Below are 57671 nucleotides of genomic sequence, written 5' to 3'. Positions count from 1 at the left end.
AGATCGAATTCGGCGGTGCCCAGCCGTCCCAAGGCCATGACCGCCAGTCCCTGGGGACTTCCGGCAATGGCCAAGGCGGCGGCGATGGCCTCGTCGGCGGCACGTGTGGTTTCCGCCAACGACTCGTAGACCCGGCGGCCTTCCACCGCGTCGCGCGCGCCGGAAGCGAACACGCGGTGGCGATAATGACGGCGCAGCAGCGCCAGCTTCTCTCCGTGCGGCACGCCGGCGGAGCCCAGGTAGGAGAACACGGGATCGCCAAACGCCCTTTGTTCCTCGGCGACTTGTTCAAACAGGTGGCCGACGCCGTCGGGCTCGGCTGTTCCCTGCTCTTCTGCAAGGGTGACGATCTCCTCGGGGTGGCGGGTGAGAATGTCGGTCAGGTAATCGCTGAGCCGAAAGATCTGCAATGCCTGACGGAACGCCTGCGGCGCGTGAGCGACCGCCGCGTATCGCTCCGAACTGGTGAACGCCGCTGACAGAAAGCGGAATACATTTCTGCGCGCGGCGGAATCCAGCACGGCGCCGCTCAGCACCTCATACAGGGCGGGCGAATCGCTTGCCAGCCGCGCCATCATCTGCCGTTCGCTCTGGTCGTGCGCCGGTTCAGCGCTTTCCAGGTGGAAGTCAGGGATCTCGCGTAGCTGTTGCCACTGCTGATGATGGACGATGCGGTTGTAGATCTCCGCCACCGCCGCCATCCGCTGCTGCACCAGGTCAGCAATATTTTCCAGCGGCGCCGCCTGTCCGCCCGGCATGGAGCGCGCCACCACGGCGCGTTCCTCTTTCGACCTCGGCAGCTTGTGCGTCTGCTGTCCGTGCCGCAGTTGCAGGCGATGTTCCAGCTTGCGAAGAAACTCATACGCAGTGGTCAGCTCGTTGAAGTCACGGCCGCTCAGGTGTCCCTTGTCATGCAGCTTCTGCAGCGAAAACAGCGAGCCGCCGGAACGCAGCCAGCGCTCTTTGCCGCCGTACACGCGCTGGAGGCATTGCACCAGGAACTCGATATCGCGAATGCCGCCGCGGTCGAGCTTCACGTCAATGCTTCCGCCGCGAGCGGCCGCCGCCCGGCGCCGCGCGCCGATGCGGTCCCGCGCCGCCAGCGCCGTCTCGATGGCGGCAAAATTCACCTGCTCGCTGTAGACGAAGGGCTGCACCCCGCGAATGAATTTGCGCGCCAGCGCCACGTCTCCCGCCGAATGCCGCACCTTGATCATGGCTTGCAGTTCCCAGTCGCCGGCGGTGCTGCCGTAATACTTGAGCGCTTGCGACAACCCAATCGCCGCCTCGCCCTCTCTTCCCTGCGGGCGCAGCCGGAGGTCAACGCGGAAGGCCGAACCTTCGCGCGTCATGCGCGACAGCGAATCGGTGACGCTCTGCGCCAAGCGGACGAAATACTCGCGGATGGAAATTGACGTGGTGCCCGCATCCTGGCCGTCGCCGTACAGGAACAGCAGGTCAATATCGGAGCTGTAGTTCAGCTCGTTGCCGCCCAGTTTGCCCAGTGAAAGCACCGTGACCGGTACACCGGTGAGCCGCCCTTCCGCGTCAACGTGCTGCGGCGGGCCGTAACGGCTGCGGAAGGCGGCGTCGATTTCCCGCAATGCCTCTTCGATCAGCACGTCGGCCAGCGCCGAGATTTCGTTGGTGGTCTCCGCCAGCGCGGCGGTGCCCAGCACGTCGCGCAGCATGATGCGCACGTACTCGCGGCGCTTGAAGCGCGCCAGCAGGAGCGCGATGTCGGTCTCGAACGAACGCGAGCGGAAGCGCGCAAATGCCTCGCGGTACTCCTCCCGCGACCGCGAACGGTCCAGCATCTTGTCTCGTTGCAGGATGTGGAACAGATCGGTGTTCTGGATCAGGGTCTCGCCGAGAAAGTGGCTATACCCGAAGACCGCGAGGGCGTAATGCACCAGCGCGCGATCGCGTTCGAAGGCGCGGAATACTTCCGCCGGCGCGTTTTCCGTCAGCCGCTCGAACAGGTTGAGCGCCGCATCGGGGTCGGGAGCATCGGTGAGCAGCGGCGGGATGGCGCGCGCCACGGCGGCGGGCACGCGCTCGGCAATCCGCGCAAGATTGCGGCGGGCAGCTTGCGGATCGCGAAAGGGCGCCTGCGGCAGAGGCGGGACTGCATGGGCGGATTTCGGCACGGTTTGTGCGAAGCATAGCACGCCGCGTCATGCAGGTTTGCACCCGGCATCCAGCCTTCGGACCGGCACATTCACCACCGAGGCACCGAGCACACCGAGATGCACCGAGCGAATTCATTCTCGGTGACCCTCTGTGATCTCGGTGTCTCGGTGGTCAACTGGAACCCAAGTTCAGAACCGTTCCAGCGCCGTGCGCAGCAGGTTCCAGAAAGTCTCGACCGATGAAATCTGCACGCGCTCGTGTGGGCTGTGCGGATTTTCGATTTGCGGCCCCAACGAGATCATTTGCATTCCGGGGTACTTATCGCCGATCACGCCGCACTCCAGCCCGGCATGCATGGCGATCAGCTTGGCGGGAGCGCCGAATACTTCCTGGTGGGCCGCCTGCAGCTTGCGCACGATTTCGCTGTTCGGGTCCGGCTTCCAGCCGGGGTACGACGTCGAGTGCTCGACTTCGAATCCCGCCAGGCGGCACACCGTGGCCACCAGGCGGGCGGCAGCTTGCTTGCTGCTCTCGATCGCGCTCCGCTGACTGGTGCCGATCTCCACCACTCCATCCTTGATGCCGACCGTCGCCAGGTTGGTTGAGTTCTGGACCAGCCCGGCGATGTCGGGACTCATGGCCAGCACGCCGTGATGCAGGCTGGCCAGCAGGTCTACCGCCTGCCGCGCATCCGATGCTTCCAGCACCTGAGGGGCGCCTTCGGCTTTGGCTTTGGCGTTTTCTAGCGCTAATTGCAGCCCGGGATCGAATCCGCCCAGGTCAGACTGAATCTCGGTTTGCAATTCGGCCAGAAGCGTCCGCAATTCCTTTTCACGGCCGACGTCCATGACAACGACCGCGGAAGCTTCGCGCGGAATCGCGTTGCGCGCGCTCCCACCCTTCAGGTCGGCAATTTCGAGGGGAAGGCGATCAAGCAGGCGTTGCAAAACGAGGCCCAGGATGCGCACCGCGTTGCCGCGTCCTTGATGGATGTCCACGCCGGAGTGGCCGCCCCTCAGCCCGGAAACCTTGATCCGCCACGCTGTGCCGGGCCGCGGTTGGCGAAGCGTAACTTTGCGGCGCGCGGTGGTGTTGACGCCGCCGGAGCAGCCGATGCAGAGCGTGCCTCGTTCTTCGTTGTCCAGGTTCAGGAAGTACTTGGACTTGAGCAAACCGGCGGGAAATTCCGTGGCGCCGGTCAGCCCGGTTTCCTCATCGATGGTGAAGACGAACTCCAGCGGGCCATGAGCAATGTCGTCGCTCTCCATCACCGCCAGCGCTGCCGCCACGCCGATGCCGTTGTCGGAGCCGAGCGTGGTTCCGTCGGCCTTCAGCCAATCGCCATCGCGCACTACCTTGATGGGATCGGTATCGAAATTGTGGGGAGTTCCTTCGTTCTTCTCGCAGACCATGTCGAGATGGCCCTGCAAGAGCGCCATGGGCGCGTTCTCGCGGCCCGGGCGAGCCGGCTTGCGAATCACGGTATTGCCGACCTTGTCGTGAACGGCGGTGAGGCCAACGAGCTTGGCCTGGGCCAGAACGTAGTCGCGCGCCGCGGCTTCCTTGGTGGAGGCCCGGGGAATGGCGGCGAGGGCGTCAAAGTGTTTCCACAACCGCTTCGGTTCAAGATTTTGAAGTGCAGATGTCATGGGCTGCTCCGTTTCGATTGTATGTTACACGGAGCTCCAATCCATCGGGCGGCCCATGCAACGTGGTTCTCGCTCACCGAGCAGCGGCCATCTCTAAGTGAGGATGAGCAGGTTCCTTGAGTTCGTTCGTCTTGAGTTCCGCGCGTATGCCAAGCCGATCAGCATAGAAGATGAGCATGTCCAGCGTGAAGCCTGCGATCTTGCCGCGCATGAGTTGACTCACTCTCGATTGGGTTTCGTGGAGAATGATCTGCAACTCCTGTTTGGAATACTGCTGCGCCCGCTTGATGATCTTCTGGTGCAGGTCTGCCTTCAGTTTCAGCGCTGCCGCTTTCTTCAGCGAGAAGCCCAGATCATCGAATACATCACCGTGCGTCCTATGCCGTTCTTCTGTTGCACGACTTGCACGAGATGTTCTCTGTTTTATTTGTACGTAAGTGCGCGCGAGTGCTGGCATTGGGCTCACTGTACCATCGCGGCAGGCTGGTTACCCAACGCGGTTTTCGTTGGGTGGGTTTTCCCCGAAGGCCCGCAAAAACTGGTGCAACTCGGGAGCTAGACCGCTCGTGCGACCACGCGCTTCTGGGCCACCCCCTCAACTCGCCGATATTTTTCCTGCTCATCAGATCGAAACCGCTGAATTTGGCGCAAGTCGTCAACCACCGTCGGGTCGCGATCAAGTAGCCGCAGCATATTGTCCTGGCCCGCGCCTTGGATGACTTTTCCGCTTTCCCATCGCACGACGACCTTGGGACCCGTCCCCAGGAGTTCCTCGAGCTCTGCTTGGCTCAGCCTAAGTTTGTTTCGAATCTCTGCAATTTTCTTGGGCGGCAGCAAGCCATATTTCTTGCGAATCTCGTTCTTCACCGCTCGGACATGAGCCTGCGCCTGGGCCGGGCTAAAGAACTCCTCCCGGCAGGCTCCACAACGAAAGAACTCGCTCTCCACTTCGACCGTCTCGCTGCGATAATGGCCCACTCTGGTTTCGATGACTTTGCTTGCCGTTGGCTGTCCGCACACTACGCAATTCATAGCCATCCCCTTTATTGCTCCTGATCCTTGAAGGAAATCACAACCGCCTCAACACGCACTTGCAGTTTCAGATAAATCCGCACCCCTTCATACGTAATGTGATAAACATCCTGCATCAAGCTTTCCCCTTTGATCTCAGTAGCAGGCATCGTTTTGTAAAAGTGCGTTTCGGAGAGCTGATTCACCACACAGTCGTATATATCGTGTTGATCGAAACCGAGTTCACCCGCCGTGTCCAAAGCCGTTCCGGTAACATACCAACTACCATCCCGCATCAGTCCCTTGACCAACTCAAGCTTGTAAGTTGGATGCTTCACCATGGAGAATGGTAGCATCGTGCTACCATGCCTGTCAAGGTTTTCTTCGGGCTACGTCGTGGTGTATCCTTCCAAGCAACTGATTATACTTGCTTTGCATCTAATACATGGAACCGGGTGGAGAATTACGGCTTGCCGCCAAGGACCTTTCATCTAGCGGGTTTGGCCACCTCGCCGCTGGGCGGCCCGCTTCGTACCTTCGTCGCGTTCTGTAGGAGGCGCTTGCCGGCAATCTGACCGTTTTCTGCCGTGTCCGAGCTGTGCATTGGCTTGCGGTCATAAAAATGGGGCCTCCGTTCGACGGAGAACCCCTTCAGCTGTTCGTGCGCTTGCGCCTCTTCTAGATGTCGTAATACAACGCGAACTCGTAGGGATGCGGGCGCAGCCGAACCGCGTCCACTTCTTTCTCGCGCTTGTATTTGATGTAGGTATCGAGCAGCGCCTCGGTAAAGACGTCGCCCTTGAGCAGGAACTGGTGGTCGCTCTCCAGTGCGTCGAGCGCATCCTCCAGCGATCCCGGCATGGACGGCACCTTGGCCAGCTCCTCCGGACCCAGATCGTAGATGTCCTTGTCGAGCGGCTGTCCGGGATCGATCTTGTTCTCCACTCCATCGAGCCCGGCCATCAGCATGGCGGCAAACGCCAGGTAGGGATTGCAGCTCGGGTCCGGCGGGCGGAACTCGACGCGCTTGGTTTTTGGCGATGCCGAGTACATGGGGATGCGGCAGGCCGCGGAGCGGTTGCGCCGCGAGTACGCCAGGTTCACCGGCGCTTCGAAGCCGGGCACCAGCCGCTTGTACGAGTTGGTGGTGGGCGCAATGATCGCCGCCAGCGCCGGGCCGTGCTTGATCAGCCCGCCGATGTACCACAACCCCATTTGCGAGAATCCCGCATAGCCATCGCCGGCGAACAGCGGTTTTCCGCCCTTCCACAGCGACTGGTGGGTATGCATGCCGCTGCCATTGTCCTGGAAGAGCGGCTTGGGCATGAAGGTCACCGTCTTGCCGTACTGGTTGGCGACATTACGCGCGATGTACTTGTAGAGCATCATGTGGTCGGCCGAGTCCACCAGCGGTGCGAACTTCAAATCGATTTCGGTTTGTCCGCCGGTCGCCACCTCGTGATGGTGGCACTCCACCACCAACCCGGCCTGCTCCATCGTCAAGGTCATTTCGCTGCGCAGGTCTTGGTAGTGGTCGGTGGGCGGAACGGGGAAATACCCTTCCTTGTACCGCGGGCGGTATCCCAGGTTGTTTTCCTTGCGGCCGGAGTTCCAGCGGCCTTCTTCGGCGTCAATGAAATAAAAACCGTGCTGCTCGCGCTGATCGAAGCGCACGTTATCGAAGATGAAGAATTCGGCCTCGGCGCCCATGTAGCAGGTGTCGGCGATGCCGGTCGAGTTGAGGAACATCTCGGCTTTCTTGGCGATGTAGCGCGGATCTTTGTCGTAGCGCTGCTTGGTTACCGGGTCCTGCACGTCGCAGATCATCACCAGGGTCGGGACCTCGGTGAAGGGGTCCATCATGCACCACTTCGGATCCGGGATCAGCAGCATGTCGCTTTCGTGGATCGCGGCCCAGCCGCGGATCGACGAGCCATCCATCCCGAAGCCCTCTTCAAACGACTCTTCGCCGAATTGAGACATGGGGTAGGAGACGTGATGCCAAAGCCCGGGCAGGTCGGTAAAGCGCAGGTCCAGCAGCTTCGCCCCGTTATCCTTGGCGAACTGCAGGACGGATTTTGCATCGGCCATATCTGCTCCTTGCGCCCGCTCGGCGCGTGCTTCTCCGCGCACTCAGGGGCGCGGATATCGGTTATTGGGATAGTAGTTCTTGGGCGGCTGCTACAATCCTCGCGGTTGCAGCCGCACCATTGGAGCATAAATTCCCGAACGCGGCGGCGGGAAATTCATAGTTTTTATCGCTTCGATAACCTGGGCTTATACTCCGCCCGCGGGAAAGGACCATTTGTGGACTCCAGTGCGACCAACTCGCTGATTCAACAGTATGAGCAGATTCTCTCCCGCCGGCAGGAGCGCTTCAGCTCCGACGCGGTATTCGGCGGGGCAAAATACCAGTTCGAAAAAGCGCTTCTGGAGGAGATTGCCCACGTCCGCGAACCGGCGCGCGCCGAGTCGCTGCAATTGATGTTCCGGGAGCTGGCGTCGTTTGTTCCTCAGAGCGACTACGACCTGATCGCGAACTGCCGGCGTCGTGGCGCCGAGGACCCCTCCGTCAAGCATATCCTCGATTTGATTGAGGGCGGTGACCACGCCGCCATTCAGAAGCAACTGGAAGCTCGCGCCATTCCGGAACTGGTGCGCTATTATGCGCTCTACCGCCGCGTGCTGCTGGAAACCGAGGCGCGGCGCAAGCAGGCCGCCAGCGTCCATGAGCTCAACGCCGACTCGTGATCCCGGCCCCTTAATCGGTTCCCACCACCTTGCTCCTTCTCTCCACCAGCACGGTGTCGCGCCATTTGCCGTTGCGCTTCCCGATGCGTTCCCGCCGCCCAACCTCGCGAAATCCATTCGCCGCGCACAGCCGCAGGCTCGCTTTGTTCTCGGGAAATACCGTGCCTTGCAGTGTCCAGATTCCAGCCGCCTCCGACGCCTTGATAGCCGCCTTCATCAGCGCATCGCCGACTCCCTGGCTGCGTGCCCACGTGGCCACGTAAACGCTCATCTCCGCCACGCCGGCGTAGCAGGAGCGCTGCGAGACCTTGCTCAGCGCCACCCAGCCGGCAATCTGCCGCCCCGTGCGCCCCACCAGCCTGCCGGCCGCCAGGTGCGCCCGGTCCCACTGCTCCCAGTTCGGCGCCAGGGTCTCGAACGTCGCATTCCCGGTGGCGATCCCCTCAAGATAGATAGCGGAAACGTCCGGCCAATCGCTCGCCACCATGGCATCCACGGTTACGCTCTGCCGCGTATGTTTGGTCACATTCATGTGTGCGTCCTTTGCCCTTCGGCGCGCCCTCTGCGTTGATCCCTGTGCGCTGCCGACTGCTACAATCCTGGCACTACCAAAAACAGTCGAGAATACATCCCGATCGCCGCATCGGGAAATTCATAGTTGTTATTGCGGCAGTAGAAACGCTTATGAGCGATCGCAAGTCGTTCAGGCTGAACGCTGAGAGCTGAGAGCTTTCTCATGGATTTCGACCAACTGGAGACGTTTCTCGAAGTCGCGCGCCTCAGCAGCTTCTCCCGGGCCGCCGAGAAGCGCTTCCGGACGCAACCGGCGATCTCCGCCCAGATCCGCGGCCTGGAGGACGAGATCGGAGCCAAGCTGCTGGACCGCTCCGGAGGCAAGGTCTCCCTCACCGGCGCCGGCAAGGCGTTCCAGAAGTACGCCGAGGACGCGATTCAGGCGCGCCGCGCCGTGGTCACCGCGATGGCGGAAATGGAGCGCGTGCCGCGCGGTGAAATCGTGGTCGGGGCCAACGAGGGCACCTGTCTCCACGTCCTGCCCGAGGTCTTCTCCGAATTCAAGAAGCAGTATCCGGGCGTGTCGGTCAACATCAACCGGCTGGAATCGGCCGGCATTCTCAGCGGCATCATTGACAACTCGGTGGACTTCGGCGTCATGTCGCTGCCGGTCAATGACAACCGCCTTACCGTGGTGCCGATTCACCGCGACGAACTGGTCATCATCACGCCGCCGCGCCATCCGCTATCGAAAACGAAATCGGCGACGCTGGCCGACGCCTCCCAGTACCCCCTGCTGATCCCCGAGGCCGGGCACACGCGTGATGCCATCGAAGAGTACTTTCATGAGCGCAAGTTAAAGTTGAACATTTCCATGGAACTTGATTCCAGCGAACTACTTAAGCGCTTTGTAGCCGCCGATGTTGGCATCGGATTCATCGCCCGCTCCAACGTCCTGGAAGATGTCCGTGCCGGCGTCCTGGTCGCCTTGCCCATCGCCGACGCCACCATCCGCCGCGACCTCGCCCTGGTCTTCCGCAAGGACAAGGCTCTCTCCCGCGCCGCCTTGGCGTTCATTGACATCGCCGTCAAACTCAAGAGCGCGAAACAGGCGACATTGTAACTGGTAGTCGGTAGCTGGTTGTTGCCCTATACTGATTTCCAAGATTAGTGGGGAGAGAAACCGATGAACCGAGCAATGCGCACCCTGGCTGTCCTGCTGCTGTTATCCCTCGGCCTGTTGGCCGCCGACTCCAAGGACCAGACCTTCACCGGCACGGTCAGCGACACCATGTGCGGCGCCCATCACACCATGATGCCCGGATTGTCCGATGACCAATGTACCCGCGCGTGCGTAAAGACCGGAGCCGACTACGCCCTGGTGGTTGGCGCCAAGGTCTACACGCTCAAAGGCAACAAGGCGGATTTCGACAAGTTTGCCGGCGAAAAAGCTACGGTCAAGGGCACGGTTTCCGGCAACGTGATCCAGGCGACTTCCATCGCAAAACCAAAAAAATAGCCAGGCTCGGATTCGCTGCCCCCGAGGGCCACCGGCATTCGCCGAGGACCTTGTTTCAGCAACAAAAATTTTGCGCTGCCTGCATTTTTGCGTGCACCACTCCCGCGGCACCGTGTTATTTTGCAACTGTCCAGTGAAACCCGGAGGCAAATGAATTGGGCAAAGACATGGTCCCGCGGCGGATCTTCCTGACAAAAGGGGTCGGTAAGCACAAGGAGCGTCTCACCTCGTTTGAGCTGGCGTTGCGCGACGCCGGCATCGCCTCGCAAAACCTGGTGCGGGTTTCGTCGATCTTTCCTCCACAATGCAAGGTGATCCCGCGCTCCCTCGGCCTGCGCCATCTCAGCCACGGTGAAGTTGTTTTCGCCGTGGTGGCCGAGAATTCCACCCATGAGCCCCACCGGCTGCTGGCCGCCAGTATCGGACTGGCGATCCCTGCCGACCGCTCTACCTACGGCTATCTCAGCGAGCACCACTCCTTCGGCGAAACCGACGATCAGGCCGGCGACTACGCCGAGGAACTCGCCGCCGAAATGCTGGCCACCACGCTCGACGTCGAGTTCGACCCCGACAAATCCTGGGATGAAAAGAAAGAAGTGTACCGGCTGTCGAACAAGATTGTTCGCACGCTGAACATCACCCAGTCCGCGGTCGGCGACAAGAAGGGCAAGTGGACCACGGTGATCGCCGCCGCGATTTTCATCTTTGATTAAGACGGAGGCGGTACGCCTGGTGAGCTAAAGGCGGAATCCCTCAGCGGCTAAAGCCGCCACAGTTGGGCTTCTCACGGCGCGGCTGAAGCCGCACCCCTTCAAAGAAGCGCACCCCTTCAAAAGAAGCCGCACCCCTTCGAAGAAGCAAATAATTGAACGCAGTTCTACGAACTACTGATTGCCACCCAGCAGTTTCTCCACTCGCTCCAGATCCTGCTTCACCTGCGGTTCCGGATTGATCTTCCACTCCTCCCGCAGTTCCTCCCGCGCCGCCTTGAGCTTGCCCTGTTTCTCCAGCGATGTCGCCAGGGCGTAATGAAATCCCGGCTTGGCGCCGAACATCTCGATCGCCTTGCGGAAATATGGCTCCGCCTGCGCGTAGTTCCCCTGCTCCAAATGCGCCAAGCCAAGGTAGTAATACTCGTCGGCATTGTTCGGCAGCAGCGGGACCGCGGTTTCGAGTTCCTTTTGCGCTTCCGGAAATCTTCCCAATCCGTACATGGTGATCCCCACCGCGAAGTGTGTCGCCCAGTCATCGGGCTTGATCTGCAGCGATTCGCGATACAGCGCCAGTGCGTCCTCGGGACGATGGCGCTTGTAGAACTCATTCGCCAGGTGATTGATCGCGACGACGTTTTCCGGGGCGGCATTTACGGCGTGCGCGTAGAGGATCAGGTCGTTCATCCAGTACACGTTCTGGAGGGCGGTGCCGGCGGCCAGCGCACAGCCCAGGACCAGAGTGATCGCCATCGGCACTGGCGGCGCGCCGAACAGTTCCCGCCCGTCTGACTTGATCGCCCGAATCGCCCATGCCAGTACGATGGCGAATCCCACCGAGGGCAGGTACAGGTAGCGGTCGTGCACCAGGTCTTCCTGAATGAAGGCGTAGATGCCGGCAATCGGAGGCACCATCAGCGCCGCCAGCCACCAGGAGCCGAACGCGGCCACGCGCGACCGGCGCGACACCCACACCAGCGCTCCCACCGTTGCCACCACGCCCGCCAGCGGCAGCACGAAATTCTTCAAGCCGGGCGTGTGCACCAGAGGCGTGTCGTGGAACACCGACAAGCCCACCGGCCACACCAGCTCGCGCACGTAGAACCAGAGGAACGACGGCAGGGTCAGCGCCACGTCAAGCCACGGCTTGGCTTCGGGATACCCCAGTCCGCGCAGGACGTAGTGGCGTAGCGCCATATACGCCAGCGCGGCTGCGGCATAGGGCGCATACCGCCTCGCCATGGACGCCATCGTCTCGTCCTGACCGTCGCGGCGCGAAAGAATCAGCCGGTCGTAGGCGAACAGCAGCGCCGGCACCATGACACCGGTCTCCTTGCACAACATCGCCAGCGCATACGACGCCGCCGAGGCCGCTCTCCACCACGTCGCGTCTGCGCCTCCGTCGCGCGAGCGCACGTAGCTCACAAAGCTGCCGATCACGAACACTGCCAGCAGCGGCTCGGTGACGCCCGATACCCAAGCCACGGTTTCAATGTGCGTCGGGTGCAATCCGTAGATCACGGTTGCGATGGCCGCCGTCAGCCGGTCGCCAGTTACCCGCCGCGCCAGCACGTACACCATCAGCGTCACCGCCAAGTGCACTGCCACGGTGGTCGCGTGCCACCACGCGGGATGCAATCCAAACAGGCTGTAATTGATCACCAGCCACAGCTCGAACAGCGGGCGGTAGTAATTTCCCGGCTGGCCCGAAAACTGGCTCCAGACATGCTCCACGAACAGCCGCGGCGCATGCTGCCATGAATGGACGCGCGGGTTGCTGATGATTTGCGGCAGGTCGTCATACACGAACTGAAAGCGCAGGGTGTTGACGTAGGACAGCGCCGTCAGCACCAGCGCCAGCACTACCAGCAACCGCGCCGCATCCGGGCCTGTCGCCGGGCCGATAACCCGTGGCGCGCTCTGCCCTGCTGTATCCTCTGCGCTGATGTTCTTGTTGACGGAGGTACCTGCTGCCGTGTCTGCCAAAAACTCTCCCCCTGGTATTTGGAGGTGGTCCGGCTATCTTATCGCGGAAGCTACTCCCTCCCCATCGACAACTACCCGCCAGGTGCCGTCCAAAATATAATGAGTGGTCCAAACCCAAATGAACGCCATCGAGACCTACGCGCTGGAGAAAACTTATCTCGCCGGCTTCTGGCGCAAGCGTCCCAAAACCGCCCTGAAGCCGCTGACTCTTACCGTCCCCGACGGCGAAGTCTTCGGCTACCTTGGTCCCAATGGCGCCGGCAAGACCACCACGCTCAAGCTCCTAATGGGCCTGATTTTTCCTAGCGGCGGCTCGGCCAAGGTCCTGGGCGCCGACTGGCGCGACCCGCGGGTGAAGGCGCAGATTGGTTTCCTGCCCGAGCAGCCGTATTTTTACGATTACCTGACCGCCAACGAACTTCTCGACTACTACGCCCAGCTCTCCAGTGTCGATGCCCGCGAACGCCGCCGCCGCATTCCCGCCGTCCTCTCGCGTGTCGGCCTGGCTGAATCCGGGCACACGCAGCTGCGAAAATTTTCCAAGGGTATGTTGCAGCGCGTCGGGATAGCGCAGGCGATCATTCACGATCCCAAGCTGGTCTTTCTCGACGAGCCCATGTCGGGCCTGGATCCGGTCGGCCGCCGCGAGGTCCGCGACCTTATCCAGTCGCTCAAAGACGAGGGCAAAACCGTATTCTTCTCTACCCACATCCTCTCCGACGCCGAGGCTTTGTGCGACCGCGTCGCCGTGCTGCACAAGGGCGAACTGCGCGGCGTGGGCGTGGTGCAGGACTTGCTGGCCCGCTTCAGCGGCAAAGTCGAGATCATCTGGGATGGGCATGCGGCCATGCCCGCGGTCCAGGCGCTGGGCTCCGAATGTCACTCGACCGGCGACAGCATCCGCGCCGTCCTGCCGCAGGAGCAACTCGACACCGCCATTGACGCCATCCGCCGCGCACGCGGACGGCTGATGTCGGTGACGCCGGTCCGCGCCTCGCTGGAGGACTACTTCCTGGAACAGCTTTCGGATAGCACGACGGTGGAGGTAGCACGATGATGAGTCGCGTCGCCGCCATTTCGTTCAACACGTTTAGAGAGGCGGTGCGCGACCGCGTCCTCTATAACCTCATCTTCTTTGCCCTGCTGCTGGTCGCCTCGGCGCTGCTGTTCGGCCAGATCTCGATCGGCATCGAGCGCATGGTGCTGATCAATCTCGGCCTGACCGCCGTTTCCATCTTCGGCATCGTCATCGCCATCTTCATCGGGATCGGCCTGGTCTCGAAAGAAATTGACAAGCGCACGCTCTACACCGTGCTGGCACGCCCGGTGCGCCGCTGGGAATTTATTCTCGGCAAGTTTTTCGGCCTGGTGGGCACGCTGGTGGTCAACACGTTTTTCATGGCGATCGGCTTCTTCGCCGCGCTGCTTTACCTTGTCCATCACTTCCAGCGCGCTGACGGCTACCTGCTGGTGGCGCTCTACTTCATCGTCCTGCAGTTCGTAATCGTCACCGCAGTCGCGCTGCTGTTTTCGTCATTCTCCTCGCCGCTGCTTTCGGCTGTCTTCGCCTTCGCCCTGTTCATCATTGGAACTTTCGCCGAAGACCTGCGGGCGTTTGCCGCGCTCGCCCACGGCCCCGCCGGCTGGATCGCCACCGCCGCGGCCTATCTGGTGCCGAACTTTTCCGCCCTCAACGTCATCTCTTCCGTCGCTCACGGCGAGCCGGTGGCGCGCACCCTGATCGCGTACAACACCGGCTACGCTGTGCTCTACGCTACCGCCGCGATTTCCGCCGCAGCTCTCATATTCGAGCGCAGGAATTTGAAATGACGTATCAAAACCATTTCCGATTGTCGATTGCCGATTGTCGATTTGTGTGGTTTCAATCACCCGATCACCCGATCACCAGATCACCCGATATCGCATGAAGCACCGCGCCGCCATCACCGTCACTCTGGCCACTGTGCTGGTGGTGTGTATGAGTGGCGCCGTCCTGCTGCTGCGCCGCATTGATCGCCTGCGCTCCGGCGCGACCCTGGAAGAGGTGCTGTACATTCCTTCGCCGAAGATCCTGAAGCGCATGACCCTGGGCTATAACGGCCTGGTCGCCGACATCTACTGGACGCGCGCCGTGCAGTACTTCGGCGCCAAGCATCGCGCCCGCGCCACCCAGTATCAACTGCTGGCGCCGCTGCTCGACATCACCACAGAACTGGATCCGCACCTGATCGTGGCTTACCAGTTCGGCTCCACGTTCCTGGCGCAGAAGCCGCCGGAAGGCGCCGGCGAGCCCGACAAGGCCGTCGCGCTGGTGGAACGCGGCATCCAGGCCAATCGCAATCGCTGGCAGCTTTACTACGAGCTTGGATTCCTGCAATACATGGAACTGCACGATCCCGCCGCCGCCGCTCGCGCCTTCGAGCGCGGATCGCAAATTCCCGGCGCACACCCGTTCCTGAAAATTCTCGCCGCCGCCATGGCGCAGCACGCCGGACAACTGCTCACCGCGCGCATGCTCTGGACCACCACCTACGAGTCCACCGAAGACCCGATGATCCGCGCCAACGCGCTCAAGCACCTGCGCGCGCTCAAAGTGGATGAAGTTGTCCCCAAACTCGAGGCGCTCGCCGCCGAGTATCAGCGGCGCGCCGGCCGCCAGCCCGGGTCCTGGGCGGATCTCATCACTGCCGGCCTGTTGCGCGGAATTCCCGTCGACCCGGTTGGAAATCCTTACAAGTTGATGCCCGAGGGCCGCGTCCAAGTCTCCGATCCCGACGCCCTGCCCTTCATCAACCAGGGCCTGCCGCTGGGGAAAAAGCCGCGAGAGCCCGGTGCTCGCGCCCTGTAAGTCGCGCTAAGGCGATTTATCAACACTGCCGTATTAGTGCTGTGGGTTTGCTTGGGAATGGCGCGCCCGCATTTGCTGGGCCCGGTCGCGTAAAACTGCGGCTTCTGCCTTTTGTCCAAGATGCTTCAAGATCTCCGCCCGATTCTCCAACGCTTTCACAAGGTCAGGATGGTCGGGCCCAAGGGGCGCTTTCTCGAAAATTTCCACGGAGCGCCGGGAATATTGCTCCGCTTCTTTGTACTTGCCCTCGCTGGCGTAGAAAACCGCCATGTTGTCCAACGATAGCCCTACACGGGGGTGATTGGGACCGTACAAGTTCTCGCGTATTGCCAACACGCGGGCATAGAGAGGCTCCGCCATTTGCTGCTGACCGGTGTGTCGGTATGCAATTGCCAAATTCTCCAGTGTGCTGGCGAAATCAGCCGATTCTGCTCCGCCGGCTTTCTCGGACAACTTAGCTGCGCGCTCCAGCAACGGAACCGCCGGTCTTGGCCGCTCAGTCCTGCGGTAGAAGCTTCCAAGATCATTCAGGCTCACAGCCAGCTCGCGGTCGGTTGTAGCAGGATCGGATTCGCGGATTCGTAAGGCGCGGACGTATGCAGCTTCTGCGTCTGAGAATAGCCCGTGATACATACATAGAGTCCCTAATTCGCTCAAGATAGATGCCACAACACGTCCCGGTGCGTGCAGCCGTTCCGCGATGCTCAAAGACTGCTTCGCTGCGTCCTCGCCTTGCGTGTATTTGCCCAGCTCCCGGTAAACGCCAGTGAGCTTGTAGAGCGACATGGCAATGTGTTCCTCATTGCCGATCTTCTTTGCTACCTCAACCGCAGAATTGAGGGATTGCTCGGCTTGCGCGTAGTCTCCGCGTTCATAAGCCGCTACACCCTGACGGAATGAGTTCTGCCACTGCGCCTCCAACGCAGCTTTGTCTTGGGCGAGGAGACCAACGGAACCCAAGAAGATGCAGGCCAACAAGTATCTTGCAGAAGACACCCTTCACCCCTTTTGACCGGCAGTATATACGCGCGCAGAGCGGAAGAGATGTTCTGAGTTTTGAGGGGCCTGATGATAATTGGCGTGAACGCATTATAAAAGGGCGCCCCATTGAATGCTGAGTCATTTGCGCTGATCTATGATCTAACGGACTATGAGGTTTCTGCTTCGCGCCGTAATCGTTCTTACGCTCACTGCGACCGCTCTCGCCCAGGCCGACGTCCACAAGATCGCCGATGCCGTGGACCGCCGCTACAACAACCTGCAATCGCTGGAATCGCAATTCACCGAGACTTATCGCGGCGCCGGCATGGCGCGCAACGAATCAGGCACGCTCTGGCTCAAGCGCCCCGGCAAAATGCGCTGGGACTATCGCGAGCCCCGCCCCAAACTGTTCATTTCCGACGGCAAGACCGCATGGTTCTACGTTCCCGGAGACCAGCAGGTGCGGAAAGCTGCGGTCAAGAAACTCGACGACCTGCGCTCTCCCCTCCGCTACCTGCTCGGCAAGACGAAACTTGAAAAGGAATTCACCGGACTGTCGCTGGCGCCCGACGCCAAGCCGCTCGACCCCGGTGACATCGTCTTGCGCGGAGTACCCAAAGGCATGGAAGACCGGGTCAGCCAGGTCCTGCTGGAGATCACCCCCGACTCCCAGATCCGCGCCATCACCATCGACGAGGCCGATGGCTCCACCACCCAGTTCCGCCTTTCCGAGCAGAAGCAGAACGTCCAACTCTCCGACAGCCGTTTCCGCTTCACCCCGCCTCCCGGCGTGGAGACGGTGGAAACCACAGAAATCTCGCAGTGATAGCCGTCAGCATTCAGTGGTCAATGCTCGGTTGCCTCATGCCGCATGGTTGGTGGCTGATGCTTTTGGCTCCCCTCGCCTTAAACCTAAGTAGCGGTGCTACACTGGTAAACAAGCAACTCCCGTCGAGGCAGTAGAATTAACAGTCTGGAATGGCTGAATTTGTCATCAGAATGGCCGACGACCGCGGCCACGTGCTCGAACGTATGGAGAACGGAGCCTCCTCCGGCGAAGTCCGCGAGCGCTTCGCGCAGCAGGGCTTTCTTGTTTACTGGGTCAAGCCCCGGAGCATGCTGGCGGGTGGGCAGATCCGTCTTCCCCGCCGCCGCAAGATCAAGATGCACCAGTTCGTGGTCTTCAATCAGCAGTTTGTCACGCTGATTCACGCCGGCCTGCCCATCCTGACCGCCCTCGACCTGCTGATCCGCCGCCAGCGCAACCTCTATTTCCGCTCCCTGCTGGAAAACGTCCGCGACCGCGTCAAGAGCGGCGAACTGCTCTCCGACGCCTTTGCCGCGCAGGGGGCATTCCAGCGCATCTACACCACCACGCTGCTGGCGGGGGAAAAAAGCGGCAACCTGGAAGAGGTCCTCAACCGCTACATCGGCTTCCAGCGCCTGGCCATCGCGTTTCGCAAGAAGCTGCTGGCCTCGCTGGTTTACCCGACGCTGCTCGCCATCCTGGTGGTGGTGATGCTGGCATTCCTGGTCACCTACGTCATCCCGCAGTTCGCGACACTGTATACCGCCATCGGCCGCCCCGAGGCCATTCCGCCGCTCACCCAGATCATGCTCGCGATTGGCGTCAACGCTCAGCATTACGCCGTTCCTTTCGTGGCCGTCCTGCTGATCGTGTTTGCCTTGATCTGGCGGTGGGCCAGTTCCGAGAGCGGCAGGATTTACCTCGAGCACCTGCGGTCGCGCATCCCGCTGCTGGGCGATATTTCCTTGAAGCACCAGGTCGCGGTGTTTGCCCGCATGCTGGCGACCTTGCTCGCCGGCGGCCTGCCGCTGGTGCCCTCGCTGGAGACCGCCGGCGCCTCCATGAACAGCCGACTCTTGGCCAAAAGCATAGGCAAGGCCGCTGTCCGCGTGCGCGAGGGTGCGTCGCTCTCCAAGAGTCTGGAAGAGACCGGCACCATCCCCGACCTCGCCGTCGAGATGATCGAGGTTGGCGAGAGTACCGGCGCATTGCCGGCGATGCTCACCTCGGTCGCCGAGTTCTTTGAGGAAGACGTGCAGACGGCGCTGACCGCCGCCATGGCGCTGATCGAACCCGCGATCCTGATCGTAATGGGCATCATTGTCGCCTTCGTGCTGATCTCGCTCTACCTGCCGATTTTCACCCTCGGCGCCGGAGGCGTGCGATGATGCAAGTTCAGCCGATTCCGGCGTTCTTTCCAGCAGACGTCCGGCTCGGGTCTGTGATTCCGGCCCGGGGCGATACTCGGTACTGGCTGACAACTGACAACTGGCAACGGGCAACTGGTTTTCATGGCAACTGACAAGAAATCGCTGTTCGTCAACGGCGTCAATGTCGTCACCGCCACGCCGGCGGAAGAAGAAGAGCGCGCCCGCGACCTGGCCCGCCGCTACCGCTGCGAGTTCCTCGACCTGCGCAATCACCATATCCAGCACGACCTGATGCGCAAGGTGCCGGTCGAGCTCATGTTCCGCTTCAACTTCGTTCCGCTCGAGGAGCTTGCCGACGGCTCTTTGGCCATCGCCATGGCTGACCCCAGCCAGCTCATGATGATTGACGAGATCGGATTCCTGCTCCACAAGCGGATTCGCACCAAGGTCGCTACCCTTTCGCAGATCAGCGACATCCTCAAAAAGACCGAGCAGTCGCAGCGCGTCCTGGACGAGGCCAGCGAGGGCTTTACGCTCGACGTGATTCCGGAGGAAGACGCCTCCGACGAGAACATCTCCATCGAGCGGCTCACCTCCGCCGAGGGCGACATCTCGCCCATCATCCGGCTGGTGGACACCACCATCTTCACCGCCCTGCAGCGGCGCGCCAGCGACATTCACATCGAGACGCGCGACGACTCGGTGGTCATCAAGTACCGCATTGACGGCGTGCTGCAGCAGGCCATGCAGTCCATCGCCAAGGAGCACCACTCCACCATCCTGTCGCGCGTCAAGGTGATGAGCGAGCTCGACATCTCCGAGCGCCGCGTTCCCCAGGACGGCCGTTTCCGCGTCCGCTACAACAACCGCTTCATTGATTTCCGCGTCTCGATCATGCCCTCCATCCACGGCGAGGACGCCGTGCTCCGCGTGCTCGACAAGGAATCGATGAGCGAGAAGTTCCACAAGCTCAATCTCGACGTGGTCGGCTTCGACGAGGAAAGCCTGCGCCGTTTCCGCCGATATATCAGCGAGCCCTATGGCATGGTGCTGGTCACCGGACCCACCGGCAGCGGCAAGACCACGACTCTGTACGCCGCGCTCAACGAGGTCAAGACCGACGAAGACAAGATCATCACCATCGAGGACCCGGTGGAGTACCAGGTCCGCGGCATCACCCAGATTCCGGTCAACGAGAAAAAGGGCCTGACCTTTGCCCGCGGCCTGCGCTCCATCCTGCGCCACGACCCCGACAAGATCATGGTCGGCGAAATCCGCGATACCGAGACGGCGCAGATCGCCATCCAGTCCGCCCTCACCGGCCACCTGGTCTTCACCACCGTGCACGCCAACAACGTGGTGGACGTGCTCGGCCGCTTTCTCAACATGGGCGTGGAGCCGTACAACTTCGTCTCCGCGCTCAACTGCATCCTCGCCCAGCGGCTGGTGCGCGTCATCTGCGATAGCTGCAAGAAGCAGTTGCGTTACCCCGCCCCGGTGCTCGAAGCCAGCGGCCTGGACCCCAAACTCTGGGGTGGCGTTCCCTTTTATGAAGGCGAGGGCTGTATCGAGTGCTCCGGCACCGGTTTCCGCGGGCGGACCGCGATTTCCGAGCTGTTGGAACTCAGTGACCGCATCCGCGAAATGATTCTGGAACGCAAGCCGACTTCCGAGATCCGCCGTGCCGCCCGCGAAGAAGGAATGCATTTCCTCCGCGAATCGGCGCTTGATAAAGTAAAGGCTGGCACCACCACCCTGAAGGAGATCAACAAGGTCACCTTCATCGAAACCACGAGGTAGTCTGAATTACTTATCGACAGACACTCTGAGGATTGTCATTCCGACCCTGAGCGAAGTCGAAGGGAAGGAATCTGCATTCGCTACGAGCTAAGAGCTGACCGCTGATGGCTTCTTCCGACAAACCGCGCATCGCCTGCGAACTCACGCCCGAGCGCGTGATCGCCGCCCGTGCCGATGACTCCGGCGCGGTTGAAACCGTGTCGGCGCGTAGCTTGCCGCCGGGCAGCCTGGCTCCCGGTCTGGCGACCCCGAATGTGGGCAACACCGGCGCCCTCCGCCAAGCCATCTCCGATTCCCTCGCCGCCGTCGGTTCGCGTTCGCGGGACGTGATTGTCGTGGTTCCCGACGCCGCCGTCCGCCTCGTCCTCCTCGACTTCGAAGAGTTGCCCGAGCGCCGGCAGGACGCCGACTCCGTCGTCCGCTTCCGCCTCAAGAAGTCCTTGTCCTTCGAGGTCGATAACGCTGCGCTCTCCTACGACGTCCGCCGCAGCAGTGGCGGCATCAAGGTGATCGCCGCGGTCGCGCCCTCCGGCGTCCGTGAGGAATACGAATCGCTGTTCCGCGATGCCGGCTTCAATCCCGGCGTGGTGTTGCCTTCGATGCTCGCCTCGCTCGGCGCCGTCGAAGCCAGCGCGCCCACGCTGGCACTCAAAGTGGACCTCAGCAGCACCAGCGTCGCCATCGTTCAGGGCGAAGACCTGCTGCTCTACCGCACCCTGGAAAACGCGCACGGCGACCGGGTTGACGCCGCCGCTCTCGCCGACGACATTTATTCTTCGCTCGTCTTCTTCCAGGACAACTACGGCATGAAGGTCGAGCGCATTCTGCTCGGCGGACTGGCTTCGGCCCAGGAGATCGGCCCCGCATTGGAATCGCAGACCGGGGCCCGCGTCGGCGATCTGGTTTCCGCCTCGCAAGCCGGCGGCCAGAGCGGCCTGGCGCCGGCGTTGCTGGCAGGTGTTGTGGGAGCGTTGCTGGGATGAAGTTCCGCATCAATCTCGCTTCCGAGCCTTACGAGAACGCCCGGCTGTTTTATGTGCGCTGGGGCGCGTTGCTGCTCGCCGTGGCGGTGCTCACCGGCGCGCTGGTTTTCGGCGCCGTCTCGGGCTGGCGCAACGCGCACGGCCTCAGCGGCAAGATCACCGCCGAAAAAGCCAACCTCGACAAGCTCAGCCGCCAGGAGCAGCAGGACATCGCCATCCTCAACAAGCCCGAGAACCGCGACGTGCGCGACAAATCCCTGGTGCTCAACGGCCTCATCCGCAGCAAGGAATTTTCCTGGACCCTGATCTTCTCCGACCTCGAGCACCTGATGCCGGCTCGCCTCCACGTGCTTTCCATTACCCCGCAACTCGATCAGAACAACGAAATCGAGGTGCACATGACCGTCGCCGGCGATTCGCGGGAGAAGGCCATCGAGCTCATTGAGAACATGGAAAAATCCCGCGAATTCCGCCGCGCGCAGGTGCTGTCGGAGACCGATACTCGCCGCGAACAACCGGGCACACAGGTCGTCGACACGGTGCAATTTGAAATCCTCGCCCAGTACGTGCCGGTCGCGCCTGCCGCGGCCGCCGCGCCGGGAAGGAGCGGTGAGTAATGGCCAACCTGCGCCAGGCCCGCCGCCGCATCTACGTGGTTCTGGGTGTGCTGCTCGCCGTGGACATCGCCGCCGCCATCGTGCTGCTCACGCCCATCGCCGGGTCCGGCGCCGCTCGCCAGCAGGAGTTCGACGCCATCCGGCGGCAGTTAAAGCAGAAAATGCTGCTGGTCATCCCGCCCGACCAGGTGCAATCCCGTGTGGACCAGGCGCGCGCCCAGATTGATGCCTTTTACAAGGACCGCCTCGCCGGCGGCGCTTCGGCCCTCAGCGCCGAACTCGGCAAGCTTGCCGCCGCCAGCGGTGTCCGCCTGAACTCCGTCCACTACCTTGAGCTCGACTCCGATCTCCCCGGCCTCACCCACGTCCGCGTGGATGCCAACATTTCGGGCGACTATGTTGCTGCCGTGAAGTTCATCAACGCTGCCGAGCGGGACAAGATGTTTTTCATCGTGGACCAGGTCAACCTCGGCGAGCAGCAGGGTGGAACCGTCCGCCTCGCCGTCGGCCTGGAAACTTATGTGAAGGGTGCAGCGGAATGAAGCTGGGCGCCGAAAATCGGACGACGGCCCTGGTGGCCATTGCCCTCATGGTCATCGCCGCCTTCATGATCGTGCGCGCGTGGAGTGGCGGAGGCCAACCCGCGGCTACCGCCAATCCCACCCCGGTTCAGCCGGAAGCTGCCGCTACGCCCGCGCCCGCCCGCGGACGCCGTGCCGCCCGTGGCAGCCGAGGCGCCGCCCGCAATGCGCCCTCGGGCACCGCCTTCAGCCTCGACCCGCGTCTCCGTCTTGACCTGTTGAAGTTGAGTGAAGAAACCGAATACAAGGGCGCCGGCCGCAACATCTTCCGCGCCGAAGCCGAAATTCCCAAGCCGATTGAACCGGCAATCAAAGATGCCTCGAAGACTCCTCCCCCGCCTCCCCAGCCGACGGGCCCACCGCCGCCACCGCCGATCAACCTCAAGTTCGTTGGCTTCGCCAGCGGCACCGGCGAGCCCACCAAGGTGTTTCTCACTCAGGGTGACGACATCTTTGTCGCCGCCGAGGGCGAAATCGTCAACCGCCGTTACAAGGTCATGAGGATTCATCCCAACTCCGTCGAGATTGAGGACGTCCTCAGCAACAACCGCCAGACCATTCCATTGTCTGCCGGATAGGTTTTTCGATGACTTCAATGGCTTGCCGCCACCGGCGCTGCTCCCACGAGTCAGGTTACGTCCTGATGGTCATCATGTTTCTCATGGTCCTGCTGATCGTCGGCATGCTCGCCACCGCGCCCGCCATCAAGACCCAGATCCAGCGCGACCGCGAGGAGGAAATGATCCATCGTGGAGCGCAGTACTCCCGGGCCATCAAGAAATACTTTAAGAAATTCGGACGCTATCCCGGCACCATCGAACAGCTCGAAAACACCAACAACCTCCGCTTCCTGCGCAAGCAGTACAAGGACCCGATGTCGGCCGACGGCAAGTGGAAGTTGCTGCACGTGGGCGACGTGAAGATCGGCACCACTTCCAATTTCGGCACGCCGGTTTCCGCCATGGGCACGCAGGGTGGCGCCGGCGGCAACCTCGGCCAGCCTGCGGGTCAGTCCGCCTTCGGAGGATCGTCAGGAACCCTGGGCGGACCAGGAAGCAGCTTTGGCGGAGCGGCAGGGGGCCTGGGTGGAGCGGGCGGCACAATCGGCGGCCTTGGCGCCATGGGCGGATCGTCGCCCTCGAGCGCAGGCGCCACCGGCACGCAGACATCTCCCGGGGGTGCAGTCGGGTCGCAGACATCCACCACCGGTTCCAGCAGCATGATCTCCAGCACCAACGCCATCGGCGGCGGCGTCATCATCGGCGTCTCCAGTCTCAGCGAAAAGGAAGGCTTGCACGAGTTCAACGAGAAGACCCATTACAACGAATGGTTCTTCTTCTATGATCCGACCCTGGATCGCGGCGGCCTCATCACCGGTCCTTTCACCGGCAAGACCTTCACGGCCGCCGGCGGTTTTGGCACGCCCGCCAGCGCTCTCGGCCAGCAACAGCCCAGCGCCTTCGGCCAGCCTTCCTCTTTCGGTCAGCCTTCGTCGTTCGGCCAGTCCGGCGGCATGGGCCAGCAAACACCGCAGCAACCGCAAAGTCCGCGCTAAGGCCGGCAAGCAAAAAGCCCCGCGTTTCCGCGAGGCTCTTGAATTTGCCTTAGCTAATCGCTAAGAGCTAACCGCTAAAAGCTTCTTACACGTTGAACGAAGACCCGCACCCACACGTGCTCTTCACGTTCGGGTTCTCGAACTTGAACCCGGCGCCTTCCAGCGTCTCGACGTAGTCCACTTGCGCGCCGTTCAGGTACATCAGCGAAGTCGCGTCCACGTACACCTTCAGGCCGTCGAAATCGTAGCTCTTGTCCATCAGCCCGGGCGCGTTCTCGAACGACATGGAATACGAGAAGCCGGAGCAGCCGCCGCCGACCACGCCCACGCGCAATCCCGCTGGAACCGGGTTCTGCTGGGCCATGATTTCCTTCACCTTCGCGATCGCGTTGGGTGTCATGTTGAGCGGGGCGGTCTTGGTTGGGGTGGTCGTCGTGGTCGCCATTTCTTCTCCTCTGAATGATTTCCGAGCCAAATTATACCATCGAAGCCATGCCCGTCACATCTCGCTGTGACCTGCAGTTGGCTCCCGTGATTCTATTCCGTTAGATGATTTCCCCTGGCGCGGGGTCGCACCTTCCGTTCGTTTCCGCAGGCTCTTTCCGGGTCTTCCAGCCCTTCCTCGCGGTTTGGCCTTGCGCTTGAAGCCCATTTTCCCCTGCAGCCGGCAGCCTGGAGCCTGCAGCCTTAAAATAATCCCCATTTTCGCCCTCCCCGCGGGCATATAATTTGACGAGGTCCCGCCCGCATTGGGACCTGGGAATATAACAACCGAGGTGGCGCATGTCATCGACGTTGACCAATCTACTGATCGTTTGGGGCGTGCTGACGGCCGTCCTGGTCATTCTCCTGATCTACCGCAGCACCCTGGCCATGCGTGAGGACGATCAACTTTTCCTCAGCAACTCCGAATCCCACATGCAGATCGAGCAGCAGCAGGTGATTGCCCGCCTCAACAAGGTCAATTTGCCGGTTCGCATTCTCGGCGGCGCCTCCGGCTTGCTCATCCTCGTCATCGCCGGCCTGTGGATTTACGAGGGCCTCAGCCGCGTCCAGTAGCGGGGACGCCCAGCGGTGCGCCGGTCAGCGTGGCCCGGGATTGCGGCCCGTTCTGCAATCGGCAATCAGAAATCCATATCCCTGTTCCAGAACCAGCACTCCTGCCAGCACTGAATGTTGCTATCATTACCCCGTGCGAGAGTGGCGGAACTGGCAGACGCACCAGACTTAGGATCTGGCGGGGCAACCCGTGGGGGTTCGAATCCCCCCTTTCGCACCACATCTTCTCTGCAGACCCTTCGGCTTCGCTCAGGATCTCGGCGGCGGGCTCCCGCTCGGCTGTACCTCGCTCACGCCCGCAAAGCGGCTCAAGTTCGAATCCCCCCTTTCGCACTACAGCTTCGCTGCCTGCCCGCTTTCTACTTGAAACTGGAAACCGGAACCTAGAAACTCGGCTGCGTGCACCTGCGCGACGCACTCATCCTCTTTTTCGCGGCTTTCGTTGCCGGCGTGCTGAATTCCATCTTCGGCGGCGGCAGCTTTCTTTCCTTCCCGACACTGTTGTTGACCGGCGTTCCGCCCATCCACGCCAATGCCACCAACACTGCCGCGCTCTGGCCCGGAACCGTCGCCAGCACCGCCGCCTACCGCCGCGAGGTCGCCGCTCATGCCCGCCTCCTACCGCTGCTGACCATCGTGGGCGTTGCCGGCGGGGTCATCGGCGCCAAGATCCTGCTGCGCACTCCGCAATCCACATTCATGCGCCTGATTCCCTGGCTTTTGCTGGTCGGAACGTTGTTCTTCGTTTACGGCGTCCGCATTGCCCACTGGGTGCGTGAACGCACTCATCATCGCCCCCGCGTCTCCGCCGCCACTCGCGCCGTGACCGTCGTGTTGCTATTGCTTACCTCCGTCTACATCGGATACTTCGGCGCCGGCGTCGGCATCCTGGTGGCTGCCGTTTTCGCTCTCATGGGATTGGAGAGCGTGCACGCCATCAGCGGCCTGCGCACCTACCTGGTCAGCGTTTCCAACCTGGTGGCGATCGTGACGTTTATCGCTGCCGGCGCCGTGCTCTGGCCGCAAGCGTTGGTCATGGTCAGCGGCGCCGCCCTCGGCGGTTACGGCGGCGCCCATTACGCCCAGAAAATGGACCCGCGGCGCGTCCGTCAATTCGTTATCTTCATCGGCTTCGCCACCTCCGCCTACTTCTTCATCCGCACAGCCTAGGGCCTGCCCTCCTGAACGCCAATTGCGCGCGTTCAATCACCAGATCGCCCGATCGGTTAGAATTCCCCCATGGCCTTCCCAGCTCAACCCAACATCAAGCTCGTCAATACCGCCGAGTACCGCGAAAACTACGCCAACAGCGTCCAGGTGCGCGTGAACGTCTGGGACTTCTTTCTTGTCTTCGGCACCCTCCAGCAGCCGAGCGAGAACGAGGTCGAGGTGCGCAATTACCAGGGCATCTATCTCAGCCCGCAGCAAGCCAAGGCCCTGATGAGCATCCTCCAGCAGAATGTATCGCAATACGAGAAAACCTTCGGCGAGATCAAACTCGACCCGCACATGACCGTCCCTGGCGGCGTCAACTGAGCGACGATGTGGCGCGGGCGCCCTCGCCCGCGTCGTAGGTTTGTGGCTCACAACCACGCTCCTCGAACGTCCGTGTATCATCCTTGCCGTGCCGACGACCTCCGCACGCGCGCCGCTCTTGACGAAATCAATCATCGGCAATCGACAATCAGCAATTTTTTTGCTTCTGCTTTTTGCGGGCCTCCTCCTCACTCACTTTCCGCTCCTCCGTCTTCCCTACTTCTGGGACGAAGCCGGCTACTACATTCCCGCCGCGCGCGACCTCCTGGTCACGGGCACGCTGATCCCAAGCTCAACCCTGAGCAACGCCCATCCGCCGCTGCTGATGGCGTATCTGGCTGCCGCCTGGAAGATGTTCGGCTACTCGCCGCTGGTCACACGCTGCGCCATCCTGCTGGTTGCCGCCTTCACTCTCCTTGCCGTCTTCCGTCTGGCGTGCCAAGTCAGCACTACAGGAGTCGCCATCGCGTCCCTCATCTGCACCGCGCTGTATCCGGTTTTCTTCTCGCAAAGCGCGATGGCCCATCTCGACCTCGCTGCCGCAGGCCTGATTCTTTGGGGCGTATATTTTTACCTCGCCGATCGCCGCATCGCCGCCATCATCTTTTTCGCTCTCGCCTGCCTCACCAAAGAAACCGCCGCCCTCGTTCCGCTGGCGTTGTTCGCGTGGTCCGTTGTGCGCCTGGCATTCAGTGCGACACGATTGTTCAAGCATTGTCATTCCGAGCGCCGCGAGGAATCTGCTTTTGCCATCGACCGTCGACCGTCGACCGTCGACCTCTCGCGACTGAGACTCGAAACTGAAATTCTTCTCTCACTTGTTCCCCTCGCCGCCTGGTTCGCCTTCCACTACGCACGCACCGGACACGTCTTCGGCAACCCCGAATTCTTCCGCTACAATCTGGGCGCCACGCTCAATCCGGTGCGCTTCCTGGCCGCGTTCGCGCTGCGACTCTGGCACCTGTTCGGCTACATGAACATGTTCCTGCTGACGCTGGCCACCGCCGTGGCCATGTTCTTTCCGCCGCGTGTCAGCAACAGCGGAGTGCACACACCGGCCATTGCGGCGCGCGTCCAGGCAGTCTTTTACGTGCTAATCCTGGTTCACGTGGTCGCGCTTTCCATCCTCGGCGGCGCCGTCCTGGCGCGCTACCTGCTTCCGGTTTACCCGCTGCTGGTGATTGTCTGCATATCCACGCTGTACCGGCGCCTGCCGTGGTGGCCGGGGTTCGTCGCCCTCATCTGCGCGGGGTTCCTGATGGCGCTGATCACCGAACCACCGTACCGCTTTGCGCCCGAGGACAATCTTGCCTGGTCGGATTATGTGCGGCTGCACCAGTCCGCCGACGCTTTCGTGGCGCAACACTATCCCGCGGGGCGCGTTCTCACCGCGTGGCCTGCTTCCGACGAACTCACGCGTCCCTGGCTCGGTTATGTTCCCCAAGCTGTGCCCATCGTGCGCATCGAGGACTTCTCCGGCGCGCAGATCCTCGGCGCTGCCGACGCGCGCTCCAGTTACCGCGCCGCGCTTGTCTTCTCCACCAAGTTCGAGCCGCGCCACCTGTTGCGCGTGCCTGGGTGGGAGCGGCTGCAGGAGCGCTTCTTCGGCTATCACCGCGACCTCCCACCCGAACTCATCGCCCGCATGCTTGGCGCACGTATCGTCTTCAAGCAACGCCTGGGTCAGCAGTGGGTCGCCGTGCTCGAGATCGAATTCATCGAGAATGCCCGCCTGGAGCGCTTTTGAATTGTGATTGGCGATTTCTGGTCCGGAACTGTTGGATGGACGCGCTCTGGAAAGCGGGCTTCGATTCTGGGTGGGATGAAGAACTTAACCGTGTTTGCCTGCAGCCTGGACCCTGGCGCCTGAAGCCTCTCTTCTCGCCTCTTCGAAAATCTTCCGGAACATCTTTTCCGTCAGCTTGCCCGTGTTCGTGTTCTGGTTCGACGGATGATACGACGCCAGCAGAATCCTGCCGCCGGGCGTCATGTAGCGCGCGCCATGCGCAAACACATATTCCTTCTTGCTCTTCAGCTCTCCGCGGCGGCGCAGGTAATTCAGGTAGGCATCAAATCCGATCCGTCCCAGCGCGACGATCACTTTCACATTCTTCAATCCCGCAATCTCGCGATCGAGGAACGGCGCGCAGTTCGCGATCTCGTCCGGCGCCGGTTTGTTCTGCGGAGGCGCGCAGCGCACGGCGGCGGTGATGTAGGCGTCCTTCAATTTCAATCCGTCGCCGACGTGCGTCCCTTTGGGCTGCGAGGCGAATCCCGTGGCGTGCAGCACCGGGTACATGAAGTTCCCGGAAGAGTCGCCGGTAAACGGCCGCCCGGTGCGGTTGGAGCCGTGCGCGCCCGGCGCCAGTCCCAGGATGAGCACGCGCGCGTCAGGATCGCCGAAGCCGGGGACCGGTTTGCCCCAATACTCCCACTCGCGATAGGCGCGGCGCTTTTCGCGCGCCACGGCGCGGCAGTGCTCCACCAGCCGCGGGCAGCGCGTGCACGCGATCACTTCTCGGTTGAGCTGATCCAACCAGGCTGGCATCGGGACGACATTTTATAGGATCGGGGGATCTGGCGATCGGGGGATCGAAAAAAAATCGCCCGATCGCTCGATTTCTCAACTCACAACTGAAGAAACACTCCCAAGCGCTTCTCCGACTCGGTCAGCGCCTCCATCTGCTGGTCCAGAGCGCTGTACTCCTGGCGGTTCACGGCGCGGAAGGCGCCGTAGGAATCCACGTCGTCCCAGGTGTCAATGGTCACGTAGCGGCCCGGGTCGGTGATGTCGTGGAGCAACTGTGTGCCCTTGTAGGCGGCATCGCGCTGGAAAAATTCCGCCCAGGTGCCGCCGTCGGCGTAGTGGCGTTCGAAGTCACTGCGCTGCTCCTCGCGCACATGGAATTCCCACACGATCTGGATCATTCCGCACCTGCCCTATTTTGGGCAGCATTTAACACAGCGGGGTGACGCGAAGCAATAATCCGCGCGGTGCCCGTCTGCATATTGCCAGCCGGCAAAAGAGTGCACGCGCCTGTCGAAGGCCGAATGTCGCCACGTGTTCCGAATTCGGAACAGATCAAATTTTTGTGCTGACCCGCACTGGCCCTTGTTATTGTGTCGCGGCAGCAGCCAGCACCGCGGAGCCTGACACGGCTGACCAACCGGAGGCCAGCGCAGCCGGTTTTCGGTTGGCGGTTATCGATTCCAGCTCTGGAATACGGAGAATAAAATGAACGACGAGAAGAGAACAGAAGGACAAAGCGGGGGAGTTAACATCAGCGGCGGGAGCGTCACCGTCGGGGGAGATATAGTTGGGTGCGACAAAATCGTAGGCACAGAAATTTCCCAGGCGCAGCTCGATCAGATTTTCCACCCAGTCATGGAAGCTATTCGAACGGGACCCCCCGAGAAGCAGAACGAAGCTGTCAAACAATTGGAAGCACTGAAGGCCGAAACATCCAAGGGGAAGAAAGCCGACGACAGTGTCGTTGCCAAATTGGTAGACGGTCTGGTTAAGCTTGTTCCGGCAGCAGTGAGCGGTGTGGTTAGCGCCTTTGCTACTCCAGTCCTCGGTGCGATTGCCGGTCCTGTCACCAAGTTTGTCATAAATGAGATTCAGGGTAAGTAGGCCCCCCACATCGGCCATTGCGTTCGTGCAACGCTAGACATTAGGCCGCGATAACCAATACTCGCTGTCAGAGCAGAGGGGACCGAATGGAGTCCGACAAAAGAAACGACGGCCAGTCCGGGGGCGTCAACATCGGCGGCGGCCAGGTTCAGGCCCACGATGTTGTCGGTCACGACCATGTCCAAGCCCAGGGCGACATTGTCCGTCGCGACAAGATAATCATCGAAGCTGCCGCTCCGGTCGTGTCGGCTCTGCACCAGTTGCCTTCGCCGCCGGGGGACTTCACCGGACGTGGGCAGGAACTCACGAAACTGCTGACGGCGGTGGAGCAGGGAGGGGTCAGCATCTCCGGCCTGCAAGGGCTGGGTGGGGTGGGCAAGACCGCGCTGGCGCTGAAACTGGCCGAGCAGCTGACGCCGCGCTACCCGGATGCGCAGTTCTATCTCGACCTGAAGGGTGTAACGGACAAACCTCTCACTCCCGCCGAGGCGATGGCGCACATCATTCGCGCCTACCATCCCACGGCGAAACTTCCCGAAGATGAGGGCGAATTAGGCGGCCTGTACCGCTCGGTGCTGCACAATCAGAAGGCCCTGCTGCTGATGGACAACGCCAAGGATGCGCAACAGGTGGCGCCGCTGCTGCCGCCGCCGGGCTGCCTGCTGCTGGTGACCTCGCGGCAGCACTTCGTGGTGCCGGGACTGATGGCGAAGAATCTGGACACGCTGCCGCCCGCCGATGCCATAGCGCTGCTGGTGCGCATTGCATCTCGGCTCAAGCAGGAGAAGGACGAGGTGACGGCTCGACTGGCGCAGCTTTGCGGTTACCTGCCGCTGGCGCTGCGGACGGTGGGCAGTGCGTTGGCGGTACAGGTTGATCTGGAGCCGGTGGCCTACGCCCGCAAGCTGGCGGATGCCAGGGAACGGCTGAAGCTAACGGCGACGGAGGCCTCGCTGGGTTTGAGCTACGAGTTGCTGGGGGCGGAGCTGCAGCAGCGGTTCTGCGCGCTGGCGGTTTTTGCGGACACCTGGGCGGTGACGGGGGCGGCAGCGGTCTGGAAGGTGGAGGAGGATCCGGGGCGGGAGGCGCTGGGGCAGCTACTGCACTACAGTCTGGTGGAGTTCAGTGCTGGCCGCTACCGGCTGCACGATCTGGTGCGACTGTTTGCCGACGCGCGGTTAAACGGCACGGAGCGGACGGTGGCGCAAGGGCGGCACGCGGCACATTACCTCACGGTGACCGACGCCGCCGACAAACTGTATCTGCAGGGTGGGGAGTCGCTGAAGAAGGGGCTGGTGTTGTTTGAGGTGGAGTGGGGAAACATAAGGGCGGGGCAGGGTTGGGCGGCAGCGCAGGCGGAGGAGGACGAACTAGCCGCAAAGCTGTGCAACATGTATCCGGACGCAGGTGCGTACTGTCTGAGTCTGCGCCAACATGCGCGGGAACAAGTCCGCTGGCTGGAAGCAGCGCTGGGCGCCGCCCGGCGGTTGAAGGACCGCTTGGCGGAGGCTGTGCACCTGGGCAACCTGGGCAATGCCTACTTGGATTTGGGCGAGACCCGCCGCGCCATCCAGTATCACGAACAAGCTCTGGCCATTACCCGTGAGATTGGAGACCGGCGCGGCGAAGGCAGTGTGCTGGGCGGTCTGGGGACCGCCTACTGCAATTTGGGCGAGACCCGCCTCGCCATCGGGTACTACGAGCAAGTTCTGGTCATTGACCGCGAGATTGGCGACCGGCGTGGCGAAGGCGCTGCGCTGGGCAACCTGGGAATTGCCTACCGCAATTTGGGCGAGCCCCGCCGCGCCATCGAGTACTACGAACAAGCTCTGGCCATTAACCGCGAGATCGGTGACCGGCGCGGCGAAGGCAGTGCGCTGGGCTGTCTGGGGACTGCCTACACTCACTTGGGTGAGACCCGCCGCGCCATCGAGTACCACGAACAAGCTCTGGCGATTTACCGCGAGATCGGTGGCCAGCGCGGCGAAGGCATTGCGCTGGGCAACCTGGGCCTTGCCTACTCGGATTTGGGCGAGCCCCGCCGCGCAATCCGGTATCACGAACAAGCTCTAGCGATTGCGCGCAAGATCGGCGATCGGCGGGGCGAAGGGCAGGACCTGGGCAACTTGGGAATTGCCTACCGCAATTTGGGCGAGCCCCGCCGCGCCATCGAGTACTCCGAGCAGCACCTGCAGATCGCGCGCGAGATCGGTGACCGGCGCGGTGAAGCAAACGCGCTTTGGAACATGGCTCTGGCTCTCGACAAATTGGGTGAGCGCGGGCAGGCCATCGCCCGCGCTGAAGCAGCGTTGAGTATCTGTGAAGAGATCGAAGAGCCCCACGCCGCCATGGTGCGCGAGCAACTCGACGCGTGGCGGAGCGAGCAGCAGAGCTGATTGTGGCGATTGTCGGGTGGCCGCAACTCACAACTCGCAACTCTCCCCCCGTTTGACCGCCCGCGCTCCGCGCCTTATATTCAATAGGTTGTCGTACCTCTATCCGACGATTTCTGTACAGGAACAACACATCGCTTGAGCCCAACCGAGACCAACACCGCCACCCGCCGCGAGATTCAGGTCGAAATTCCCGCCGACATCGTCTCCCGTGAAACCGAAAAAGTGATCCAGAAGATGCAGAAGGTCGCCCGCCTGCCGGGATTCCGCCGCGGCAAGGTGCCGTCCACGGTGATCAAGCAGCGCTTTGCCGAGGAGATCAAGAGCGAGGTGGTGGAGTCGCTCATTCCCCGCTATTTCCAGCAGGAGGCGAAGGAGCAGAAGCTGGTGCCGGTGTCGCAGCCGCGGGTCACCGATTTGCACATCGCCGATGGCGAGCCGCTGCGCTTCAAGGCGTCTTTCGAAGTTCTTCCTGAAATCGAAGTCTCCGGCTACCACGAGTTGACGGTCGAGAAACCGGATACCGCAGTCACCGATCAGGAAGTGGAGGAGCAACTGGGCCGCCTGCGCGAGCAGCAGGCGACGTACACCGCGATCGAGGACCGGGCGATCGAGAACGGCGACTACGCGCAAGTGTCGCTGGAAGGCATTCCCAAGCCCGCGGGGTCGACAGAAAGCGCCCCGGCACGCGCCGATGTTGCGCCTGGCGGGGCGGCGAAGCCGGTGAAGGTGGACGACGTCATGGTGGAAGTTGGCGGCGCGAACACGGTGCGCGAGTTCTCCGACAACCTGCGCGGCACGCGTCCCGGGGAGCAGCGGACCTTCGAGGTCTCGTATCCGGCGGATTTTACCGACCAGCGGCTGGCGGGCACGACGTTTGAGTACACGCTTGCGCTGAAGGCGATCAAGCAGAAGCACCTGCCGGAGCTGAACGACGATTTCGCCAAGGAACTGGGCGGCGAAATCAACAGCCTCGACGAGCTGAAGCAAAAGATCCGCGAGGGCCTGGAACACGAAAAGCAGCACGCCGCCGAGCGCGAGGGCAAGGAAAAGATCCTGGACGAGCTGGTCAAGCGGCACGATTTCCCGGTGCCCGAGGCGCTGGTGGACCGCCAGGTTGACATCCGGCTGGAGCGCGGACTGCGGGCGCTGGCGGCCCAGGGCATGCGCTCCGAAGACATGAAGAAGATGGACTTCAACCGCCTGCGCGCCGGGCAGAAGGAGGCCGCCGAGCGCGAGGTGAAGGCATCGCTGCTGCTCGACAAGATCGCCGACGCCGAGCACATTGAGGTCAGCGACGAGGAGATTGACCACGAAGTGCAGGCGCTGGCTGCGCAGACAAAACAAACGGCGGATGCGGTCCGGGCTCGATTGACGCGTGAGGGCGCGCTGGATAGAATCCGGAATAGACTGCGCAACGACAAAGCCCTCGATTATCTTTACCGCAGGCCGGCCTAGGCGGGCCTGTTTTCGGTCCTCCCCAGCCAAGCGCACGGTTGTTCGGGGCCAACGTGTCGGGCACAGAAGGAGTCATATTTCATGCTAGTTCCCATGGTGATCGAGCAGACCGGCCGGGGCGAGCGCGCCTACGACATCTACAGTCGGCTGTTGCGCGACAATATTATTTTTATCGGGACGCCGATTGACGACAACGTCGCCAACCTGGTGATCGCGCAGTTGCTGTTCCTGGCGGCGGAGGACCCGGAGAAGGACATCCAGCTCTATATCAACTCGCCGGGGGGGTCGATCACGTCGGGCATGGCGATCTACGACACCATGCAGTACATCAAGCCGGACGTGATGACCATCTGCATCGGGCAGGCGGCGTCGATGGCGGCGGTGCTGCTGGCGGCGGGAGCGGCGAAGAAGCGCTTCGCGCTGCCCAACTCACGCATCCTGATCCACCAGCCGCACATCATGGGCGGACTTTCCGGGCAGGCGACCGACATCGACATCCATGCCCGCGAAATCCTTCGCATGCGGGAGTTGCTGAACCAGATCATGGCCAAGCACACCGGGCAGAAGCTGGAAAAGGTGGAAAAGGACGTGGAGCGCGATTTCATCATGAATGCCGAACAGGGCAAGGAGTACGGCCTCATCGACGACATCATTTACCGGCCGCGGTGAGGGGGGAGTATCCGCGGGCACACCCCTCCGTGACGACGGTCACAAGGTAATGTGCAGCGATTGGGTGCACAATGCAGTTGTTGTTGGTTGCGCGTTGTGGGAAACCGGGTTGCGGAATGCGCTTCGACTCGCAGCCCGGAAGGCACGACGCGTAACCCGGTCAGGAGCACATCAGTGAAACCACGGTCAGGTTCCGAGGACACCTTACGCTGCTCGTTCTGCCATAAATCGCAGGATGCGGTCGCCAAGCTGATTTCTTCGCCCAGCGACTACCCGCGGGCGTACATCTGCGACGAGTGCGTCGCGGTGTGCAATTCCATCCTGGAAGACGACCGCGGTGACACGCATGCGGCGGCGGCGCCGGACCATCTGCCCAAGCCCGCCGAAGTGAAAGCGTTCCTGGACCAATACGTCATCGGGCAGGACCTGACCAAGAAAAAGCTGGCGGTCGCCGTCTATAACCACTACAAGCGCATCCACATGAACCGCCAGCGCAACAGCGAGGTCGAGCTGGCGAAGTCGAACATCCTGCTGATCGGGCCGACGGGAACGGGCAAGACGCTGCTGGCGCAGACGCTGGCGCGCATGCTCGACGTGCCGTTTGCCATCGTGGACGCGACCACGCTGACCGAGGCGGGCTATGTCGGCGAGGACGTGGAGAACATCATCCTCAAGCTGCTGCAGGCCGCCGACGGCGACGTGGGCCGGGCGCAGACCGGCATTATCTACATCGATGAAGTCGACAAGATCGGACGCAAGGACGAGAACCCGTCGATCACGCGCGACGTCTCGGGCGAAGGCGTGCAGCAGGCGCTGCTGAAAATCCTGGAAGGGACAATCGCCAACGTGCCGCCGCAGGGCGGGCGCAAGCATCCGCACCAGGAATTCACCCCGGTGGACACAACTAACATCCTGTTCATCTGCGGCGGGGCGTTCGTCGGGCTGGAGAAAGTGGTTTCGCGGCGAGTCGGCAAGAAGAGCCTGGGATTCAAGAGCGACCAGCAACAACAGGCGGAAGGCACGGTTCCGCCACAGCGGCGCGACACCGCGTTGCTGCAGCAGGCGCAACCGCAGGACCTGATCAAGTTCGGGCTGATCCCGGAGTTTGTGGGACGCATGCCGGTGGTGGGTATTTTGGACGATCTGGACGAAGGCGCGCTGGTGGAAATCCTGACCAAGCCGCGGAACGCGATCAGCAAGCAGTACCAGCGGCTGTTCGAGTTCGAAAGCGTGCGCCTGAAGTTCACCGACGACGCGCTGCACGCCATCGCGCGCGAGGCGCTGAACCGGAAGGTGGGCGCGCGCGGGCTGCGCATGATCCTGGAAGAGCTGATGCTCGACCTGATGTATCACCTGCCCAGCCAGAAGCGGATCAAGGACTTCGAGGTCACGCGCGAGATGGTGGACAAGCGCGACCTGGCGATCGTCGCGGTGATGGAGAAAGCAGGATAGCAATTCCAGCGTAAAGATTTCTGATTGAAGAGTGAAGGCGGACTGCGGCCCGCCTTTTTATTTTGAGCCACGCTCGTGTGGCACACGCGCCCTCGCGTTCCCTCCGCAAGCAAAGTTCTAGGCGGCGTCCAGTTCCCCGGGCGACATCTCGTCCACGTAGCACCACATCCAGGATTCGCCGGGTTCAATCGAGCGGATGAGCGGATGCTGCGACGACTTGAAGTGCCGGGTGGCGTGCTTGTTCTTAGAGGAGTCGCAGCAGCCCACGTGTCCGCAGGAGAGGCAGAGGCGCAGGTGGACCCAGGTATCGCCGAGTTTCACGCAGTCTTCGCAGACATGTTTGGCGGTGGTGGTGATCTTGATCTGGCCGGTGTGCTTGCAGGCCATGGGCTACGTCCTCCGACGATATTGGATGCGCAGGCGTAGCGAATTGACCTACATTGGCTTTCGGCTTTCGGCGGCGGCGAACAAGTTACCTTCCCGTCGCCGGCGCGTTCCCTTCTCCCAGCAGAAAATCTCGCACGAACATGATGGTGGAGAAGAACTGGAACTGCTGGTTCTTCTTCTTGGCGAAGCCGTGGCCCTCGTCGTTGGCGATGAGGAACCAGACGGGGGCCCCGTTCTGGCGGATCTTCTCGATCATCTGCACCGACTCGGTGTAGGGCACGCGAGGATCGTTCTTGCCGACGACGGCGAACAGCGGCTTATGAATCTTGCCGGCATTGCTGAAGGCGGAGATGGCGGTCATGTACTCGCGCATTTTGGGATCGCGTTCGTCGCCGTACTCCATCCGGCGCAGGTCGCGGCGATAGGCCTCGGTGTGTTCGAGGAACGTGACCAGACTGGTGATGCCCACCACCGGCAGCGAGCAGCAGATGCGGTCGTTGTAGAAGGTGGCGATGGCGTAGGTCATCAGGCCGCCGTAGCTGCCGCCCATGATCATGACGCGGCTGCTGTCGAGGTCGGGCTGCGCGGCAATCCAGTCCAGCAGCGCATTGATGTCCTTGAAGGTGTGGTCGCGCTGCATGCCGTTGTCGAGCTTGAGAAAGGTTTTGCCGAAGCCACTGGAGCCGCGCACGTTAGGGAAGATCATGGCGACGCCCAACTCGGAGATGTAGTAGTTGTTGGTGCCGATGAAGCCGGGGCGCGACTGGCCCTCGGGGCCGCCGTGAATGTTGACTATCACCGGGCGCTTGCCAGTGAAGCGCGCCGGCGGGCGGTAGAGGAAGCCGGAGATTTCCCGGCCGTCGAAGCTGCGCCACTTGATCAACTGCGGCTCGGAGAAATTCTGCGTGTTCAGGCCGCCGGTTTCGCTGTACGTCCAGCGGCTGAGCAGGGTCGCGGTTTGGCCAGGCCAGTTAGTGAGCTGCACGGGTTGCGCTTGCGTGTCCAGCGAATAGACGTCGGAGGGCGAGCGCGCCGAGGTCATGGTGAAGGCGAGATCGCGGCTGTTCTTGTGCCAGCGAACGCCGCCGATGATGCCCAGCGGCAGCTTGGTCGCTGGCCTCAGCTTGCGGGTGGCGGTGTCCAGCAGGTGCAGGACGCTGGCGCCGTTTTCGTTGGAAACGAAGGCCAGGGTGCGGCCGTCCTCGCTCAGTTCGAGGTTGCTGATATCCCACGGAATGTCGGTGGTGAGCCAGGTGTGCTGCAGCGAGGCAAGATCCACGTAGGCGAGGCGATGGAATTCGGAATCCTTGTCGGTGGTGATGTAGAGGCCGCGGCCGTCCTTGCTGAACGCGCCATCGCCGTAGGAAACCTTCTCGGCGCCACCTTTGGGGGTAAGCAGTTTTCTCTGGCCGGCGGCAACATCCACCAGCCAGAGATAACTTTCGTTGGCGGAGACCTCTTCCGCTAACAGTACCTGCTTGTCGTCAAAGGACCACGCGGCCGGCTGCCATCCGCCACCCTGGAGTTGCAGGAGCATGCGGTCGGACTTGGGATCAAGCGGATTCATGATCCATACGTCGGTGTCCTGGTTGTTGCGGCGGGTCGAGGTGTACGCCAGGCGGTCGCCGGCGTGGGAGAAGAGTGCGCCCAGGTTGCGCGATTTGCCGTCGGTGAGCAGGGTGATGTCGCCGGAGGCCAGATCGTAGCGATAGAGCTGGAACCATTCGCCGCCGCCGATGTCTTTCAGGAAAACAAAATAGTCGCCCTTGGTCGGCTCGAACCGGGCGCCGAAAACGCGGTCGGGGAAGAAGGTGAGCTGAGTGCGGGCGCCGCCCGGCATCCCGACCAAGTGCACCTGGTTGGTCTCGCCGAAGCGGGTGAGGACCAGCATTTCGCGGCGCGCGGGGTGCCAGTCGGCGACCGTCGCGCTGCGCACTTCGGTATAGCGACCGGCCTGCTCGGCGAGGGATGCGGGAATCGGCGGAATACCCTCGGTCACCAGGTTGTCGGCCGGCCTGATAACGGATTGCGGCGGCGCCGATTGGGCGTAAGTGAGAGCGGCGAGGAAGATAACGAGGAGAACGATTGCTGTGCGACGTTTCATGTGCGTGGTCCGGTTGCGAGAAGTTTTAGGCTCGGCAGGTTAACACACTGAAGCCGGGATTTTCAGCCGTCCCTACGCAATCTGTGTCGTAACCTCAAGGTGACGAAAAAAGTGGTCCGAAGCACGCGAAATCAGCCCGCGAAGCGTGCGGAATTCGTTAGCCCACCGCGGCAGCGGTGGGGAAAGTGGGTCAATATCGCAGAGCGCCAGCGGCGCGGCACACCTACGACACAGACTCCTACGGGACTCTGTCCCGGTGAGGACAGTTTTCCCGGCACTGAAGGCCGGATTATTTTCATTCGCCGCTGCGCGGCTGGTCTGCGCATATTGCTGCGGCGGCTGAACTGTGCAAAGGCGGCGGACCTGCGCCCCTTAGAGCACGCGGGCGATCACCAACGTGAGATCGTCGGCTTGCTCGCCGACGCTGAAGCGTTGCACGTCGGCGATCACAGCGTCCATCAGTTCGCGGGCGGAGCGGCTGCGGTTGGCCTGCAGCACGCGCAGCAAGCGGGTCTCGCCGTATTCTTCATCGCCGGCGCCGACCGACTCGGTGACGCCGTCGGTGTAAATCGCCAGGACATCGCCGGGAAACAGGCGGCGCTGGCCCACCTCGCAATCCCACTGCTCGAAGAGGCCGAGCACGGTGGCGGTCCCCTCCAGGCGCTCCGCTTCGCCGCTGGCGCGCAGCAGCATGGGGGCATTGTGCCCGCAGTTGACGTAGCGCAGGGTGCGCGTCTCGTCGTCGTAAACGGCGAAGAACGCGGTCGCGTAGTGCTGGGTTTCGGTGTTCTTGTAGAAGAGGTGGTTCACGGAGCGCAGCAGGCGGGGGATGTCTTCGAGGGCAAGCGCGTACTGGCTGCGCAGGTTGGCCTGCAGGTTCGCCATCAGCAGCGCGGCGGAGATGCCTTTGCCGGAAATATCGGCGAGCACCAGTGCGAGGCGGCCGGCGCCAAGATCGAGAAAGTCGTAATAGTCGCCGCCGACGGCGCGCGTTTGGATGCAATTGCCGGCACAATCGAGCGTGGCCAACGCGGGCGCCTGCTGCGGCAAAAGCTTGGCCTGGACCTGGCGCGCGATTTCCATTTCCTGGGCGGCGCGGCGTTCGGCCTCCATGCGCTCCGCCATCTTCTCGGCCATGGCGATGCTGCGCATGGCGATGCCGGCCTGCGTCGCCACCGAGGCGAGCAGCCGCTTGTCGCTGCTGGAATAGGGTTCCTCGGACCGCCTGGGGCCCAGAACCGCGAGCCCTTGCAGATCGCCGGCAGCGGCGCCGCGGATGGGCACCAGACATTCGGCGCGCAGCACGCCCAGCGAATCGGCGCCGGGTGTGCCCGGTTCGAGATCGATCGGTTGCGTGCTGTCGTCGGACGACGCAAGCTGCGCTATCTCCGGCGCGATCTCGCGGGCGGCGGTGGCGCCCGACTGCGCGACGAGGCGGCGATCGGGCATCTGCAAGTACACGGCGAGCGACTGCGGATGGAGCGCGTCGCGGATGTGGCGCTCCAGCAGCGCGGCCAAGCCCTCCCGATTGGTGACGGTGAGGGTGCGCGCGGCGAGTTCCTCGAGGATCTGCTGGGCGTCGTAGGCGCTGCGGAAGAAAGCTCGGTCGAGGCGCTTGCGGACGCGGCGATGAACCTCCGTGCCGGCGGAGACAAGCAGCACGCCGAAGGTCGCGCCGACGGGGATGGCAGCCTTCGCGCCGACGGAGAAGCGCGAGGAAAAAGCATTGGCCAGCAGAATGGTCGCAGCGACAGCGATCACCAGCAGCAGCGCCACGAAACCGCGCTCGACCACCAGGTAACGCGCGCTGCGCTTCAGCAGAACGGGGACGTCGAGCACGCGGTGCTTGACGACAGCGTAGGCGAAAGAGAGCGGAAACAGGAACAACATCAGCGTGTACGCCAAGTTCAGCCAAAAGGGAGGATCCCAGCGAGCGAAGTCCTGCACGCTTCTGACGATCAGCGCGGGCGTGATGCCGACCACCGTGCCCCAGAGCAGGACGCGTATCTTGCGCCGAGTCTCCGGGCTGGAGTCGTAACGGGCGGTGGAGACGAGCGCGACCAACCCGAGAAACGCGGTCGCGTACAGGTAGACCAGTCGAGCGATGTTGGCGGGCCCTTCCCCCAGCCAGTGGACGATAAACGCCGGGGTGCGCGGATCGCCGATGCGAAACCCTCCAATGATTATTACGATGGCGGGAGCGAACAAAGCCCATTTCAGCCAGGGCCAGCGGCGATCAATCGGCGACCGCGTCGGGAACACGGTGAAAAACAGGTACAGCATGGCGCTGATCATGCCGTCGAAAAGGGCACGGTACGCGAACATGTAGTTGCGCAGCGGCGCCGGCGCGGTTGGCATGCTGGGCACGTTCGGCGCCGCTACAAAGGCGCAGAACAAGAACGCCAGCAGCCAGGCGTTGCGGTCCTCCAGGCGCATGAACAACACGGGCAGGAAGACCACCAGGAAGAAAACCGGGAACGAGGCGGTAATCTCGTCCAGCCAGGAAACGAGGCGCAGGTAACTAGTGGGGCCGGGGACAACGCGTGCCCGAAAGGTGGCGTGCAGCACCAGCGGACGCGGTTCGCCGGGACGTTGCACGGTCACTTCAACCGGGTCACCGGGCCGCGCCGCCATCCAAGCTGCGATCTCGGGCGCAAACGAAGCTGCCAGGCTGTTTCCATTGACAGCGATGATGCAATCGTTCGGCTTCAGGCCGGCGCGCTCGGCGGGGCTGTCGGGCACGACCGAGGTGATCAGGTTACCGCCGAGATCCTGACGGTAATCGTTCTGAAAGCCCAACTCGACGGCGGCTTGCGGCGGCGCCTGGCGCACGTAGTACATCCAGGCCGCGCTGTAGAGCACGGCGGCGGCGGCAAACACGATGGCGGCCACCAAGGCCCACGGGCGACGAATTCGGGATGGCGCTGGATTTTTCGGCACATGAGTGTGAAACAGGCTAGTTTAGTCGAGGTGACCGCTTCGCCACAGGTGGAATTACAATTCGTGCACATCCCTGTCCGATGAGGAGCCTGGGTGACAAGCACGCTGGCAGAACGACTGCGGCAAGTTTCCCGTCGCCAGACATTGCGGCTCACGCATTACGGCCGCAAGACCGGCAAGCCGTATCAAGTCACGATCTGGTTCATCGTCGAGGGTGAGAAAGTCTGGCTGGCGACCGCGAACAAGAATCGGCAGTGGGTAAAGAACGTGCAGAAGACGCCGCACGTCATCCTGAAAATCGGTGAGGAGACGTTCGAGGGTGAGGCGCGCTTTCTTACCGATCCCCGGGAGCGCGACGGCGTGCTCGCCATGGTCCGCCGGAAGTACTGGATGTTTCTCCCTTTCATGGCGCTGGGCGCGCTGCTGTACGCGCTGCGCATCTTGGTGAACAATACGGGCGCGTTGGAGGTCAGGATCGCGCCCTGACCGGCATCGCTGGGAAATTCTCCTCTGAAATGGGACGGCACGGGCGCATGACACCCAAAACGGGAGTCCCGCGCTGCATTATTGGTGAGAAGGGATTGTGCAAGGTTATCCGGTAAGAGTAGAAGTGTTGCTGTTTCTCTGTGGCTGGAAGAGAGTTGACGGAAACTGAGCAGCCATGTCGCTGGTAACTCGTCCGGTTTGCTCTATGAGAGTAAGGAATGAAAAAGGCGTGCTGTTATTTCTGTGCCTTGTAATGACGGCCCTAGGGCTGTTCTCCGCTCCGCGCATTTGGGCGCAGGAAACAATCATGCTCGTCGGAAGTGGTTCCACCGTCCCCAGTCCGCTGTACGTAAAATGGAGTGACGAATTTAACAAACGCGACCCGCATGTGCAGGTCCGATATCTGCCCATCGGCACCAGTGAAAGCATCGTGGCAATCTCGCGCGGCAGCGGTGACTTTGGCGCTGGTGAGGTTCAATTGAGCGCGAAAGAGCTCAGGGACCTGAGGCTGGTATTGGTTCCCACGATGCTGGTCGCGATCGTGCCCATCTACAACCTTCCTGGAGTGCGCCAAGATCTCCGTTTTTCCGGACCAGTACTGGCCGAAATCTACCTCGGGCGAATCAAGAAGTGGAATGATCCCAAACTTGCTCAGCTCAACCCCGGCGCTAACCTGCCGGATGCTCCTATCAAAGTGGTCTATCGTCCCAAAGGGAAGGGATCGAATTACATTTTCACGGACTACCTGTCGAAAGTGAGCCCGGCGTTTCGCGCGCAAGTGGGCAAGAGCGCTTCTCCCAAGTGGCCGGTAGGCGTCCCCGCCGAACGCAGCAGTGACATGGTGGATAAGGTAAGGAATGAGAGCGGCACGATCGGCTATGTCGAGCTGAATTACGCGACGAAGGTCGGCATGGGACACGCCACGGTTCAGAATGCGGCAGGGCAATACGTGCGCGCATCGAATGCTTCGCTGCTGGCAGCTTCCCATGCGATGCAGAGCGCAATTCCAGACAACTTCTCTGTCTCGCTCACGAATGCAGGCGGCGCGGAATCCTATCCCCTCACGAGCCTGACCTGGTTGTATTTGCCGGTCCAAGCAGCCATCCCAGCCCGCGCCAGGGCGATGTCGGACTTCCTAAACTGGGTGATGAGCGATGGGCAGAAAATGGCGCATTTGGAGGGCTACACGGAACTTCCCGCACCGCTGCTCGCGAAGGTAAAGTCGAAGCTCGCTGCGATGAAGTGAGCCGCTGTCTCCAAGATCGGCGGAACGACCAGATCGCGAGAACGAGGGATAAGCGGTTGCCCCTGACGTGCAATAGTTTGCAGCTAAGCAAGCGTGGGCGCTGTAAGTGCCTCAGCCACAAGCTCCGCGCCAATGGCACGCAGCGTGCTCAATTAAGCCAAGCCTTGTGTTGACGCGACCACAAGGTCTCGAAACAGTGCGCCGCAGGGGAGCTTCTCGAAGCTAGAGACCTCCTGCGGCGCGTCCATGCTCCCCCCTCACTACTTGGCATGATTCCCTGGCACGATCTACGGATCTGGTTGTCGGGCTTCCTCGGCGGGCTGGCTGTGGCTGCGTTCGTCGTCGCCACCGTAATACGCGCTCGCGAGCGCGCCCGGCAAGAGGAGAATCATGCGAGCCCCAAGCGGCCGGTCGCCAAAGCGGAAGTCTCTGACAAAAGCAAGATTTACCGTGCCTGAGCAGTGCCGGAGGGACTCTTCAGGCTCAGGCCCCGGGGCTTCACAGGTGATCATTGAACAGGGTCTGGCGGTTCTTGGCTGATTCGTGTAAGGTCTTGCACGCCATTGCCCCAGGAGTGTCACGGTGAGACGGGCGGCGCAGAACGCTTGCGCTTGGGGTTGCATCCCGCGAAATAAATCTCGGAGAGCATCTTCTCAGCAACTTGCGCAACCGTCCCAGCATTTATAATGTGAACAGTTGCGCCCACGGTGCCGGTCGGGTGACCGGCATGAGTAGCAGGAGTCCAACACAAAAGGCGGTCCAGTGAACCAGACCAAGGAAAAGTTCGAGACGCGCAAGCTGCCCATGATGCCCATCCGGGACGTCGTGATCTTCCCGTTCATGATGACCCCATTCGTGGTGGGCCGTGAATCCAGCGTGCGCGCCCTGGAAGAGGCATTGGCCGCGGACAAGAAGATCTTCCTCGCCACCCAGCACGATGCCAGCGTGGACGAGCCCAAGTCCAACGAGCTCTACCAGGTGGGCACGGTAGTCAACATCGTGCAGTCGCTCAAGCTGCCCGACGGCAACATCAAGGTGCTGGTCGAGGGCATCGAGCGCGGCAAGATCCTGCAGATCGCCGATGCCGACGGCTATCTCGAGGCCACCATCCGCACCGCCAAGTACGCCGCCGAACCTTCGCCGACGCTGGAAACGGCGATGCAGCGCGTGACCTCACTGTTCGAGCAGTACGTGAAGCTGTGCCAGTCGCTCAATTACGAGACCATGATCGCCGCCGTCCGCATGGAGGACCCGGCCAAGCTCACCGACACCATCGCCGCCAATCTTCAGCTCTCGATTGAAGAGAAGCAGGAGTTGCTGGAGATCTTCGATCCCACCGAGCGGCTGAACCGCATTGCCGACGTGCTGGAGATCGAAATCGAAAAGTTGAATATGGACCGCACCATCCAGTCGCGGGTCAAGCGGCAGATGGAGCGCGCGCAAAAAGAGTACTACCTCAACGAGAAGATCAAGGCCATCCAGAAGGAACTGGGCCGCGGCGAAAAGAGCGAGTGGGACGAGCTGAAGAAGAAAATTGACGCCGCCGGAATGCCCAAGGACGTGCACGACAAGGCGATGCAGGAACTGAAGAAGATGGAAGCCATGCCGCCGATGTCGGCCGAGTCCACCGTCTCGCGCAATTACCTGGATTGGTTGCTGGCCGTGCCGTGGAAGAAGCGGTCGAAGGAAATCCGCAACATCGAGCGCGCGGAGAAGGTGCTGAACGAAGATCATTACGGGCTGGAGAAGATCAAAGAGCGCATCCTGGAATTTCTCGCGGTGCGCCAGTTGGTGAAAAATCCCAAGGGCTCGATCCTGTGCTTTGTCGGGCCGCCGGGAGTGGGCAAGACGTCGCTGGGCATGTCGATCGCCAAGGCGACCGGGCGCAAGTTCGTGCGCATGTCGCTGGGCGGGGTGCGCGACGAGGCCGAAATCCGCGGCCATCGCCGCACCTACATCGGCGCGCTGCCGGGGCAGATCATCCAGATGATGAAAAAGGCGGGCACGAAAAACCCGGTGTTCATGCTGGATGAAGTGGAGAAGATGTCCATGGACTTCCGCGGCGACCCGTCGGCGGCGCTGCTGGAAGTGCTCGATCCCGAGCAGAATTACATGTTCGTGGACCACTACCTCGATGTCGAGTACGACCTCTCGCAGGTGTTCTTTATCGCCACCGCCAACGTGCTGCATACCGTCCCGCCGGCGCTGCTGGACCGCATGGAAGTCCTCCGGCTGCACGGCTACACGGAGGACGAGAAGGTGGAAATCGCCAAGCAGTTCCTGGTGCGCAAGCAGCGCAACCAGGCCGGCTTGACCGACAAGACTTGCGCCTTCACCGACGACGCCATTACCGGCATCATCCGCAATTACACGCGTGAAGCGGGCGTGCGCAACCTGGAGCGCGAGATCGGCAACGTCTGCCGCAAGGTGGCGCGCCGGGTGGTGAAAGACAAGAATTTCACCATCGTCGTCAATGGCGAGAACGTCGGCGAGTTCCTCGGCGTCACCAAGTTCCGCGACACGCTGGCGCACGAGCGCAGCGAAATCGGGCTGGTTACGGGACTGGCGTGGACCGAGGTCGGCGGATCCATTTTGGCGACCGAAGCCACGGTGGTGGACGGCAAGGGCAAGCTGCTGCTCACCGGCAAGCTGGGCGACGTGATGCAGGAATCGGCGCAGGCGGCCATGAGCTACGTGCGCTCACGCTCGCACCGGCTGGGATTGCCGCGCGATTTCTACCGCAATATTGACATCCACGTGCACGTGCCCGAAGGCGCCATTCCGAAGGACGGGCCGTCGGCGGGAATCACCATCGGGACGGCGATCGCCAGCGCGCTGAGCCGCATTCCGGTGCGGCGCGATATCGCCATGACCGGCGAAATCACCCTGCGCGGCAAGGTCCTGCCCATCGGCGGGCTGAAGGAAAAGCTGCTGGCGGCGCACCGCGTCGGCATCATGGAAGTCATCATGCCGAAGGACAACGAGAAAGACTTGCCGGACATTCCGGAAAACCTGCGCAATGCCATGAAGCTGCACTTCGTAGACACCATGGACGATGTGCTGCGCATCGCGCTGGAAAAGCCGCTGCCCGCGATTTCCAAGGAAGCTGCAGAAGCCGCCGAGGCAACGTTGCTGACACCCACGCCACCGGGCGACCAGCCGGCGGCGCATCAATAGTCTTCAGTCGTCAGTCTTCGGTCATCAGCAAAAGCCCGCGGAAAACGCGGGCTTCTTGCTTTCATGCCAGAAAGAGGAGCTAGACCACCGACCCCTTCGTGTGCCTTGGTGTCCTTCGCGGTTGACGCTTACGACTGGAAACTGGAAACTGTCCTGATGAGAGTGAACGCCAAGTTCCTGCGCTCGGCGGTGGATGTAGCCCACTTCCCGCCCGTGGGACCGCCGGAGATCGCATTCCTGGGGCGTTCCAACGTTGGTAAATCCAGCCTGATCAACTCCCTGCTCGGCGAAAAGATGGCGCGCACCAGTTCCACGCCGGGGCGCACGCGGATGATCAACTTCTTCGAGGTCCGGCGTCCAGGCAAGCCGCACCCTGAGTGGCTGTTTGTCGATCTTCCCGGATATGGCTACGCCAAGCTGCCGCGCGAGCAGACGGCGGAGTGGCCGAAGTTCATCGAACCATACCTGGAGACACGGGGGTCGCTGACTCTATGCATCGTGCTGGTGGACGCCAACATCCCCTGCCAACACAGCGACAAGCAACTGGTGGAATGGCTGCGACATGCCGGCCGGAGGTACGCCATTGTCGCCACCAAAGCCGACCGGCTGTCGGGCAACAGGTTGACGCATGCCATGCGCGGTTTGCGCAATGACTTTCAGACGGAGCGTATCCTCCCCTTCTCCGCCCGAAGCAGGGTGGGGCGGGATGAGTTGTGGAAAGAGATAGTTGCGAGTTGCGCGTCATCGGGTGATCCGGCGATCTGAAAAGGGACCTGGTAGCGCCAACGCGAGAGTGTCACGAAGCTGAATTCCGCAACAAGGTACCGGATAGCAGAAGATTTCAGCACCCCCCGGCAAGCCGTTGAATACCCTGCATCTGATCGGTATGTACTGAGTTCCGCGATTTGGCAGTGCTGAGAATTGCATCACAAATCACCTTCACAAGTGATCGGCCTCACATCCTGTTTTGGTCCAAAGGTTGAATATTTCAACTGTAAGGACACCGATCCTGGCGGTTGTAAAGGAACGACTCAAAGGAGACTGGCACTAATGAAGACGTACAAAGTAACGATCCTGGTGTTGGCGATCGCCATTGTGCTGTTCATCGCTCTCCCGAACCTGTCATGGGCAGCGGAAGACGGCGCGGCGCTGTTCAAGGCGAACTGCTCGGCCTGCCACGGAGCAGACGCGGCGGGCAAGCCTGCCCTGAAGGCACCGGCAGTGAAGGGCAAGACGGCAGCCGACGTTACCAAGGCGATGGCAAACCCGAAGCACGCGGCGGTGCAAAAGAAGGTTAACGACGCGCAGATCAAGGCCATCGGCGCTTACCTGGCGGCGTTGAAGTAATCACCCGGCGGCGAACCTGCCGCGCATGTAGAGCCGGTCGGACCGGCAGAACCGAGGGTGGCGTGAAAAGCTCAGCCGCGACTCGGCTGACCCGCAGCCCCGTGGTTGCGGACGCAGAACAAGGGCCCAAGCCACAGATGGGGGGCCAGTTGCGAAGCCTGGTCCCCCTCCCTCGATTAATTCAAACGTTCGTTCTCCATCGAGCCGGCCTTCATCCCCATCATTCGATTTGGCGCTGTCCCTGCGGGACTGAGAACGTCCTTTCGGGCAGTCGTTGCGGCACTGTAGCAAGCGACCGCGTTCGAGGGCGAACACGCTCCGGCATTCATAGCAATCATTCCATGCGCGGGCGAACGCGCTCCAGCACCTCGAATTTCTCCCGGAGAACTTCATGAGCAAGGCACTGTTATATGACGCCACGCTGTGCATCGGCTGCAAGCAGTGTGAGCAGGCGTGCGCCGACAAAAATAAGCTTCCTTACGACGACAAGATTGCCGCCGAGCAGCGGCAATCGGAGCACAAATTCACCGTCGTTTTGGCGAAAGACGACAAGTTCATGCGCCGTCTGTGCATGAACTGCAACGACCCGGCGTGCGCCTCGGTGTGTCCGGTGGCGGCGCTACGCAAGACCTCGGCGGGTCCGGTGATCTACGAGGCCAGCCGCTGCATGGGCTGCCGCTACTGCATGCTGGCGTGCCCGTTCGGCGTCCCCCGCTACGAATGGAACAGCATCAACCCCAAGGTGCAGAAGTGCACCATGTGCTCGGACCGCGTGTTGGCCGGCACGCAGACGGCCTGCGCCGAAGCCTGCCCGACCGGCGCCACCAAGTTCGGAGAGCGCAGCGAATTGCTGGCGGAAGCGCACCAGCGCCTGCGCGAGAATCCCGGCAAATACATAGACCACATTTACGGCGAAAACGAGATTGGCGGCACCAGCGTGCTGCTGCTTTCCAGCGTGCCCTTCGAGGAGTTCGGCTACCGCACCGACTTCCCGACCGATCCGCTTCCCAACCGCACGTTCGCAGTGCAATCCCGGATCCCTGATTTCGTGCCCCTGTGGGGCTCGATGCTGGGCGGCATCTGGTGGATCACGCACCGCCGCGAGGAAGTCGCCAAAGCCGAGGGCAACGACAAGAAGGGCGGTGCGAAATGAAATTCCCCAATATCAAGTGGTTCAGCTTCTGGAAGCTGGTGCTGTATTTCGTGCTTGCCGCCGGCGCCTACGCCACGGTGTACCGGTTTGTCCTCGGCCTCGGGCCCTCGACCAACCTGAGCGACCAGTTCCCCTGGGGCATCTGGGTTGGTTTCGACGTGCTGTGCGGCGTGATGCTGGCGGCCGGCGGGTTCACGCTCACGGGCGCGGTGCACATTTTCAACATCAAGCGCCTGCACCCGATCGTGCGACCGACTGTGCTCACGGCGTTCCTCGGCTACGTGCTGGTGTCGATGGCGCTGATGGTGGACCTGGGGCGCCCGTACAACATCTGGCACCCGCTGATCATGTGGAATCCGCACTCGGTAATGTTTGAAGTCGGCTGGTGCGTGATGTGCTACACCACGGTGCTGGCGCTGGAGTTTTCGCCCATCGTGCTGGAGCGCTTCAACATGCAGAAGCCGCTCAAGTACATCCGCAAGGCGCTGATCCCGATCGTGATCGCGGGCGTGATCTTCTCGACGCTGCACCAGTCCTCGCTCGGCTCGGTGTACCTGATCGTCCCCACCAAGCTGCATCCGTTCTGGTACACGCCGCTGCTGCCGGCTTTCTTCTTCCTGTCGGCGGTGGCGGTGGGCCTGGCAATGACCATCTTCGAGTCTTCCATGAGCGCCAAGCACTTCGGGCGTCAACTGGAGCTGCATATCCTGAAGGACCTGGGGCGCGCACTGATGGTGGTGCTGATCGTGTACTCGGTGCTGCGCGTCGAGGACCTCATCCATCGCGGGGTGCTCAAGCAGGTGCTGGTTGCAGGCTATGAACGCAACCTGTTCCTGCTGGAAGTGGCGCTGGCGCTGGTGATCCCAATCGTCCTGCTCTCATTCCGCAAGGTGCGCGAAACGCCGGGCGGGCTCTACCTGGCATCGGTGAGCACGCTGCTGGGCTTCGTGACCAACCGCCTGAACGTGGCGGTGACCGGCATGGAAGCCTCCGCCGGGGTGCGCTACATCCCGAAGTGGACGGAAATTGCGGTGACGGCGGCGATGGTGGGCGCCGCATTCGCCATCTTTGGACTGGCGGCAAAGTACCTGCCGATTTTCCCCGAGGAGCATGCGGCAGAGCCGTTGCCTGTTAAACCCAGGGCGGCAGCGCCGGTTGTGGTGATGCAAGATGCCGACTGACGAAAACCCGGCTGCAGGCACCCGTCTTCAGGCAGCAGGCAAGATTGGGTGGGACCCAAAGTCCGCACCCCTTCCGCCGGAGCCCGATCCGGAACAGGCATGGAAGCGGCGCGGCCACAGCCTGAGCGTGAAGCTGATCGCGCTGATTTTCGCGGCGATGGTGGTCATCTTCGCGCTCCTGGGCTACGCCAACATTCGCCTGCACCGCCAGCATCTGGAGGCGGCCACGCTCACCAGCGCCGAGCGCGTCAGCGACGTCATCAAGCGCAGCACCTCGTATCACATGTTGCACAACGATCGCGAGGGGCTCTACAACACCATCAGCACCACGGCGGCCGAGCCGGGGATCGTGAAGATACGCATCTTCGACAAGGAAGGGCGGATCGAATACTCCAGCGACCCCAGCGAGGTCAACCGCTCGGTGGATAAACGCGCCGAAGCCTGCTACGGCTGTCACGCACAGGCGCAACCCCTGGCCAAGCTGAACCGTCCCGACCGTTTTCGCATCTATCGCGCCAACGGCTCTGGGCGCGTGCTCGGCATCATCAATCCGATCGAGAACGAGCCCGCCTGCTCCAACGCCGCCTGCCACGCGCATCCCGCCAGCCAGCAGATTCTTGGCGTGCTCGATACCAACGTTTCTCTCGCCAAGGCCGACGCCGGGCTGGCCGAAAGCACGCGCATGATGCTGATCTACACCGTGCTGGCGGTGATCGTTATCTCGGTGCTGACCGGGGTGTTCGTGCTGCGGCTGGTCCACCGGCCGGTGCGGATCCTGAAGCGCGGCACCGAAGAACTGGCCAAGGGCGACCTCGGGTACCAGATTGCGGTGGAGTCCACGGACGAGCTTGGCGACCTGGCCAATTCCTTCAACGTGATGAGCCTGCAACTGCGCGCGGCGAACGAGGAGATCACCTCCTGGGCGCGGACCCTGGAGACGCGCGTCGAGGAGAAGACCAACGAACTTAAGCGCGCCCACGAGCACGTCGTGCACGTCGAAAAGATGGCCTCCATCGGCAAGATGGCGGCGGTGGTAGCGCACGAGATCAACAACCCGCTATCGGGAATTCTCACCTACGCCAAGCTGCTCAAGAAATGGGTGGAGAAAGTCGAAGGCAACGAGCAGAAACGCGTTGAAATTCGCGAGTGCCTCGATCTGGTGGAATCGGAGAGCAAGCGCTGCGGCGACCTGGTGAAGAACCTGCTGATGTTTTCGCGTAGCGCGCCCATGAACCTGGAGTGGGCCGACGTCAACCAGGTCGTGGACCGCTGCATCCGGCTGGTGCAACACCATCTTGACCTCGGCAACGTGCAGTTACAGGTGGAGACCGCGACGGACCTGCCCGTGCTGCATTGCGATCCGGCGCAGGTGGAGCAGGTGCTGCTGGCGCTGGTGATGAACGCCATTGACGCCATGCCGCGCGGCGGCAACCTGATGGTGCGCACGCGTTCCCTGCCCCAGAGCCGGCAAATCGAAATCCAGGTGCGCGATGACGGCGTGGGCATTCCGCCCGACCTGCTGCCGCGCTTGTTCGAGCCTTTCCTGACGACCAAGGAAACCGGCAAGGGCGTCGGGCTCGGGCTGGCAATCAGCAAGACCATCGTCGAACGCCACGGCGGCGTGATTGAAGTGGAATCGCAGCCCGGGCGCGGCACGACGTTCTACATCTTCCTGCCGGTGGACGCGGTCGGCGGACAGGCCACGCCCATCGAGGCGGGTGCGGCGAACAAGGCGGGCAGTTAGGAGCCCGCCGCTGAAGAGGTGACATTTTGGAAGCAAGCAAAGGCAGACTCCTGATCGTGGACGACGAGCTCAGCGTGCGCGACTCGCTGGGCAAGTGGTTCCGCGAAGAGGGCTACGACATGGGCACGGCGGAGAACGCGCAGGACGCGCTGGCGCGCATGGCGGAGGGCCGCTGGGACCTGGCGCTGGTGGACATCAAGATGCGCGGCACCGACGGCATCGAGCTGCAACGGCGCATGCACGAGATTGATCCGGAAATGATCGTCATTATCATGACCGGGTACGCCTCGGTGGAAACCGCGGTGGCCGCGCTGAAAAACGGCGCCTACGACTACGTCACCAAGCCACTCGATCCCGACGACATTGCGCACCAGATCCAGAAAGCGCTGGCCCATCGCAAAACGCAGCAGGAAAATGTGCGCCTGCGCGAGACCGTCGCCGAAGTGCAGCGCCCGCCCGACCTGGTGGGACAAAGCCAGGCGATGCAAAAGGTCTTCAATGCCATCGAGACCGTCGCCCCCACCGACGCCACGGTGTTGATCACCGGCGAAAGCGGGACCGGGAAAGAGATCGTGGCACGCGCCATCCACGGGGGCAGCCCGCGCAAATATCAGCCGCTGGTCGCGATCCACTGCGGCGCGCTCACCGAAACCCTGCTGGAGAGCGAGTTGTTCGGACACGAGAAGGGCGCATTCACCGGCGCGCAGTACCGCAAGAAGGGCAAGTTCGAGATCGCCGAGGGCGGCACCGTGTTCCTGGACGAGATCGGCGACATCAGCCTGAAGACCCAAACCGACCTGCTGCGCGTCCTGCAAGAGCGCGAGATCGTACGCGTTGGCGGCAACCAGCCCATCAAGGTGGATTTCCGCTGCGTCGCCGCCACCAACAAGGACCTTGAGCTGTTGATCGAGGAAGGAAAATTCCGCCCCGACCTGTTCTACCGGCTCAACGTGTTCCGCATCGAAATTCCGCCGCTGCGTGAGCGGAAGGACGATATCCCGCTGCTGGTCGAGCATTTCGTGCAGAAATTCTCGCTGGCGATGAACAAGCGCATCACGCGCGTCGCGCCGGCGGCCATGTACCAATTGCAGCAGTACGCCTGGCCGGGCAACGTCCGCGAACTGGAGAACGCGGTGGAGCGCGCGATGGTGGTGGCGCAGGAGCCGGAGTTGCGCGAGCAGGACTTCATTCTCAAGCCGCGCGCCGCCAATGGCGCGGAAAGCAAGACGCTGGACGACATGGAGAAGGCCCATATCCTGCACGTGCTGGAGGAATGCGGCGGCAACCAGACGCGCGCCGCCGAGGTGCTCGACATTGACCGGGTCACCCTGCACAACAAGCTGAAGAAGTACGGCTGGAGCAGAAACGGGGCGGCGGCCACGGCCGGCGCGGAAAAATGAAGCTGCTGCAGTTGCTGCCGATCGGGGATGTCGATCTGCGGGCGCTCGAACAACTGGGCCCGCCGCTGGCGCAGCATTTTCACGTTGCCTGGGATATCGTTCTGCCGGCGCTCGATCCGCAGTTTGCCTACCACGCCGAACGCCAGCAGTACCACTCCACGGAACTCCTGGCGCGCATGCACGGTTACCTTGGGCCGGAGTGCTGGCGTCTGCTGGGCATTACCAGTCACGATCTCTATATCCCGATTTTGACCTTCGTTTTTGGGGAGGCGCAGATGGCCGGCCCGGCCGCCGTGGTCTCGACGCATCGCCTGCGGCAGGAGTTCTACGGCCTTGCTCCGGACCACAACCTTCACGGCGAACGGCTGCTCAAGGAAGCGGTCCACGAGTTGGGACACACGCTCGACCTGCGTCATTGCGACGACTACCGCTGCGCCATGGCGGCCTCGCACGCGGTGGAGTGGATTGATCTCAAAGAGAGCGGGTTGTGCCCCTCATGCAGCGAGCGAAGCTCTCCGTTGTTGCCGCGGCAGAAAAAGGCGCGCGTAAGCTGGTTCTAGGGTCTGCTTTGTAACTGGTGAGAAGGGCTGTTATCAACAGTTTGTTTGCCGCTGGGCAAGGATTAGACGATAATCGGGCGCCATGAGCGCTGACGGCAGCTCGGAAGCACCCGCGTCCTCAGAGCTGACATTCTCGTTCGGTGGCTATGGTGCGGAACATCCCAGCTTGCCAACGACTGCGGGCTTCGGCATCCGTACCGCTGCTCGTTTGATCGACATTGGCGTTCACTGGCTCATTGCCCTCGTTTCAGGATTTGTCTTCGGCTTGTTCCTTTTAATTGCCGCCGGCGGCAACCAGATTGCGGTTCAGAATGCAGTAGCGAGCTTGCGACAAAGATCGATTATTGCGCTGGTGCTCTCGATCCTCGGTAGTGCGATGTACCACACGGTCTGCGAAGGAGGGTACGGCTCTACCTTGGGCAAGTTGATAATGGGGCTGGTGGTGCTTGGTGAGGACGGTCAACCCTGCCGTTTTCGGAGTGCGTTGGGCAGATCTTTTGCTTTCTATATAGACTCGCTCTTTTTCGGCATCATCGGTTACATGGCCATGAAGGGTTCACCGCTCGACCAACGCAAAGGTGATGAGTGGTTCCACACGATCGTAGCCAAACGGAAAGCAACCCCTGCCGTCGCCGTCCGCGGTCTGGGCAGATTTGTCGCCGTGGCGATTGTGGCTGCCGTGGTGGATGCAGTCTTTGTGTTACTCGGATTCCTCGCGCACATCCAGAACTGGGGTTAGTAGCGTTACGATTTCGCACCCTTCCGTAACTGGCGAGAAATCACCAGTAACTCCGACTGGCTCAGCTCCTCTTGTCTTTATCACACGAATCTGTGACCAGACTCTATTAACTACCGCTCCCTGTAATGCGATAAACAGCACCGAGCCGCACCGGGGGAGCTGCCTACATTAGCTCGTGGTTTTGGGGGCAATTGCGATTCAATGCCGTTACTGTAAGCTATGTATTATCAAATAGTTGACAGTAATATATCGATAAACACTTTATTCAATGGATTGGGGTTGGAGGAGGGGGTACCCAGGATACGCATCACCGCCGCCAGTGCCTTGCGTCACAGCATTCCCGGACGTAGGGAGCGAAGGTTGTGATGAGAGTCTATGCCCGAAAGCGGCCCAGCACGCGAGGTCCGCTCCGACGCACGCGTGCGCCTGGAGATGCTCACGATTGCGGCTGTGCTGGCGGTGGTGGTGCTCGGCCTGTTCTACCTCCTGGTCCCGCCCGATTGGTTGGATTTGCCCCATCTCTATCTCTGGACCGTGCCTTCCATCGTCATCGCCCTGGGAGTGGCGCTGGCCGCCGCCCAGCACCGCCTGGAAAAAAAGAAGGAAGCATGGGCGGAAATCGCGCACCTGCGGGAGCTGGTCGAATACCGCGAGCATGAGCGCGACCTGGCGCAGCAGGAGCTGGTGAATCGAATCCTCGCGGAGCGCAACCTGGCGAACGACAAAATGCAATTCGAAGCGCAGCTCGCGGCCTACGAGAAATACGCGGCGCTGGCGCAACTGGCCCTGGGCGCGGCGCACGAAATCAACAATCCCCTGCTCGGGATCTTGTCGCACCTGGAGCTGGAGTGGAAGGCAACCAGTGATCCGGAAAAGCGCGAGGAGGTCGAGCAGTGCATCGCCGGCACCAAGCGCATTTCTTCGACCATCCGCGGCCTGATCAATTACGCGCGACCCGGCCCGCTGCAACTGGCCAAGATTCATGTCGGCCGGCTGGTGGAAGATACGCTGGCGTTTCTGCGCCATCAGCCGATGTTCCGCGGAATCAAGCTGGAAACGCGGATCGCGCACGATCTGCCGGCGATCACCGCCGACGGCAACCAACTCTCGCAGATCCTGATGAACCTCCTGCTGAATGCAGCGCAAGCGATGCCGGAACAAGGCGGCAGCATCACCATCGAGGCGCACAAGATCAAGTTCACGGACAACGTGGAGATTTCGGTGGCCGACACCGGCAGCGGTATTCCCGCCGACATTCTGCCGCACGTGCTGGAGCCGTTCTTTACCACCAAGCGCGGCAAAGGCACCGGGCTCGGGTTGAGCATCAGCCACGCCTACGCCCGCAGCCACGGCGGCGATATCAAGGTGGAAAGCATCCCGGACCGGGGCACAACGGTGCGGATCGTGCTGCCGATCCGCCAGGAAAAAATCGAAAGCCAGGCGGAACCGGCGACATCGGACGATCTGGTGATCGGGTGATTGCGGAATTGCAGAATTGGGTAATTGAAGGGCGTAATTGGACAGGAATTCAAAATGGCGTATTCGATTCTAGTTGTGGACGATGAAGCACTGACGCTGCGCACCATTTCGCGCGCGCTGCGCGACGAGGGCTTCGAGGTCTTTCTCGCCACTACCGGCGAGGAAGCGCTGGAAATCTTCGCGCGCGAACATCCCGACCTCTGCATGCTGGACGTGGTGTTGCCGGGAATTGACGGCATCGAGGTGCTGCGGCAAATCAAGCGCCAGAGCCCAGCGTCCATCGTGGTGATGATGAGCGCCCACCACATGATCGACCGGGCCGTGGAGGCGATGAAACTGGGCGCGCACGATTACCTCAGCAAGCCCTTCCACCTGGCCGACATGGTAAACACCATCCGGCGCGCGTTGGAGATGCTGGCACTGCGGGTGCGCGTGCGCGAGACGGTGGAAACCGCCAAGGGCCGGTACGACTTTGGATGGGTGAAGACCAGTAATCCCGAAATGCGCCAACTGCTGGAGGTATGCGAAAAAGCGGCGCAGTCGGAGCACACCACCATCCTGATTCTCGGCGAAAGCGGCACCGGCAAGGGCGTGCTGGCCAAAGCGCTGCACTACAACAGTCCGCGCGCGCAGATGCCGCTGCTGGAACTGAATTGCGCGGCCATGCCCGATACGCTGCTGGAAAGCGAGTTGTTCGGCTACGAGCCCGGCGCATTTACCGACGCGCGCCGGCGCAAGGAAGGTCTGCTGGAGCGGGCGCAGGGCGGGACCGTGTTCCTCGACGAGATCGGGAACATGTCGGCCAGCGTGCAGGCCAAAATCCTGCGCGTGCTCGAGGAAGGCACGTTCATGCGGCTGGGCGGCACACGGCCGATCAAAGTGGACGTGCGCATCATCGCGGCCACCAACAGCGATCTGAAAGAAGGCGTGGCGCGCGGGCGGTTCCGCGAAGACCTGTTCTACCGGCTCAACGTGCTGCCGATCACGCTGCCGCCGCTGCGCGAGCGCAAGGAGGACATCCTGCCGCTGGCGGTCAGCCTAGTGGAGCGCTTCAACAAGGAAATGAAGAAAAACTTTACCGGGTTCACGCCCGCGGCGGCGGAGTGTCTGATGCACCATCCGTGGCCGGGGAATATCCGCGAGCTGAAGAACGTGATCGAGCGGACGATGATCCTGGCGCCGGAGGGCGAAATTGACGCCGGATACTTACCGGAGGAGATCCGCGATTACACCGAGCCGGAACAGGCGCATGAACCGTCGCACATGGACCTGTCGCCGACGGGAGAGCAGTGGGTCACGCTTCGCGAACTGGAAGAGCGGTACATCCACGAGGTGCTCACGCTGACAGGAAACAACAAGGCGCAGGCGGCGCGAATCCTGGGAATCCATCCCACTTCAATTTTGCGCCGGCTGAAAAAGGAGCAGGAAGAGGAGAAGGTTGAGACGGTAGCGAAATAGGCTTCAGGCTTCGGGCTTCGGGCGTCGGGCTTCGGGCTTTAGGCTTCGGGCTTTAGGCGTTGGGCGTCGGGCTTTCGGACTCGAGCACGGAAGCCTGAATCCTAAGACCCAAAACCTAAGGAGACTCTGATTAAGCTCTCCACTTTCCACAGGCATTGTAGCTAAAGTGCAGCCAGATGAATTCTGACAAACAACAGAGGACACTGGCGATGATGACGGGCTTTGAGCGGTACACGAAGAAGACGCGACGGGCG

The 57671-nt window shown here is 61.9% G+C and carries 52 protein-coding genes and 1 tRNA gene (1 of these 53 running past the window's edge); 38 read left to right on the top strand and 15 right to left on the bottom strand.

Annotated elements, in window-relative coordinates; all coding sequences use genetic code 11:
* The 6 genes from LAN70_07845 to glnA form a co-directional block, all read right to left on the bottom strand.
* Positions 1-2150: the 5' portion of a hypothetical protein gene (locus LAN70_07845; protein MBZ5511070.1), read on the bottom strand. The gene continues 763 nt to the left of window position 1, outside the view; 2150 of the gene's 2913 nt are visible here — the first part of the coding sequence; the start codon lies at positions 2148-2150; its stop codon lies beyond the left edge, outside the window.
* A 171-nt stretch (positions 2151-2321) separates the two neighbouring features.
* Positions 2322-3782 carry an aminoacyl-histidine dipeptidase gene (locus LAN70_07840; protein ID MBZ5511069.1) on the bottom strand — a complete coding sequence of 487 codons (1461 nt, stop codon included), beginning with the start codon at positions 3780-3782 and terminating at the stop codon, positions 2322-2324.
* Between the two features lie 73 nt (positions 3783-3855).
* Positions 3856-4239: a helix-turn-helix domain-containing protein gene (locus LAN70_07835; protein ID MBZ5511068.1), complete on the bottom strand. Its 384-nt coding sequence runs from the start codon at positions 4237-4239 to the stop codon at positions 3856-3858.
* A 98-nt stretch (positions 4240-4337) separates the two neighbouring features.
* Complete coding sequence (locus LAN70_07830; protein ID MBZ5511067.1) at positions 4338-4814, bottom strand: type II toxin-antitoxin system MqsA family antitoxin; 477 nt, start codon at positions 4812-4814, stop codon at positions 4338-4340.
* An 11-nt stretch (positions 4815-4825) separates the two neighbouring features.
* Positions 4826-5134, bottom strand: a complete 309-nt coding sequence (locus LAN70_07825) for a type II toxin-antitoxin system MqsR family toxin (protein ID MBZ5511066.1) — start codon at positions 5132-5134, stop codon at positions 4826-4828.
* A 337-nt stretch (positions 5135-5471) separates the two neighbouring features.
* Positions 5472-6884 carry a type I glutamate--ammonia ligase gene (gene glnA / locus LAN70_07820; protein MBZ5511065.1) on the bottom strand — a complete coding sequence of 471 codons (1413 nt, stop codon included), beginning with the start codon at positions 6882-6884 and terminating at the stop codon, positions 5472-5474.
* Between the two features lie 216 nt (positions 6885-7100).
* Between glnA and LAN70_07815 the strand changes: the two genes are divergently transcribed.
* On the top strand, positions 7101-7544 hold the full coding sequence (locus LAN70_07815; protein ID MBZ5511064.1) for a hypothetical protein: 444 nt from the start codon (positions 7101-7103) through the stop codon (positions 7542-7544).
* Between the two features lie 10 nt (positions 7545-7554).
* On the opposite strand, the gene LAN70_07810 is transcribed toward LAN70_07815, so the two are convergent.
* Entirely contained in the window at positions 7555-8076 is a 522-nt protein-coding gene (locus tag LAN70_07810; GenBank protein MBZ5511063.1) for a GNAT family N-acetyltransferase, read from the bottom strand.
* Between the two features lie 204 nt (positions 8077-8280).
* On the opposite strand from LAN70_07810, the gene LAN70_07805 reads away from it, so the two are divergent.
* From LAN70_07805 to LAN70_07795, 3 genes are all read left to right on the top strand, one after another.
* Positions 8281-9180 carry a LysR family transcriptional regulator gene (locus LAN70_07805; GenBank protein ID MBZ5511062.1) on the top strand — a complete coding sequence of 300 codons (900 nt, stop codon included), beginning with the start codon at positions 8281-8283 and terminating at the stop codon, positions 9178-9180.
* 63 nt (positions 9181-9243) lie between these two features.
* Positions 9244-9576: a hypothetical protein gene (locus LAN70_07800; GenBank protein MBZ5511061.1), complete on the top strand. Its 333-nt coding sequence runs from the start codon at positions 9244-9246 to the stop codon at positions 9574-9576.
* Positions 9577-9743: 167 nt separating this feature from the next.
* Entirely contained in the window at positions 9744-10289 is a 546-nt protein-coding gene (locus LAN70_07795) for an arginine decarboxylase, pyruvoyl-dependent (GenBank protein MBZ5511060.1), read from the top strand.
* A 171-nt stretch (positions 10290-10460) separates the two neighbouring features.
* Here LAN70_07795 and LAN70_07790 read toward each other — a convergent pair whose 3' ends face one another.
* Complete coding sequence (locus tag LAN70_07790; protein ID MBZ5511059.1) at positions 10461-12272, bottom strand: tetratricopeptide repeat protein; 1812 nt, start codon at positions 12270-12272, stop codon at positions 10461-10463.
* Positions 12273-12390: 118 nt separating this feature from the next.
* Here LAN70_07790 and LAN70_07785 point away from each other — a divergent pair, with 118 nt between their 5' ends.
* From LAN70_07785 to LAN70_07775, 3 genes are all read left to right on the top strand, one after another.
* Positions 12391-13329, top strand: a complete 939-nt coding sequence (locus tag LAN70_07785; GenBank protein MBZ5511058.1) for an ABC transporter ATP-binding protein — start codon at positions 12391-12393, stop codon at positions 13327-13329.
* Positions 13326-14102: an ABC transporter permease subunit gene (locus LAN70_07780; GenBank protein MBZ5511057.1), complete on the top strand. Its 777-nt coding sequence runs from the start codon at positions 13326-13328 to the stop codon at positions 14100-14102. The genes LAN70_07785 and LAN70_07780 overlap by 4 nt, the downstream gene beginning before the upstream one ends.
* A gap of 94 nt (positions 14103-14196) precedes the next feature.
* Positions 14197-15120, top strand: coding sequence for a hypothetical protein (locus tag LAN70_07775; GenBank protein MBZ5511056.1), 924 nt, complete (start codon positions 14197-14199; stop codon positions 15118-15120).
* 33 nt (positions 15121-15153) lie between these two features.
* Here the strand turns inward: LAN70_07775 and LAN70_07770 are convergent, their stop codons facing one another.
* On the bottom strand, positions 15154-16095 hold the full coding sequence (locus LAN70_07770) for a tetratricopeptide repeat protein (protein ID MBZ5511055.1): 942 nt from the start codon (positions 16093-16095) through the stop codon (positions 15154-15156).
* 175 nt (positions 16096-16270) lie between these two features.
* Here LAN70_07770 and lolA point away from each other — a divergent pair, with 175 nt between their 5' ends.
* From lolA to LAN70_07730, 8 genes are all read left to right on the top strand, one after another.
* A complete protein-coding gene (lolA, locus tag LAN70_07765; GenBank protein MBZ5511054.1) occupies positions 16271-16927 on the top strand; it encodes an outer membrane lipoprotein chaperone LolA in 657 nt (218 codons plus the stop codon).
* Positions 16928-17079: 152 nt separating this feature from the next.
* On the top strand, positions 17080-18297 hold the full coding sequence (locus tag LAN70_07760) for a type II secretion system F family protein (GenBank protein ID MBZ5511053.1): 1218 nt from the start codon (positions 17080-17082) through the stop codon (positions 18295-18297).
* Between the two features lie 123 nt (positions 18298-18420).
* Complete coding sequence (locus LAN70_07755; protein MBZ5511052.1) at positions 18421-20079, top strand: GspE/PulE family protein; 1659 nt, start codon at positions 18421-18423, stop codon at positions 20077-20079.
* Between the two features lie 104 nt (positions 20080-20183).
* Entirely contained in the window at positions 20184-21062 is an 879-nt protein-coding gene (locus LAN70_07750) for a hypothetical protein (GenBank protein ID MBZ5511051.1), read from the top strand.
* Positions 21059-21679 carry a hypothetical protein gene (locus tag LAN70_07745; GenBank protein ID MBZ5511050.1) on the top strand — a complete coding sequence of 207 codons (621 nt, stop codon included), beginning with the start codon at positions 21059-21061 and terminating at the stop codon, positions 21677-21679. The genes LAN70_07750 and LAN70_07745 overlap by 4 nt, the downstream gene beginning before the upstream one ends.
* Positions 21679-22221 carry a hypothetical protein gene (locus LAN70_07740; protein ID MBZ5511049.1) on the top strand — a complete coding sequence of 181 codons (543 nt, stop codon included), beginning with the start codon at positions 21679-21681 and terminating at the stop codon, positions 22219-22221. Before LAN70_07745 ends, LAN70_07740 begins: the two co-directional genes overlap by 1 nt.
* The gene (locus LAN70_07735) at positions 22218-22838 is read left to right on the top strand and encodes a hypothetical protein (protein MBZ5511048.1); all 621 of its coding nucleotides are present in this window, start codon (positions 22218-22220) and stop codon (positions 22836-22838) included. The genes LAN70_07740 and LAN70_07735 overlap by 4 nt, the downstream gene beginning before the upstream one ends.
* Before the next feature lie 17 nt (positions 22839-22855).
* Positions 22856-23815, top strand: a complete 960-nt coding sequence (locus tag LAN70_07730) for a hypothetical protein (protein ID MBZ5511047.1) — start codon at positions 22856-22858, stop codon at positions 23813-23815.
* A gap of 85 nt (positions 23816-23900) precedes the next feature.
* Here LAN70_07730 and LAN70_07725 read toward each other — a convergent pair whose 3' ends face one another.
* Entirely contained in the window at positions 23901-24260 is a 360-nt protein-coding gene (locus LAN70_07725) for an iron-sulfur cluster assembly accessory protein (protein MBZ5511046.1), read from the bottom strand.
* Positions 24261-24598: 338 nt separating this feature from the next.
* Between LAN70_07725 and LAN70_07720 the strand changes: the two genes are divergently transcribed.
* The 5 genes from LAN70_07720 to LAN70_07700 all read left to right on the top strand — a co-directional run bounded on the left by LAN70_07720 (position 24599) and on the right by LAN70_07700 (position 28157).
* Positions 24599-24874: a hypothetical protein gene (locus LAN70_07720; GenBank protein ID MBZ5511045.1), complete on the top strand. Its 276-nt coding sequence runs from the start codon at positions 24599-24601 to the stop codon at positions 24872-24874.
* 135 nt (positions 24875-25009) lie between these two features.
* Positions 25010-25094 (top strand) — tRNA-Leu (locus LAN70_07715).
* Between the two features lie 179 nt (positions 25095-25273).
* Complete coding sequence (locus LAN70_07710; GenBank protein ID MBZ5511044.1) at positions 25274-26044, top strand: sulfite exporter TauE/SafE family protein; 771 nt, start codon at positions 25274-25276, stop codon at positions 26042-26044.
* A 69-nt stretch (positions 26045-26113) separates the two neighbouring features.
* Positions 26114-26410 (top strand): DUF3467 domain-containing protein, encoded by a 297-nt coding sequence (locus tag LAN70_07705; GenBank protein ID MBZ5511043.1) that lies wholly within the window; start codon positions 26114-26116, stop codon positions 26408-26410.
* A 160-nt stretch (positions 26411-26570) separates the two neighbouring features.
* Complete coding sequence (locus tag LAN70_07700; GenBank protein MBZ5511042.1) at positions 26571-28157, top strand: glycosyltransferase family 39 protein; 1587 nt, start codon at positions 26571-26573, stop codon at positions 28155-28157.
* An 84-nt stretch (positions 28158-28241) separates the two neighbouring features.
* Here the strand turns inward: LAN70_07700 and LAN70_07695 are convergent, their stop codons facing one another.
* Both LAN70_07695 and LAN70_07690 read right to left on the bottom strand, forming a co-directional pair.
* Positions 28242-28958, bottom strand: a complete 717-nt coding sequence (locus tag LAN70_07695) for a uracil-DNA glycosylase (protein ID MBZ5511041.1) — start codon at positions 28956-28958, stop codon at positions 28242-28244.
* Positions 28959-29038: 80 nt separating this feature from the next.
* Entirely contained in the window at positions 29039-29338 is a 300-nt protein-coding gene (locus LAN70_07690; GenBank protein ID MBZ5511040.1) for an antibiotic biosynthesis monooxygenase, read from the bottom strand.
* 307 nt (positions 29339-29645) lie between these two features.
* On the opposite strand from LAN70_07690, the gene LAN70_07685 reads away from it, so the two are divergent.
* From LAN70_07685 to clpX, 5 genes are all read left to right on the top strand, one after another.
* Positions 29646-30044 carry a hypothetical protein gene (locus LAN70_07685; GenBank protein MBZ5511039.1) on the top strand — a complete coding sequence of 133 codons (399 nt, stop codon included), beginning with the start codon at positions 29646-29648 and terminating at the stop codon, positions 30042-30044.
* Positions 30045-30130: 86 nt separating this feature from the next.
* Entirely contained in the window at positions 30131-32440 is a 2310-nt protein-coding gene (locus tag LAN70_07680; GenBank protein ID MBZ5511038.1) for a tetratricopeptide repeat protein, read from the top strand.
* 135 nt (positions 32441-32575) lie between these two features.
* Complete coding sequence (gene tig / locus LAN70_07675; GenBank protein MBZ5511037.1) at positions 32576-33895, top strand: trigger factor; 1320 nt, start codon at positions 32576-32578, stop codon at positions 33893-33895.
* An 81-nt stretch (positions 33896-33976) separates the two neighbouring features.
* Positions 33977-34564, top strand: coding sequence for an ATP-dependent Clp endopeptidase proteolytic subunit ClpP (gene clpP / locus LAN70_07670; GenBank protein MBZ5511036.1), 588 nt, complete (start codon positions 33977-33979; stop codon positions 34562-34564).
* 174 nt (positions 34565-34738) lie between these two features.
* A complete protein-coding gene (clpX, locus tag LAN70_07665) occupies positions 34739-36016 on the top strand; it encodes an ATP-dependent Clp protease ATP-binding subunit ClpX (protein MBZ5511035.1) in 1278 nt (425 codons plus the stop codon).
* A 117-nt stretch (positions 36017-36133) separates the two neighbouring features.
* On the opposite strand, the gene LAN70_07660 is transcribed toward clpX, so the two are convergent.
* The 3 genes from LAN70_07660 to LAN70_07650 form a co-directional block, all read right to left on the bottom strand.
* Positions 36134-36403: a UBP-type zinc finger domain-containing protein gene (locus LAN70_07660; protein MBZ5511034.1), complete on the bottom strand. Its 270-nt coding sequence runs from the start codon at positions 36401-36403 to the stop codon at positions 36134-36136.
* An 85-nt stretch (positions 36404-36488) separates the two neighbouring features.
* Positions 36489-38507, bottom strand: a complete 2019-nt coding sequence (locus LAN70_07655) for a prolyl oligopeptidase family serine peptidase (protein ID MBZ5511033.1) — start codon at positions 38505-38507, stop codon at positions 36489-36491.
* Between the two features lie 372 nt (positions 38508-38879).
* Positions 38880-41399 carry a SpoIIE family protein phosphatase gene (locus LAN70_07650; GenBank protein ID MBZ5511032.1) on the bottom strand — a complete coding sequence of 840 codons (2520 nt, stop codon included), beginning with the start codon at positions 41397-41399 and terminating at the stop codon, positions 38880-38882.
* 141 nt (positions 41400-41540) lie between these two features.
* Between LAN70_07650 and LAN70_07645 the strand changes: the two genes are divergently transcribed.
* The 13 genes from LAN70_07645 to LAN70_07585 all read left to right on the top strand — a co-directional run bounded on the left by LAN70_07645 (position 41541) and on the right by LAN70_07585 (position 57417).
* On the top strand, positions 41541-41933 hold the full coding sequence (locus LAN70_07645) for a nitroreductase family deazaflavin-dependent oxidoreductase (protein ID MBZ5511031.1): 393 nt from the start codon (positions 41541-41543) through the stop codon (positions 41931-41933).
* A 175-nt stretch (positions 41934-42108) separates the two neighbouring features.
* Entirely contained in the window at positions 42109-43179 is a 1071-nt protein-coding gene (gene pstS, locus LAN70_07640) for a phosphate ABC transporter substrate-binding protein PstS (GenBank protein MBZ5511030.1), read from the top strand.
* A gap of 762 nt (positions 43180-43941) precedes the next feature.
* The gene (gene lon / locus LAN70_07635) at positions 43942-46356 is read left to right on the top strand and encodes an endopeptidase La (protein ID MBZ5511029.1); all 2415 of its coding nucleotides are present in this window, start codon (positions 43942-43944) and stop codon (positions 46354-46356) included.
* 156 nt (positions 46357-46512) lie between these two features.
* Positions 46513-47121: a ribosome biogenesis GTP-binding protein YihA/YsxC gene (yihA, locus tag LAN70_07630; protein MBZ5511028.1), complete on the top strand. Its 609-nt coding sequence runs from the start codon at positions 46513-46515 to the stop codon at positions 47119-47121.
* A gap of 285 nt (positions 47122-47406) precedes the next feature.
* Positions 47407-47703, top strand: a complete 297-nt coding sequence (locus LAN70_07625) for a c-type cytochrome (protein MBZ5511027.1) — start codon at positions 47407-47409, stop codon at positions 47701-47703.
* A gap of 391 nt (positions 47704-48094) precedes the next feature.
* Positions 48095-48856, top strand: a complete 762-nt coding sequence (locus LAN70_07620; protein ID MBZ5511026.1) for a 4Fe-4S dicluster domain-containing protein — start codon at positions 48095-48097, stop codon at positions 48854-48856.
* Positions 48853-50037 (top strand): Ni/Fe-hydrogenase cytochrome b subunit, encoded by a 1185-nt coding sequence (gene hybB, locus LAN70_07615; protein ID MBZ5511025.1) that lies wholly within the window; start codon positions 48853-48855, stop codon positions 50035-50037. Before LAN70_07620 ends, hybB begins: the two co-directional genes overlap by 4 nt.
* Complete coding sequence (locus LAN70_07610) at positions 50027-51781, top strand: HAMP domain-containing protein (GenBank protein MBZ5511024.1); 1755 nt, start codon at positions 50027-50029, stop codon at positions 51779-51781. Before hybB ends, LAN70_07610 begins: the two co-directional genes overlap by 11 nt.
* A gap of 26 nt (positions 51782-51807) precedes the next feature.
* Positions 51808-53181 carry a sigma-54 dependent transcriptional regulator gene (locus tag LAN70_07605; GenBank protein ID MBZ5511023.1) on the top strand — a complete coding sequence of 458 codons (1374 nt, stop codon included), beginning with the start codon at positions 51808-51810 and terminating at the stop codon, positions 53179-53181.
* The gene (locus LAN70_07600; protein ID MBZ5511022.1) at positions 53178-53741 is read left to right on the top strand and encodes an archaemetzincin family Zn-dependent metalloprotease; all 564 of its coding nucleotides are present in this window, start codon (positions 53178-53180) and stop codon (positions 53739-53741) included. The genes LAN70_07605 and LAN70_07600 overlap by 4 nt, the downstream gene beginning before the upstream one ends.
* A gap of 82 nt (positions 53742-53823) precedes the next feature.
* Positions 53824-54480, top strand: a complete 657-nt coding sequence (locus LAN70_07595; protein ID MBZ5511021.1) for an RDD family protein — start codon at positions 53824-53826, stop codon at positions 54478-54480.
* Positions 54481-54855: 375 nt separating this feature from the next.
* A complete protein-coding gene (locus tag LAN70_07590) occupies positions 54856-55959 on the top strand; it encodes a hypothetical protein (GenBank protein MBZ5511020.1) in 1104 nt (367 codons plus the stop codon).
* Positions 55960-56013: 54 nt separating this feature from the next.
* Positions 56014-57417, top strand: a complete 1404-nt coding sequence (locus LAN70_07585; GenBank protein ID MBZ5511019.1) for a sigma-54 dependent transcriptional regulator — start codon at positions 56014-56016, stop codon at positions 57415-57417.
* Positions 57418-57671 lie beyond the last annotated feature (254 nt).

This window comes from Terriglobia bacterium (assembly GCA_020072845.1).
In the GTDB taxonomy this organism is placed as follows: Bacteria; Acidobacteriota; Terriglobia; order Terriglobales; family Acidobacteriaceae; genus JAIQGF01.
This window is presented reverse-complemented; position numbering and strand designations above follow the sequence as displayed.

Excerpts from the sequence above, each read along its gene's own strand:
- LAN70_07745 (MBZ5511050.1), top strand. The coding sequence starts at position 21,059 with ATGAAGTTCCGCATCAATCTCGCTTCCGAGCCTTACGAGAACGCCCGG.
- LAN70_07655 (MBZ5511033.1), bottom strand. The coding sequence starts at position 38,507 with ATGAAACGTCGCACAGCAATCGTTCTCCTCGTTATCTTCCTCGCCGCT.
- LAN70_07785 (MBZ5511058.1), top strand. The coding sequence starts at position 12,391 with ATGAACGCCATCGAGACCTACGCGCTGGAGAAAACTTATCTCGCCGGC.
- LAN70_07600 (MBZ5511022.1), top strand. The coding sequence starts at position 53,178 with ATGAAGCTGCTGCAGTTGCTGCCGATCGGGGATGTCGATCTGCGGGCG.
- LAN70_07705 (MBZ5511043.1), top strand. The coding sequence starts at position 26,114 with ATGGCCTTCCCAGCTCAACCCAACATCAAGCTCGTCAATACCGCCGAG.
- LAN70_07800 (MBZ5511061.1), top strand. The coding sequence starts at position 9,244 with ATGAACCGAGCAATGCGCACCCTGGCTGTCCTGCTGCTGTTATCCCTC.
- LAN70_07590 (MBZ5511020.1), top strand. The coding sequence starts at position 54,856 with ATGCCCGAAAGCGGCCCAGCACGCGAGGTCCGCTCCGACGCACGCGTG.
- LAN70_07730 (MBZ5511047.1), top strand. The coding sequence starts at position 22,856 with ATGGCTTGCCGCCACCGGCGCTGCTCCCACGAGTCAGGTTACGTCCTG.
- LAN70_07620 (MBZ5511026.1), top strand. The coding sequence starts at position 48,095 with ATGAGCAAGGCACTGTTATATGACGCCACGCTGTGCATCGGCTGCAAG.
- LAN70_07595 (MBZ5511021.1), top strand. The coding sequence starts at position 53,824 with ATGAGCGCTGACGGCAGCTCGGAAGCACCCGCGTCCTCAGAGCTGACA.
- LAN70_07775 (MBZ5511056.1), top strand. The coding sequence starts at position 14,197 with ATGAAGCACCGCGCCGCCATCACCGTCACTCTGGCCACTGTGCTGGTG.
- LAN70_07840 (MBZ5511069.1), bottom strand. The coding sequence starts at position 3,782 with ATGACATCTGCACTTCAAAATCTTGAACCGAAGCGGTTGTGGAAACAC.
- LAN70_07625 (MBZ5511027.1), top strand. The coding sequence starts at position 47,407 with ATGAAGACGTACAAAGTAACGATCCTGGTGTTGGCGATCGCCATTGTG.
- LAN70_07690 (MBZ5511040.1), bottom strand. The coding sequence starts at position 29,338 with ATGATCCAGATCGTGTGGGAATTCCATGTGCGCGAGGAGCAGCGCAGT.
- LAN70_07760 (MBZ5511053.1), top strand. The coding sequence starts at position 17,080 with ATGGCTGAATTTGTCATCAGAATGGCCGACGACCGCGGCCACGTGCTC.
- LAN70_07780 (MBZ5511057.1), top strand. The coding sequence starts at position 13,326 with ATGATGAGTCGCGTCGCCGCCATTTCGTTCAACACGTTTAGAGAGGCG.
- LAN70_07825 (MBZ5511066.1), bottom strand. The coding sequence starts at position 5,134 with ATGGTGAAGCATCCAACTTACAAGCTTGAGTTGGTCAAGGGACTGATG.
- LAN70_07720 (MBZ5511045.1), top strand. The coding sequence starts at position 24,599 with ATGTCATCGACGTTGACCAATCTACTGATCGTTTGGGGCGTGCTGACG.
- LAN70_07750 (MBZ5511051.1), top strand. The coding sequence starts at position 20,184 with ATGGCTTCTTCCGACAAACCGCGCATCGCCTGCGAACTCACGCCCGAG.
- LAN70_07740 (MBZ5511049.1), top strand. The coding sequence starts at position 21,679 with ATGGCCAACCTGCGCCAGGCCCGCCGCCGCATCTACGTGGTTCTGGGT.
- LAN70_07660 (MBZ5511034.1), bottom strand. The coding sequence starts at position 36,403 with ATGGCCTGCAAGCACACCGGCCAGATCAAGATCACCACCACCGCCAAA.
- LAN70_07810 (MBZ5511063.1), bottom strand. The coding sequence starts at position 8,076 with ATGAATGTGACCAAACATACGCGGCAGAGCGTAACCGTGGATGCCATG.
- LAN70_07805 (MBZ5511062.1), top strand. The coding sequence starts at position 8,281 with ATGGATTTCGACCAACTGGAGACGTTTCTCGAAGTCGCGCGCCTCAGC.
- LAN70_07735 (MBZ5511048.1), top strand. The coding sequence starts at position 22,218 with ATGAAGCTGGGCGCCGAAAATCGGACGACGGCCCTGGTGGCCATTGCC.
- LAN70_07585 (MBZ5511019.1), top strand. The coding sequence starts at position 56,014 with ATGGCGTATTCGATTCTAGTTGTGGACGATGAAGCACTGACGCTGCGC.
- LAN70_07610 (MBZ5511024.1), top strand. The coding sequence starts at position 50,027 with ATGCCGACTGACGAAAACCCGGCTGCAGGCACCCGTCTTCAGGCAGCA.
- LAN70_07685 (MBZ5511039.1), top strand. The coding sequence starts at position 29,646 with ATGAACGACGAGAAGAGAACAGAAGGACAAAGCGGGGGAGTTAACATC.
- lolA (MBZ5511054.1), top strand. The coding sequence starts at position 16,271 with ATGAGGTTTCTGCTTCGCGCCGTAATCGTTCTTACGCTCACTGCGACC.
- clpP (MBZ5511036.1), top strand. The coding sequence starts at position 33,977 with ATGCTAGTTCCCATGGTGATCGAGCAGACCGGCCGGGGCGAGCGCGCC.
- LAN70_07755 (MBZ5511052.1), top strand. The coding sequence starts at position 18,421 with ATGGCAACTGACAAGAAATCGCTGTTCGTCAACGGCGTCAATGTCGTC.
- glnA (MBZ5511065.1), bottom strand. The coding sequence starts at position 6,884 with ATGGCCGATGCAAAATCCGTCCTGCAGTTCGCCAAGGATAACGGGGCG.
- LAN70_07680 (MBZ5511038.1), top strand. The coding sequence starts at position 30,131 with ATGGAGTCCGACAAAAGAAACGACGGCCAGTCCGGGGGCGTCAACATC.
- hybB (MBZ5511025.1), top strand. The coding sequence starts at position 48,853 with ATGAAATTCCCCAATATCAAGTGGTTCAGCTTCTGGAAGCTGGTGCTG.
- yihA (MBZ5511028.1), top strand. The coding sequence starts at position 46,513 with ATGAGAGTGAACGCCAAGTTCCTGCGCTCGGCGGTGGATGTAGCCCAC.
- LAN70_07725 (MBZ5511046.1), bottom strand. The coding sequence starts at position 24,260 with ATGGCGACCACGACGACCACCCCAACCAAGACCGCCCCGCTCAACATG.
- pstS (MBZ5511030.1), top strand. The coding sequence starts at position 42,109 with ATGTCGCTGGTAACTCGTCCGGTTTGCTCTATGAGAGTAAGGAATGAA.
- LAN70_07795 (MBZ5511060.1), top strand. The coding sequence starts at position 9,744 with ATGGTCCCGCGGCGGATCTTCCTGACAAAAGGGGTCGGTAAGCACAAG.
- LAN70_07830 (MBZ5511067.1), bottom strand. The coding sequence starts at position 4,814 with ATGAATTGCGTAGTGTGCGGACAGCCAACGGCAAGCAAAGTCATCGAA.
- LAN70_07695 (MBZ5511041.1), bottom strand. The coding sequence starts at position 28,958 with ATGCCAGCCTGGTTGGATCAGCTCAACCGAGAAGTGATCGCGTGCACG.
- LAN70_07835 (MBZ5511068.1), bottom strand. The coding sequence starts at position 4,239 with ATGCCAGCACTCGCGCGCACTTACGTACAAATAAAACAGAGAACATCT.